This window comes from Oscillospiraceae bacterium, assembly GCA_035380125.1.
Classification (GTDB): domain Bacteria; phylum Bacillota; class Clostridia; order Oscillospirales; family JAKOTC01; genus DAOPZJ01.
The window spans coordinates 57672-115342 of record DAOSWV010000006.1 but is presented as its reverse complement, the minus strand read 5'-3'; the positions used below and the strand labels follow the sequence as shown (position 1 = coordinate 115342).

Here is a 57671-nt window from a genome sequence, read left to right as displayed (position 1 = left end):
CGAACCGATCTCATACTCATATAAATATTGCCGTGCTTTTTCAACGGTCTCGCCCGTCCGCGCCAATATCCATCGGTCAACCGGCAGCAATTCCGGCGTTTCCGACAGATCGATGTCCTGCAAATGCGAAATCGAGAATTTCGACGCGTTCCAGAGTTTTGTGAGAAAGCGTTTTGCCTCTGCCAGATCATCGGGCGAAAAGAAGGTGTCGGTGCCGAGTTTTGCGCTCGCCGCCCAGTAACGCATCGCGTCCGCCGAGTGTTGTGCAATCAAATTCGCCGGTGCAAGTTCGCTGTTGGCTTTGGATTTGCTGATTTTCTCGCCCTTTTTCGCCAGCACGAACCCGCTGATCATCACGTCTTTCCACGGAAGTTTCCCCGTGTGATACAGCGAACGGACGACGGTGTAAAACGTCCAGGTACGGATGATCTCGTGCGCCTGCGCCCGCATTGCCATTGGCACCAGCGAGATGCCGTGCCGCTCGTTGATCTGCGGCGTCACCGACGAAGTTGCCCAGGTATCCAGCACCGCGCTCTCGGGGATGAATTCTTCGCACCCGCACTCGCATTTGCCTTGATACGGCGTCTCGAGCGGGTTGACAGGTAATTGCTCAGGCGTTGCGAACACCGGCTTTCCGCAGTGTTCGCAGTACCACACCGGGAACGGGATGCCGAAATAGCGCTGACGCGAGATGCACCAGTCCCATTTCAAATTCGACACCCAGTCCACATAGCGCCCCTTCATCGACCCGGGATACCAGTTCAGCTCGTCGGCGGCCTTCAAAAACCGCTCTTTTCCCGACAGCACGTCGATATACCACTGCCGCGATGGGATGATCTCGGTCTCGGTGCCGCAGCGCTCATGAACGGCGACCGTGTGGGTGATGTCCTCAGATTTGAGCAATAACCCCTTCTCTGCGAGCAGCCGGATGATCTCTTTTCTTGCGGTTTTGATTCTCATCCCGCCGATAAACGGCACGTTTTCATTAATTCTCCCGTCCGGCGTAATCACCTTGCGGTAGGGTAACTCGTATTGCCGGGCCCATTCCGCGTCGGTGCTGTCCCCGAACGTCGCGCACATCACTGCGCCGGTGCCCTTGTCGATGCCGACCTTTTCATCGGTCATCACCGGAATCTCGTAATCGTATAACGGCACCCGCACGTTCTTTCCGACAAAGCGGGCATAGCGTTTATCCTCCGGATTCACGAACAGGCAGACGCAGCCGAACAGCAGTTCGGGACGGGTCGTCGCCACCTCAATGACTTCGTCACCGCAGGCAAACGGCAAGTAATTGAACGCCGAATCCACGTCTTTGGTATCCAGTTCGGCCTGCGCAATCGAGGTTTTGCACTCGGTGCACCATAAGACCGGCGACTCTTTGCAATACGCCTTACCCATCTTAATCAATTCCAAAAACAACGCCTGCGAGATTTTGCGCACCTCGGGGCTGATGGTCGTATATTGCAGATTCCAGTCCGCCGAAAACCCCAGCGACTGCCACAGTTTCCGAAATTCCCGTTCGTATTTCTCGGTCGTGATCAGGCATTTTTCAATGAATTCACTGCGCGGCAAGTCCTTGGCGATAATACCCTCATCCCGCTCGACCAATCGTTCGGTCGGCAGGCCGTTGTCGTCGAACCCGAACGGGTAAAAGACGTTGCAGCCCTGCATGCGCCGGAAGCGTGCGATCATCTCGGCCTGCGTATACGAAAAGATATGCCCGATGTGCAAACTGCCGCTGACCGTGGGCGGCGGCGTGTCGATGGAATAGAGCGCACCCCCAGCCTTCGGATCAAAACGATAGATTTCTTCCCGTGCCCAAAAACCCTGCATCTGCTTTTCAATAATGGTAAAATCGTAATTTTTCTCCATCCTCAAACCCTCCAAACAAAATTGACAAATTGACAAATAAAAAAACGCCCCGAAGCAAATAATTTGCTTCAAGGCGAACTGTAAATCGATAGTCCGCGGTACCACCTGAATTCGGAAGAGAATCCTTCCGCGCTTAGCCGATACGGGATAAATTTTTCATCCGATATCGCTCCCATGATAACGTTTGGGATTCACGTTGAGGCCTACTGAAAAATCATATGACTTTCGTTCGGTTCACAGCTCGGGGGCTACTTTCCGCGCCCGTTTTGTAAAAGGCTCGCACCAACCGCCTTCTCTCTGTACAAAACAATAACGCCTACTCTTCCCCGTCAATGCCTTTTCAATATTCAATTTGTCATAGTATATCACCGAAACTTGAAAAAATCAACTCCCGGCTAAAAAGCGGTTCTTTGCTGCTGTGACCCCGATATTGGGCGAAATATTAACATCTCTTTACCAGTGTGGCAAGCACAAGGAACGGAAGCAGCAATAATATAAGCAAAAACATAAGCGATCTCCTTTCACCCTCGGCAGTTGAAGATTTATACCCGTGAGGCCACGCCGTCCTTTTTCTGCCTCTGTAACCAGTATAAACGCCCCACTGTCCCATAATCAGGACTTAGAAAAACATAACCCTGCCGTCTCCGGCAGGGTATTTAAATCATAAATATCGATACTTCAATGAATCGCCGTTTTTAACTCCTCCAGCGCCTTTTTGCAGCCGTTTTTGCATTTTCGATGTGTCTCTTCGTCGTTAAATTCGACTTTCCAGATGTAGGTGTCCAGCACTGCGAAATGCAGCCGGTAGAGCATGCGGCGGATTTTTCTCTCTGTGCGTTCAAACTCCGCTTTGTCGATTCCGTAACCCGCGCAAAACGCCTCGTCGATGATCCACGGGCTGGCGAACTCAAAATCGATGTCGCCGAATACCGCCCGATCCATGTCGATGAGCGTCAATTTCCCCGTCTCTTTATCCACCAGCAGATTGCCGTCCCACAGGTCCGCATGGACCAAATAGGGCGTTGTGATCTCCGAAAGCAGCGCGTCGCATTGCCGATAAATTTTCTCCAGTTCCTCCGCTTCCGTTTTGTCAAACACACCATTTGCAAGCGAACGGGTTAAAACATCGTCCGACTCGTCGTATAAAAACGCTTTCCACGATGAAAACCCTTTCCCTTTTACCAACTCCGAAACCCGCCCGAAGGCGTCATTTTTCATGGTATGAATGCGTTTGACCTGTTTGCCGGCTTGTTCGTGAAAGGCCTTTTTATCAGCGTTCTCCAGTTCGGAGAGCGGACTGCCCGTAATGCACTTTTCGATTAAAAATAAAAAATCCCCGAATCTGCGGCTTTGGTCGAACGTTAAAATCTCGGGGCAGTCCACGCCGTTTTTGCGGCAGAGGTCATAAGCATACGCCTCGCCCGTCATCAAATCGTTTTCAAACCGGAGCAGCGGCGTACGGTTCTGCGGTCCGATCCGCAAAATGATTGTCTGTGCTTCATTCCCCGAAAGTTCGACCCTGAAAGTCGTATTGAACATCCCGCCCTTTAAACGGGCGAGATGTTCAATCTTGCTTTCGGGAAAATATGTTTTAATGATCGCTTCAATCTGTTCCGAGCTGATCGGTGCAACGAGATTTGTCGCCAATTTTAGTCCTCCAGCAGCGGGATTTTCTTGTAATCCAGCATGTCGGCTTTGAGAATATGCCGCCCGAACGGCTTTTTGTTCGCCGTCGCGGTCACGATACCCTCGGTCAGCGGATCGTGGATGAAATACAGCTCCACGCCGTCGTTTTGATACTTGACGCGGCGGGTGACCATCTTGGCCGACTCCTCCGTCACATCCGCAATTTTACCTTTGTCGGCGAATTTCGCAAACGCCGCAAAGTCGGGATATTCGTCAGCGGTCGCAGCGGTGCAGACAAAGCCGTTCTGCGCATGGATCAGTTCCAGATCGCCGAATTCGCGTTCCGGACCCTCGTAGTTATAAAACGAAATCTGAATGTGGTCGTTCTTTTTCTCGATTTTCACCGCGGCTTCTCTGCCGAAATCGGTCAAAACAAGCGGCTTGAACGCGAACATCGATTTGTACGCTTTCACGCAGACCGTGACCGGCTCGACCGAGGCATACGGCAGTGTCTTGACTTTTTTACCACCCGCTAAAATCTCAAATCCGTCGTAAAAATACGCCGGGATAAAGACGGTCAGTTTTGCGCTTTTAACATGCCTGCGCTCCAAATGCAGCGGCTTATAGACCATCAGTGAGGTGTTTTCGTATTGGATGCCGAATTTCCGGCCTTCGTCGCGGAATCCCTCTTTGCCGCACTTTCCGTAATAGGCATAGATGTTTTCCTGCTGCGGCTGTTTGTCGTTGAAGACGTATTTGCTGTAAATAACACCAACATCCTCGAGTTTGCTTGCGACCGCGCAGTTTTTATAAGTCACATAAAACGACTCGGACATCGCGCCGCTGTGATATTGTTGCAAAGCGGTGCCAAGGGAATATTCGGGCGTCATATAAGTGACATTGGTCGAGCGGTGGCCGCCGTACGCGCAAAACGGCTCGTTTTCTTCATTATAAGCTAATGCATCGGCAGGAATGCACTCGACCGCAAACTCGGCGTGATAGGGGAAGACCTTTTCCATCGCCACTTTTTCCAATCGGCGCGGGAAATGAAACGTGGTGTTGACAAACCATGCGGCATTGGGCAGCCAGAGCGCGTTGACCGAAATATGCACCACTTGCTTTTCAAGCTGTTCGAATCCGTAATTCATCACGTTCAAAAACGATTTTTCGCCGAATACTTTCCACCAGAGCGCGGCGATGCAGTTGGGATGTCCGACGGTGTCGCAGTTGTAGGCGCGCGAATAAGGTCCCGCCAGCAGTCCGGTCGGTGCGTGGTAGTGCGTCACGACCTCGACCCACATCCGCTCCTCACATTGCAGCGCCTTGGCGCGGTATTCCGGATCCTTGATGTAGTTCGCCATCTGCGCGAAGACAAACAGGTCGAGCGGGGTATAGACCGGGCTGCCGAATTCCATAATGGTTCCGCAGCGACGGAACAGATCGCATGTCTGATCGAGTTTATTTTTACCGATCTCGATATATTTGGGCAGATTGAAAAGCTCTCCCGCGACGATCAGCGTAAAAGTCGCCATGTTGCCGAAGTTGTCGTTATACATTGTCGGGTGTATGCGGGGATTCGACGCATAGTCCAAAGCGCCCTTGACATAATCCTCGGCGATTTTGCGGGTGTCGGCGTCAAAATGATCGCCGTACCGCACCAGCATCTCGGTGAGCTGCATCGGCATAAATTCGCAGTGATGATACGGCGAAGTCCGGATGATGTGATTGGCTTCCTTATAATAACCCTCTTCAAACAGCACCAGCGCATTCCAGCCCCACGAACGCACTTCCGGCTGATCGTCCTCTCTGTTGTGCGCACTCGGAATGCCCTTGGGCAGCAACTTCAAAATGATCGGGACATACTTTTTATTAAACGCCTTTTTGCGTTCTTCCTGCAATTTTTTCGATGCGATAAAACCCATAGTTACAGCCACTCTTTCATAGTTTTTGGGACGTTTGATCTTATTGGGTTCAGCCAATAAGATTAAACTCCGGATTTGAAAAATTTATTTTTCGAATTTACTTCCTTTCTTCCGTGTTATACGGAGATTTCGTTGCCATTATATCAGGGTTTTTTGGCGGATTCAATCACTTTTTCGGTTCAAACACCACAATCTCAAAGTCGTTCAGTTTCGGCAGTGAAAACGAGACCTTTTTTTCGCCGATCTCGAGATCGCGCAGTTTCCCGCCGCGCAGGGCTTTGACGGTTTTGACCCCTTTGATCTTGACTGTGACCTTGATATTTTCCAGCGGTAAAATCTTTGTCATCGGCCGGATCATCTCACCGGTCAGGTTGATCATATGCAGGATATACCGCCCGTTCTTCTGCCTGCGCAGAACCGCTTCCACCGATCTCGGCGCGTCGGTTTCAAATACGGGTTTCGCCGCTCTGCGGGCGATGTTTTCGACGATTTTCGCATACGGAGGCAGCGAGCGCTCGGAATAGGCCTTTCCCAACGCCCCGGAAATATAGACGCTTCTGCCTTTTCCGCAGGTATGTTCGACGATTCCGGGATATCCGGTCTCGGGCAGCGCGATATAGACGCTGATCAGCGGTTCTAACGCGGTCGAGAGAGTCACTGCGTCTCCGGCGAGTTCACACCGCACCGCCAGCTGCGGGGACGGCATCAGTGTCAGGTTGACATCTTTGAATATCTGCGACTCATTAGGCCGCTGATAGGCCATGCCCGGCAGTTCCGCGGCAACGATTTCTTTCACTGCCGCAATGCCCTGCACTGCTGCGAGTTTCGGCGCCTTGGCATAACTTCCGTCGGCATTATAAAAACCGGTATCGAAAGTCGAGAGGATTTCCCCGCCGTTTTCAACGAATTTTGCAAGCGCAGCGGCGGTTTCGTCGTCCATGCAGGCGCAGTCGGGCAAAATCACGAGCTTATATTTGCTCAAATCCTCTTTGGCTTTTACTTCGTCGATGATGTCGAACTGGATATGCGCGCGAGTCAGAATATCATAAAAACCCATCAGCTCGGTCAGATGGTCGCCGCGCTCCTTGAATCCGGCGGCTTTGGCATCGATAAAATCGCACTGCTCGATGCTGGAGGAATAATTGTTTGCGGTATCCTGCGACCACATCAGAGCAATTTCGCTCACGCAGGCGGATTTTTGATAGACGTCCCGATGGGCGTTGACGAATTCGTTGAATTTCGCCGAGGCCTTAGCGCCCGGTGAAAAGGCGTTGTGTTCGATGTCGCCGTGGATGCCGTACCAGACGTTGGCGCCGTTGGCAAAGGACTGCGCGCATAACGCCGTGGTCTCGGCGGGCGTGTGCATATAGTAGGTGACGCCCGACATATTCCCGTTCACAAAAGTGACGACTGGCTTGCCGCGCGACAGTGTTTCGAGGTGTTTGGCTTTGGAACTGACCGCCCACAAAGAGGTCGTTGCGTCTGCGCGGACAAACCCGCCCTCAGCCCCGAGCATATCCAGATACGGCTCAACCCTGCGAATGCTGCACCCGAAATAATCCCTGCGCAGCGCGGAGTTGTTGAGATACAATAAAACATTCGGGTTGACCGATTTGACGATTTCATAGGTTTTTCTCACAAATTCGGTCACCGAATCGATGCGCATCTGTAAATGTTCCAAATAGGTACCCTCTGCGACGGTTTTACCGAATTTCTCTTGAAATATCCGCTGACAGACAGGGCAATAGCAGCCGTCTTCGCGCATGACCGGCCCGTCCAAAAACAGCCCGTCGATATCGTGGCGGCACAGATCGGCGATGTTCTTGGCGAAATCGTCGAACCATGGGCTGTTGACGCAGCTGAACGCATAGATGTTGTAGGCCAGCATCGGTTTGCCGTCTTTGAGCAGCTGCATCCAATCGGGATGTTCGGCCATCATTTCGCGCTTCAGGCAGTGGGTGTTGTAATAGACGATCTCCCGAATGCCCTTGGCATGGGCTTTTTTTAAGTATACGTCCAGTTTTTTACCGTGCTTTTTCTCGTCGTAAAACGAGATGCTGCCCTCCGCGAACAGATGCAACAATTGTTCGGTGTTGAATCCGGATTTCGAAACATATTCGTCAAACAGCCAGTTGTCATCCGCGCCGTAGTTGCACTGCACCGCCGAGATTAATCTGGGCTCGTCTTCCCACCACTTCATCATAATTACCTGCCTTTTCCCTTGATTTTAAAATTATAACATACCTATAGGACTCCTTCAACAGCATACGCAAAGAAAAGCGGCGCATTTGACGATGCGCCGCTGAGTGATTAAAAATATCTGTCATTCTGAGCGCAGCGAAGAATCTCGCCGACACAAAAGCCATAAATGATACCCCGAAAAGGTCAATTTCTTCCCGTCTCCTTGAGCAAAAAGTCAACCACCGGTGCGGGATCTTCCAAACTGTGGGGATGATGGGCGCAGCCCGGTTTGACGATGGTCAATATTTTTCCGCCCGCTTGTCGGTATTTCTCATCAAAAAGTTTCCCGTTTTCGTCATAAGGAACCGACATGTCCGCATCGCCTGTGACCAGAGCGATCGGGATGCCCGCCTTTGCCAACACTGCCGCCTTGTCCAGCGGATTTTGCGAAAACTGCCTGAAGCCGGTTTCGTCAAGCCCGTAAACGTCCATGCAATCTATGAGTTCATATGGGGAGCTGTTCCCGCTGCCCATTCCGCCCGGCCAGCTTTTTAAATCCAACACCGGCGCGTCGATATAAACCGCCTCGACATCCTGCGGATAGGCAGCGGCGTAATTGACCGCATACAGCCCGCCTCTGCTGAATCCGAACGGCACCGCGGTTTTCGATAATCCGAACCGCTTGACCATCTCGTCGTGAAAGCCCTTCATCAACTCGACGCTCTCCGGGCAGCCGTACAGATTGCTGACCCGATAATAGCAGAGCGCCCAGCCCCGCCGGACCAACTCGACATCAACGCTCTCAAACGCGTGCAGAAATTCGGTGCGCCATACCCATGGCCTGCCCGGGGCAAATTGTTTCGGCTCGATATAGGTGCAGACCCTGCCGTTATAATAGAAACGGCGGCACACACAGCCGTTCCAATCCTCGACCCGGTCGTCGTTTTCTTCATTGATAATTGCCTTGCGGATTTCCTTATCCAGTTCTGCGGCGGCGGCTTTGGCCTCATCGAGCGGCAGCGCGTTTTTCGCTTTATCGGGATGAGGATGCCCGACCCCCTCTTTCCAAGAAGCGCTCATCAGCCGATGCCGTTTCAAAACCAGCCCAAAAGCGGGTGTCTCCTCTTTGATATACGCCGGCTCATATTCCGGATAGAGGCGGAATAACTCGCCTAACAGGCATTTGGCGATGACCCAGTGACCCCAGAGATCGGGATGAATACCGTCGCCCATTTTTAAATCGGGATCATCTTTCCGCTTTGCCGAATACTCTGCAGTCATCGCGCCGTAGATGTTGACAACCCGGTCCGCAACGCCGCGCAGATCGGTCATCACCCAGTCGGCATATTGCTTCATCACGTCGTTATAGTTGCGATAGGCCTGCGCCCAGCTGAATTTTTCGGCGTTTTCGTCGAGCAGCGGCCCGCCGAACGAGACGACGTCCAAAATAGGCGGCGTCATCACAATAACCTTTGCGCCACGGGCTTTGATTTTTTTGATTAAATTGAGGATTCCGTGTTGATATGCCGCCATCCGCTCTTCGGAATAGGGGTAATAAATCCCGTCATTGATACCGTAGCAGACGACCACCCAGTCGGGTTTGGTCATCTCCAGTGCGCGGTCGATGCGGTCAAAAATACAGGGCCTCGGAAACGGGTGATCCGGTTCGGACAGGCCGGAAGCGGTCTCGCTGTTCAGGCCCAAATTAATCAGCTCGATGATATGATCGGGCAGATGTTTTTTCAGGTAATAATCGATATGCGCGATATACCGGCCGTCGTCGGTAATGCTGTCTCCCAGAAATACGATTTTTTTGTGTTCGGGAACCAACCCGCCTTTTTCAATGATCGACATTTAAAAACTCCCTTACCGCAAATGAAAATTCGATCTCCATTATAATCCCGCCGCCGCCGAATGGCAAGCCGATTGCTTAAAGTTATTGTCTTTTCCGCTTGCCTAAAACACCACTGTCTGTTACAATGAGTGAAACGAATGCAAACGGGAGGATCTCCATGGATTCACGCAACATCAAGAACGGTTTCGAGATACCGCGCGAGGGTTACAGCGACCAGCCGTATCTTTTAAAAATGCCCGACGGCGCGTGGCTGATGTGCATCACGACCGGAAAAGGACACGAGGGTCAAAACGGCCAGCACGTCGTCACCGCCCGCAGTTTTGACCGCGGAAAGACCTGGATTGACGTCGCGGATGTCGAAAGCGCCGACAACCCCGAGTCCTCTTATGCCGTCATGCACCTGACCGCCTACGGCAGGGTCTATTGCTTTTATAACTACAATAAAGACAATTTGCGATATGTTCTGGCCGATGATCCGCCTTTTCCCGGCGGAACATGGGCACGCGCCGATTCGCAGGGCTATTTCGTCTTCAAATACAGCGACGACTGCGGCAAGACCTGGTCGGACAAATTTTATGAAATCCCGATCCGCAAGTTCGCGGTGGACTACGCCAACCATTACGGCGGCGATATCATGCTGTTTTGGAATGTCGGCAAGCCGTTTATCACACATGGCGGTGTAGCCGTATCTCTTTACAAAATCGGACGCAACGGCTATCAGGCCTTCACGAACACCGAAGGCGTTTTGCTCTTTTCCGCCAATCTCGAAACCGAAAAAGACCCCGAAAAGCTGACTTGGGAGACCCTGCCCGACGGTGATGTCGGCATCCGCACCCCGCGCGATGTCAGCCATGTCTCCGAGGAACACAGCTACGTGGTGCTTTCCGACGGCACGATTTTTGTGGTTTTCCGCACCGTCTCATCCTATTCCTACTGCGCCTACAGCCACGACGGCGGACACACCTTCACCGAACCCGAGCGTATGCGGTATGCCGACGGCCGGTTTATCCACCACCCGCGCGCGGCCAATTTTGTGTGGAAATGCAAAAACGGCAAATACCTGTACTGGTTCCACAACAACCGCTATGACGATTACAGCAACCGCAACCCGGTCTGGATTTCGGGTGCGGTCGAATACAAAGCCGAGGACGGCATGCGCCTAAAGTTTTCCCAACCCGAAATTTTGCTCTACGACGAGGATATCCACTCCATCATCAGTTATCCCGATATGATCGAAGACATTCCGGTCGAAAGTGGGGAAAGCGAGTATTACATCTCTGAGACCCAGAAATATTTCGCCCGCCTGCACAAAATCGATAAATCCCTGATTGAAGGGCTTTGGGCGCAGTTTGAAGACGACGTTCCGGCGGATACCGGAATCCCCGTCGAAAAATCTCTGCCACCGATCAAACCGCTCGGTGAACGCGCACATTTTTCCGACAGCTTCGGTACCCAGAACAACGAGGTCGCCTTTGCGCTCCGTTTCGATTTCACGGTTCCCGAAAAGGACGAGATTCTTTTCTCAAACATGGACGATACCGGCAAAGGGCTGAAAGCGGTTTATAACAGCGCAACGACCCGCATCGAATTCACGATGGGTGACGGCCATTGCATTTCCCGTTTCGATTCCGAAAAGAATATTTTAAAACCGGGAATGTCTCACAATGTCGCGATCATCGTGGACGGCGGCCCGCATGTGATCGAATTCGTCATCGATGGTTTGTTGTGCATGCCCGATGACCGGATGTTCGGCTTCGGCAGATTCAATCAATATACGCAGGACATCAACGGCAAAGAGACGCTTGAAACCGGCACTTGTATCAACAACCTCAAATTTTACGACGGCCTGCTGCGCATCAGCGACGCAATAAGATTACAACAGGCAAAACTGTAGGGGCGGATATTATCCGCCCGCAAAAAGGTGATATTTTATGTTTTTAAAATCAAAAAAACCTGCATTTCTAAACGAAATCGGCCCGGGCTTCTGGCTCGGCCCGTCAACCGTTTCTTGCAACGGCGAACTGTTGCTGTCCGCCGACTGCATGGAAAAATCCGACGGCGTCAAATATTCGGCGCTCTGGCGTTCGCCCGACAACGGCGAGACCTGGAACAAGCAGGGCGAATTCGAACACTGCCATGCCTATGACGGCGGCATGCGCCGCGACGGCTACGGCGCGCTTTACAAAGACCCCAGAACCGGAAAGGTCTTTTATTTCGGCAACGAACTTTATTGGGACAACGACAGCATCGACAGCACCTGGCGCTGCCGCAAACCCTACTATCGGATCTCCGACGACTGCGGACGCACTTGGTCGGAGAAACACTTTATGATCCAAAGCGGTTCGGACGAGGACGGCGCTTACGACGAAAATCATTATATGAAAGGCGTGGTTTTCGGACGGAATATGGCGATGATGGTGGTTACAAAGGCCATTGACCTCACCGACGGCAGCATTTTGGTGGGCATGCAGCGACAGGTTCCCAAAGGTGCCGTTAAAGCCGGCCCGACCGGTATGGGCTTTTTGGAAGCCGGCGCGATGAAAGGCCGCTGGAACGAAAAAACCGAACGCTTTGACTGGACATTCGGCGACTGGGCCGGTCTGCCGTTTGAAATCACGACGCGCGGAATTTATGAGCCGTCGGTGGCCGAACTGCCGAATGGCGATATCTATATGCTCTGCCGCGGCAGCAATTATAAACGCGAAGACGACATTATCGGCTGTAAGTTTTACTGCGTCTCCAAAGACGGCGGCCTGCATTGGAGCGAACCAAAACAAGTGCTGTATGACGACCAAAGCATCATGTTTTCCTCCTCCTGCTCGACCAAACTGGTCTCCCACAGCAACGGCAAACTCTATTTCATCGGCGTCATCAACGATAAAAACCCGCGCGGCAATCTGCCCCGCTATCCGCTTTGCGCCGCCGAAATCGATCAAACCACCCTAAACGTTAAAAAGAGTTCGGTTTTCGTTATCGATACCAAGCCCGAGGATTTGAACGACGCCGATACCATGCCCGTTGATTTTTCCAACCACTGGGCCTGTGAGGATGAGCGCACCGGCGACCTGATTGTCATGGCGCCCTACCGCCCCGACCCCTACCGCTTCGACGGCCATTTAAATTTTTACAGAATTTCAAATTAATCAAAATTGAATTGGAGATGAAAACCGGATGATCACTTGTAAAAAATGCAATCATCAAATGGACGATCTCGACGCATACTGTCCGATGTGCGGAACGGTATCCTATATTGTAAAGCAAAATTCAAACGGTAAAATCTTTATTCCGCTCGATAAAATTATCCCGTATGGAACACTACTAATCACATGCGGAATATTACTTAATGTAATTGGATTTATTATTTTCCAAAAGATTATCCCAATTTTCTTCGGTTTAGGACTTGCGATTGCAGTCGTTGGAATTGTAATAGTCGCAAAGTATAAAAAAACGGTAGAGTTTGGCCGAAATTATGCTGCAAACCATAAATATAATGACGAAGGAGAAAAATGCCGATTTTGTAAAAACACGCTTTATAAGTACAGCAAATACTGTCCTTTATGCGGATCAAAAATAAACCATTAATATAGAAAAATGCCAACAAGCGGACGGCAAATGCCGTCCGCCTGCTCGCGTTTAAAATAGATTTTGCCATTCTGAACAAAGTGCGTAAAGCACCGTTATCGGCGCTTTACGCACGCAGTCGAAGAATCTCCCTCAAAAGAGATAAATTTAAAACAGTCTGTGCTGTGTTTAATCCACCAGGTCACTGGTGCGCATGGCTAAAATCGTCTGCTCAAACAACTTTTCCAAATCCCAGCCGAGCATTTCCGCACCCTGCTGAATCACCTCGCGCGAACAGCCCGCCGCGAACTTTTTATCCTTGAATTTCTTTTTCACCGACGAGACCTCGAGATCGGACACACTCTTCGACGGACGCATGATGGCCGCCGCGCCGATCAACCCTGTCAACTCATCCGTTGCGAACAACACTTTTTCCATCTGGTGTTCCGGCTTGATGTCGGCGCACTGCCCGTAACCGTGGCTTGCCGCAGCGCGAATCGTCCGCTCGTCAACCCCGTTTTCGCGCATCAGTTCCTGCCCCTTGATGCAGTGCTGTTCGGGAAACTCCTCGAAATCCAAGTCGTGCAGCAGCCCGACAACCGCCCAGAACTCCTTTTCGTCTCCGTATCCGAGCGACTCTGCATACCACCCCATCACATCGGACACAATCCGCGCGTGCTGAAGATGAAATTCGCCCTTATTATATTTTGTAAGCACCGCCCACGCTTCTTCCTTCGTCATCGTCCGAATCCTCCTTTTCGCAAAGAAAATATATATCGTTATTTATTTTACTCCCCTCTTCCCCATCTGTAAACCTTTTCTCTTAAAAAACTGCTTGACAATTGAATATATACTCAACTATAATGATTACGGTTGAACGTTTACTCAACCATAGAAAGGAGCTTGTATGTCCAAAAACGAATTTATCTGTGACTGCAACACCGTCCACGGTGAAGTGGTTGCAGAGGTCAATAAAAAAATGCTCGATCCTGCGGCCTTTGAGCGTCTCGCAGGTTTTTTCAAGGTCTTCGGTGACGTCACCCGCATGAAAATTTTATGGGCGCTCGACCAAAACGAGCTCTGTGTTTGCGACCTCGCCAACATTCTGAGCATGAGCAAGTCGGCGGTTTCGCACCAACTGGCTGCTTTACGAAAAGCCGATCTCGTCCGCTTCCGCAAAGCCGGCAAAGAGGCGTATTATTCCCTCGCCGACGACCATGTTAAGGTCATCACGGAAACCGGCCTCGAACATATAAATGAATGAAGGAATATTAAGTCATGGAAAAAGGACAAAAATCCGTTTTAATCCGAATCATTCTCGGCGCTGTCTTATTGGGCGTCACGTTTTTTCCCTCTGTTACCGGCACAACCGATCTTATTTTATGTATCGCAGCATATCTGATCACCGGCGGCGATATCGTTTGGCAGGCGGTTAAAAATATCATTCATGGCGAGATTTTGGACGAGAGTTTCCTCATGACCGTCGCCACGCTCGGCGCGTTTGCCATCGGGCAATATCCCGAGGCGGTGGCCGTGATGCTGTTTAACCAAGTCGGCGAATTCTTTCAAGACCTCGCCGTCGATAAAAGCCGTGCATCCATAGGCGAACTGATGGACATCCGCCCCGAATATGCCAATATCGAGCAAAACGGCGAATTGAAACAAGTCGCCCCCGATTCGGTCGAAACCGGTGCAATGATTGTCGTGAAACCCGGTGAAAAAATCCCGATTGACGGCGTTATCGTCGAGGGTGTTTCTTCACTCAACACCACCGCGCTGACCGGCGAGAGTTTACCGCGCGACGTGCAGGTGGGCGACGGTGTCTATGCGGGATGCGTCAATCTTTCGGGTCTTCTGCATATCAAAACTACCGGCACTTTCGGAGAATCGGCGGTCGCAAAAATCCTCGATCTCGTCGAAAACGCCGAGAGCGGCAAGACCAAAAGCGAAAAATTCATCACCCGGTTTGCAAGGGTCTATACCCCGATTGTGGTCATCGCCGCGCTGCTATTAGCCGTTGTGCCCTCACTCATCACCGGTCAGTGGATCGACTGGATTCGCCGCGCGTTGATCTTCTTGGTGATTTCATGCCCCTGCGCGCTGGTCATTTCGGTGCCCATGTCTTTCTTCGGCGGCATCGGCGGCGCATCCAAAAAAGGAATTTTGGTCAAGGGTTCGAACTATCTGGAAGCCCTCTCTAAAGTCGAAACTGTTGTTTTTGATAAAACCGGCACGCTGACAAAAGGCACTTTCAGCGTACAAGCCGTTCATCCTGAACTCATCTCCGAGACAGAACTGCTCGAAATTGCCGCCATGGCTGAGAGCTATTCCGATCACCCGATTTCACTCTCGCTCAAAAACGCCCATGCAAAAACGATCGACAAATCCCGCATTACCGGCGTCGAGGAAATCCCCGGCCGCGGCATCAAAGCCGTTGTGGACGGCAGAACCATCTACGCCGGCAATAACCAGCTGATGGAACAAGCCGGTGCGCGGTGGAAGCCCTGCGACCATCAGGGCACAATCATCCATGTTTCCGATGGCAGCGAATATATGGGTCACATCGTCATCGCCGACGAGGTCAAACCGCAGTCCAAGGCGGCGATATCCGCTCTCAAACAACTCGGCGTCCGGAAAACCGTAATGCTGACCGGAGACCGGGAAGCGGTCGGCAAAGAGGTGGCAGAGACCCTTGGGCTCGACGAGGTACACACCGAACTGCTGCCCGCTGATAAAGTCGCACAGGTCGAGCGGTTGATGAGCGAAAAGAGTGAAAAAGGGCGTCTGGCATTTGTCGGCGACGGCATCAATGACGCGCCGGTGCTCAAACGCGCCGACGTCGGCATTGCGATGGGTGCATTAGGTTCCGACGCCGCCATCGAGGCCGCCGATGTCGTATTGATGGACGATAACCCCGAAAAACTTGCACAGGCGATTCAAATCTCCCGAAAGACGATGCGTATTGTCACCCAGAACATTGTCTTTGCGCTCGCCGTAAAAGCAATCGTGCTTGCACTCGGCGCATTCGGCGTCGCAACCATGTGGGAAGCGGTCTTCGCCGATGTGGGTGTCTCGCTGCTCGCTGTCCTGAACGCCCTGCGCGCAATGAAAAACTAAATCTATTAAATAAAGTTATATGAGAACCGCCTATGTGAAAAACGCAGGTGGTTTTCACCGTTTAAACGGCAAAGCCCTTTCTTTTTCATTCCGAGCACGGTATAATGGATAATGAAAACAAGCGGGAGGCAAGCAATAAGATGAGCACCAAGGAGAGCAACGAAATTACAGTGAAAGTCACCTGTGAACTACCGGAATTTTATGCAATACTTGAAAGCAAGGGCTTTTCACCCGCCGACCGGTTTTCGCTGGACGATTCCTACTTTATTCCCAAAGATATGAAAACCGAAATTCTGACCGCCAGAGAAATCTTGGCCGAAGCCGTATTGGTCAGAGAAATTCACGATAAAATTTTAAATAAAACCACCAAAAAGCTCACTTATAAAATCAAGGAATTCAACGCATCGGGCGATATTTTACACCAAACCGCAGTCAACTGTGAAATTTTGAATACAGAAGACGCTAAAAAACTGCTCTCGGCGCTGGGGTATCGGGAACTTATGCGCATCATCGAAGATGATATCGTCTATGAAAAAGACGGTTTCTCTTTGGCCGTTAAAGATATTCACGACGGAGACAAATTGATCGAAATCGAGACCGAACCTGATAACGCTGATTTTGACACCATCGAAAAGCTGAAACAGCAACTCTTTTCATTGCAATTACCAATCGACCAAAGCGACTTTTTTATAAAAAAAGCGGAAGTTGAATTAGATAAAATTTTAAGAGAAGCTAACGGGAGGAACTTATGAAATTCGGAATTTATTATGCCTATTGGGAGCACGAATGGGGCGGCAATTTCCTCCCCTATATCGAAAAGGTCAAGCGACTCGGTTTTGATATCCTCGAGGTGGCCTGTGGCAATTTCTATCTTGAAAACAACGCCTTTTTTGACGAACTGCGCCGCGTCTCGGAGCATAACGGCATCACCCTGACCGGCGGTTACGGCCCCCGCCCCGAACACAACCTCGCCTCGACCGACACCGCCGCCGTCGAAAAAGCGTTTGCGTTTTACGCCGATATGTTCAAAAAGATGGAGCAAGCCGGAATCGGTTCTTTGGGCGGCGCAATCTATTCCTATTGGCCGGTCAATTTCGCCGGAGATCTCGACAAAGCGGGCGATTTTGAACGCAGCGTGAAGAGCATGAAGCGTCTGGCGGACATGGCATCGAACCACGGCATCACGCTGAACATGGAAGCGCTCAACCGCTTCGAGGGCTATCTGATCAACACCGCCAAAGAGGCGATTGACTATGTCAAAGCCGTCGATAAACCCAATGTCAAAGTCATGCTCGACACCTTCCATATGAATATCGAGGAAGACAGCTTCACGGAGGCGATCGAATCCGCAAACGGGCTGCTCGGGCATCTGCATGTCGGCGAAGCCAACCGCAAGCCGCCGTTTGAACAAGGCCGCATGCCGTGGGCGGAGATCGGCAAAGCGTTGAAAAAAATCAATTATACCGGCAATGTTGTCATGGAGCCGTTTGTGCTGCCGGGCGGACAGGTCGGAAAAGACATCTCCATCTGGCGCGACATCTCCGAGGGCGCGACCGCTGCCGACCTCGACAACGCCGCCGCAAAATCCGTGGTTTTTTTGCGCAAAACGTTTTCCTGAAAATAAATCACCCGATAAAAACCGTCAGCAGGCCTTAAAGCCTGCTGACAATTTGTTTTAATCTGCTGTCCGGATTCACCAATTGCCCCGCGAGAATATCTTCCTCGGTCACTTTTGCCATTAAAATCTCACCTGCGCCTCTGCGGTCGCGGTCATAGATGATGTAGATATTGCCGTTGTTATCGAAAGTCGCATCGGGATAAGAGACTTTATCCCGCTCGTCCAGCAGCAAAAAACCTTTCCAGGTTTTACACTCGTCTTCGGACAGCATTGCGGTCATGTGGTCGCGGCCCGTGAACTGATAATGATTGACCAGCAAAATCCGTCCCGACGGCAGCCGCCTGATGAAAAAACGGGAATCCGGGCCGCCGAGTCCGCTGTCTTCACCGGGTGTCCAGGTCTTTCCGCCGTCGTGGGAAACGCTCTTCCCGATGCCGTATTTCGTGCGCACCAGCATCCATAAATCGCCGTTCGCAAGTTCCAGCGTCATGTGTTCGTCGAACGCACGATTCGGCACATCCGCCTGCCCGTACAGCAAAAAGCTCTCACCCTCATCGCGGGAGATATAAACGTTTGATTTCTTTTCATTTTCGGCTTCAGTCGGCGGCAGGTCTTTATAGGCCTCCACGTTCCATACCGCGCAGGGCAGCAGCCAGTCGCCGTTTTTCAAAACGGTGGGCTTGTTCATCATAATGCCGTTGGCAATTCTTCGCGGAACGGTCCACACAAGCGTATCCGCATCGGGATCGTCACAACGCACGCACCAAACGCCGCATTTCCCATCAAACAACCGGCCTGTTGATTCCGCCCAAAACCACCACAGCCGGCCTTTGGGATCGATAAACAGACAGGGGTCAAAGGCGCGTTTATCTTCTTTCGGATCGGAAACGGCGATTAAATCACTCCAATTCCGCCCGTCGTCCTCGCTTTTCAACAACACGGCAAAATTTCCGACGCCTTCACCTTCTCCGCCGCTGTAAAACGTCGCGAAAAGGCGGCCTTTTTTCGTCCGCTCAATACCGGGAATCCCCTGCCATTTTCGATCTTGATAACGCTGCAGCGCCTCTTTGTCGGTAATCAGCATAATAACCCTCCGTCAGTTTTTGGTCCTGTCCGGCCCGATTTCGCATTTTTGTCTTCCGAATATTTTATACCGCGCATAAAACACGGCCATGACTTGTAAGATCCCCGAGATCATAAACAGCAGCTGATAGGAAGAGAGGTGGAGCGTGAAAATCGAAATATTAACATTCTGGAACGCACTTACCACCGCCGTACCGATTCGCGGTCCGAAAAACGAGAACAATCCGGTGACGGCTGCGGTGAAATTGAGATAGATCAATCGGTGATCGGGATCGCTGAGACAGATGTTGGTGTTGAAAATTGCAATGTTGACCCCAATCATACAAAGGCCGTTAAAAAAGAAATTGACGGCATACAGATAGTCGGTTCCCGGACCCATCAGCATCCAGATCCCGTTGGTGAGCGCATACCCGAGTCCCGCAAAGGTCAGAATGTTTTTCCAGCCCTTTTTATCGCCGAATTTTCCCCACACCCGGCCCACCAGCACTTTTACAAACATGGTCACACTGCCCACGGCGGCGATAAAGGTATAGGAAACGCCGATGGTTTTAACGGCGTAGACATTGAAATACGGTGTTGCGAGCAGCAACGAAAAGTTCCACCAAATCGAAAAAATGACAAACCCCAAATATTTTTTATCCTTAACGGGGATCGTCAGCAGCTGCTTCAGCGTGATTTTGACCTCGTCCTCTTTGCGGTAATCGGGGACAAGCAGTAATGAGACGGTCTCGATGACCGAAATTGAAATCATCACACCCGCAATGATCAGATAGATAAAAGTCTGCTTGCCGTAAGTATCCAATAACCGCCCGATGGTCAGTGAACAGATGATGCCGACGACGTTTGCGATAACATTGCGGATGGAATAGTAGGAACCCTTTGCGTTGTCGGCGATGTACGTATCATTCCAGGACAAAATGCCGTTGCCTTTCAAAGCGTTGAACATGCTTTCAAAGCAGACGCAGATGATAACAAATAAGACCTTCCCCGACGTGGGTACCGATAAAAACGGTGCGATAAAAAACTTTGAATAAAAGATCAGATACCGTAAAATCGTCAGACCCGCGCTGACCCATTTATAACTTTTCAGCCGCCGGTAGACATAGTATGAAAATATCTGGAGCACATTCATCAATGTCATCACTGAGGCCAGTGTTCCGATATCCGAGTCCTGCGCACCCAACAGCAGCATAAAGCCGGTCATAAACAATGTTGCGGCGCCGGATATATTATTTGTAAAACTGGTGCCCGTAAAGTTTACCAGAAAAAGTGCCTTATATAAAGTTTGTTTGGAGGGCTTGCGCATGCGCGCTTGTAAGTGATGAAACATATCAAAAATTTTAACACAAGGTAAAATCAATGTCAAATCTCATGCAAATCCGCTTTTTGCTCTTTCGACCCGTATAACCGCTTGACAGCGCGCGTTTCCGGACGGTAAAATCAAACGCGGAGGAGGTGTTTTTATGTTGATTAAAATTCTGACGACGTTCGGCAGCACGATGATGATCGGATTCGGTGTCTGGCATTTCACAGTGCCGTCGAAATGGCAGTGGTACGGTTATATCGTCCCGTCAGCCACCGAATTGGTGTTGGCTGTGCGTGCAATCAATGTGTTTTTCTCACTCTGTCTGGTTTTGATCGGCGCCGTCAATTTGATTTTTCTCTACGCCATTCCCCACAAACCCTCGCTTGCGGTAATGCTGGCGCTCTCTACGGTCCTCTGGGGCGTTCGGTGTGTTTTACAGTTGATCTATCCGCAGGGATCCGTCAATCCCCTGCTGCAATACGGCATGCTGGCTGCTTTCTTCCTTATATTATTAAGCTTTTCGGTCTCGTTTGTGCTGACCTTGCCGTCCCTGAGAGGATAAATTTCAGCGGCGCGGAAACGATAGCGAGGTATCGAATCCGTATTGAACAAAGGAGTGTATAAATATGGTGCATACCAATCTCCTGATCAACGAGACCAGTCCTTATCTGCTCGAACATGCCCACAATCCCGTAAATTGGTACCCGTGGGGCGAATCGGCTTTTGCAAAAGCCAAGCTCGAAGATAAGCCGATCTTTTTATCTGTCGGCTATTCGGCCTGTCATTGGTGCCATGTGATGGCACGGGAGAGTTTCGAGGACGAAACGGTGGCCGAATACCTGAACAATTCCTTTGTCAGCATCAAGGTCGACCGCGAGGAGCGTCCCGACGTCGACGGGGTCTATATGCGTGCCTGTCAAGCGCTGACCGGCGGGGGCGGCTGGCCGATGAGTATTTTTATGGGCGATGACAAAATCCCCTTTTTCGCCGGGACTTATTACCCCAAAGACACCTTCATTCAAATTCTTGAGGCCGTTGTAAAGGCCTGGAAGCACGACCGGCACACCCTTTTGATCAACGGACGCCAGATCACTAAAGTGGTTAACGAACAGCAATCCGCTAAAAAATCTTTGAAACCCGAAGACCTGACCGAAAAAGCGCTGACCGAATTCGAAGAGAGTTTTGACGCCACATACGGCGGCTTCGGCAAGGCCCCGAAATTCCCTTCGGCGCACAACCTGTTGTTTTTACTCACCGCAGCGCCTGAAATGGCCGGGAAAACGCTCGATTCAATGTACCGGGGCGGCATGTTCGACCACATCGGCGGCGGTTTTTGCCGTTATTCCACCGACCGGTACTGGCTGGTCCCTCATTTCGAAAAAATGCTCTATGACAACGCCCTGCTGGCAATGGCCTATCTCATCGGATATGAAAAGACCGGCAAGACGCTTTACCGCACCGTCGCCGATCGAATTTTTATCTGGCTGGAACGCGAGATGGCTGCACCGGACGGCGGTTTCTATTCTTCTCAGGACGCCGATTCCGAAGGCACCGAGGGCAAATATTATACCTTTACGCCGCATGAATTAAAACTGCTTTTAGGTGAGACCGACGGTACGCAATTCTGCCGCCGTTACGGCATCACCTCCGAAGATAATTTCGAAGGCGGAAGTGTTCCGAACCTGTTGAATTCGACGCTCGAACCGGATAAAATCGACGAAAAAATACAAAGTGTATATGAATATCGCAGAAAACGACCTGCGCCGCACACCGATGTCAAGATTCTGACCGGCTGGAATGCACTGACCGCCGCCGCCTATGCGATGGCTGCGCGCATCCTCAAATCCGATATCCACCGCCAAACCGCACAAAATACAATTGATTTTATGGAACGCAGATTCATTGATAACGAGATGCTTTTTTCCGGCGGCACCGGCGGCAAACGCATCGGCCCCGGTTTTCTAGATGATTATGCCTTTTTGATTTTCGCCCTGATACAGATGCATCAGGCCACACTCGACGACCGGTATTTAAAGCAGGCCGCCGAATTAACCGACCGCGTCTGGACTTTGTTTTGGGACGATGAAAACGGCGGTTTTTTCTTCTCCGGTACGCATAATGAGCAATTGTTCGCCCGTCCAAAGGAGACCTGGGACGGTGCGATGCCCTCCGGCAATTCGGTCATGGCCTATAACCTGTCACGGCTTTCCCTGCTGACCGAAGATGAAAAAACAGCGGAAAGAGCCGAAAAACAAAACCGATTCGTTGGCGGTGAAGCGGCTGCTTATCCGATGGGTTATGCGTTTTATCTGTATTCCCGGCTTCCGGTTAAAAAAGTGTTCTGCCGCCTTGCAAATCCGAGCGATCTCAACGCTTTGCATATCTCATCCGACTGGGTATTCCGGCTGACGACCGATCCGGCTTATCCCGCGATCGAGGGGCAGACAACCTATTACATCTGCGAAAACAACACCTGCTATCCTCCGACAAACCTGCCTCCCACCCGTTAAGACCGACTTTTTTTGGGCGGACGCGCGGGTTTTGCGGCGGGATTGTCGATAACGCCGCCGTGCTCGTCGAATCTCGATCCGTGACAGGGGCAGTCCCACGAGTGCTCAAAGGGATTCCATTTTAACGCACAGCCGAGATGTGAACAGCGGTTAGATTTCGGAATGACAAAGTTGCACAGGGTTTCTCCGAGGTTGATGAAAAACTGCTTCCGAAGCATACTGCGCCGAGGTGTGAATACCTCGGCATACGGATTTTCACGCCCGCTGAGCAGATCGGCTAAAATATCGGCGGCAATCATCGAAGAAGTCATGCCCCACTCGTTAAAACCGGTAGCGACATACAAATTCGGCGTCGCCGGGCTGTATTGCCCGATATACGGCACTTCATCCAGCGCCATACAGTCCTGTGCCGCCCAGACATATTTCTCTTTCACATTGGGCAGATACGCACGGCAGAACGCTCTGACGGCTTCAAACCCGCCACCTTGTTTCCCCGTTCTGTGATCTCCTCCGCCCGCCAACAGCAGACCTTGATAATGGCGCAGATAAATACCGCTTCGAACGTCGTCCGTATCGGAATCCGCATTCACATATGTCCCGTCAAAATCCGGTGCGTTTTCAAGGGCGATCACAAACGAGCGCATCTGAAACATCTTCATAAAATAGAGTCCGCGCCGATCGATAAACGGAAAATGCGCCGCCATCACGACCCGTTTTGCCTTGATATCGCCATGCAGCGTATAGGCAGTTATCTCTCCGCCTCGGATGCCGTCCACACCGTAGACAAAACTGTTTTCACGGATGTTCAGTCCCCGCACGATCCCGTATAAAAACTTCAGCGGGTGAAATTGCGCCATGCCCGGATAGACAACCGCACCCGAAACCGGAAACGGCAGCGGCGTCTCGATGACAAACCGCGCCGGGAAGCCCAATGCATTTACCGCTTCCGCCTCCCGTTTCAGCGGTTCCGGATCGACCGTTGTATATTGGAAGGAGGGTCTTTCTTCAAAATCACACGGCACTTCCCGCGCAAGAGACCGAAACCGTTTGACAGCCCCGAGATTGGCATTCAAATATCCTTTTGCCTTATCGGCTCCGAAACGGGCCGTCAAATCGGTATAACGCGCGTCATGCTGTGCGGTTAAAACACCGGTTGTTCCGCGGGTTGTTCCGCGCCCGATTGTTCTGCCCTCAAGCAGCAAATACTCGATACCCCGCCGCTGCAGCTCATAGGCGCACAATACCCCGGCCATCCCGCCGCCGATGATTAATACGTCGGTCGAGACGTTCTCCGAAAGCCGCTCAAACTGCGGCGGATTCACGGTGGATTCCCAAACGGATTTCATATAACGCATACCTCCGAAAAATATCATACACATCGGTAGTATGCGCTTTTTAAGAAAAATATAGTGAAGCCACTACCGCTAGTTCTCGTCTTAATTTTCAAGTGGCTTCACTATATGCGCAGCGAAATCGCCGCGCGATATTTTAATTTTCTTTTCCCGGATGATTATTCTATTCTTCCGTTATTGTCTGTATCTGAGCATACTCCAAAGCGGTCTGATAGAACGTGTCAACGGAAAACTCGATCGGTGTGGGAATGATATAGTATAATGTTTCAATTACGCCGGTGCCTTTCAATCCGATGGGTTCAATGGTATCTCCGATTTGATAGAGAGTACCGTAACCCCAATACCAAATGCTTCCGTCTTTCTTTTCGGCAAAATGCAGTCCCCCCATTCCGGAAAACAGCCGCTTGATGTGATCCATAATTTTGGTCGGCTGGCTTACCTGTGCATCGCCTGTATTAAGGCGCATGTAGATGTCCGCTATACTCACATCGGTGCCGGTATAGCTCTCTCCGTTGCCCAGGATTCCCAAATCAGCATACCCCCACGACCACAGCGTGTTGTCTGTTTTTAAAACGAGAAGTCCACTGCCGCCGTAATCTATCTGTTTGACGTCGGACATCACCGGTGTCGGCGTATCCACGTATTCGGGATATCCGGAAGAGAGCATCTGCCCATTTCCGCCGGTTAGCAGAAGGTCATTGTAGTTCCGCCCGCAGGCATAGAGTTCATGGTCCTCGGTCAGATAAAAGGTGGTCGATGTCGAAGCCCAGATATCAATAACATTGTCCGCAAGATGGTACGGCTCCGTAACAACGCAGTCATATGTCTGGGTATCCAAGTCCCCGTGCTCTCCGTTGCCGCACTGGCCGTATTCGTTACCACCGTAACTCCATAAGGTACCGTCATTTTTCAAAAACAGCACCCCGGAGGGCACCGACAGACCCGTAACCATACGTGCGACCCCGTCGATCACTTTTTGCGGCTGTTCCGCAACCTCTCCGGTCATGCTATTAACCATAAAAGTCCAGACACTGCCGTCGTTTTTCAATGCAAAATAACCATGACCCACCATAAAATCTTTGACATCAGTCATCACCAGTTCGCCGCAGTCCTCGTATGCGATGGTTGAAAGTTTGCTTTCCCCTTCGGGCATCGTATACAGTTCTCCGTCATTTGTCAGATACAGCGTAAGGTACATTTTAGCGACGTTTTCCCGGACGACATGCGGTACGCAGTCATCGTTCTCGTATTTTGTACTCCATTCGATGATCTCTCCGCTCTTTGTCAGCGCCCTATTTCCGAGCTGTACATAGGCGACATCGGAATAGATTTTTGTCGGAACGTTATTAAATACAATCTCCGTCCCCTGGCCAAGAGAGGACCCGGGGAAATACGTTCCGGTGCCGACGTTGCGCTGGTCATAACCCCAGGTATAGAGATCGCCGTTGCTGTCGATAAACGATCCCCCACTCAAAGTGATAAACACTTGGGGCAATTCCCCCGCCCTGTCTGTCTGTCCGGCAACGGAACACCCGGCGAGCATCAATACACCCGCCAAAATAAAAACGAATATCTTCTTCATATTCAGCCCTCCTGTCATGAAATGATTCTTGGTTTCGATTCCTCAAAACCGTTTTAACGAAATCCGGTGCTGTTCCATGATATGCAGATTTCCCTCTTTTTGGATTTCTAATGTCAAGACTGCACACGCTGTCTTTCGTTCACTTTTGAAATTCTCAAATCGCGTCCGCTTCATTTCGGAACACAAAGTCCGGCCCTTTCGGATCCGCGATTCACTTTTTCTGCCTATATTTCCTCGTCCTGTGTGCTTTCAGTTTACACCTTTTTCCTTTTATCTGTCAAGTTTTTAGAGCCTCTTTAACGAATTCTTACGTGAATCTTCTTCAAATCGCCTCATTTTCTTCACTTTTCCTCTTGAAATCCCACTTAAAAACATGTTTTTACACAAAAATATCGCGCGGCACTCACCGCGCGATATTTTAAATTTCCTTTCCCTGCTGATATTTTATTCTTCTGTTATCATCTGTCCCACTGCGTAATCAAGTGAATTCTGATAAAAATCCTCGATTGAAAATTCAATCGGTGTCGGAATGATATAAAACTGCCTTTTAATGACGCCGGTGCCTTTCAGCCCGGTGGGCTCAACTGTATCTCCCATCCGATAGAGGATGCCGAATCCCCAGTACCAGATGCTGCCGTCCTTTTTTTCGGCGAAATGCAGTCCGACGGTCTCGGTGAACAGCCTCTCAACGTCGTCCAAAATTTTAACCGGCTGACTCAGCTGTCCGTTTTTCAAGATCATTAATTCAGAGCCGCTTTCCCAATCCCAATCACTGCTCTGAATACTGATGCCGTTGCCGAGTGTGCCCATATCGGCATATCCCCAACCCCAAAGCGTGTTGTCGGTTTTAAGAACAAAAATAGCTCCGTTACTGTAATCCATCTGTTTGACATCGGACATCACCAGTGTCGGCGTCGTCACGTATTCGGGATATCCGGAAGAGAGCATCTGCCCGTTTCCGCCGGTTAGCAGAAGGTCATTGTAGTTCCGCCCGCAGGCATAGAGGTTATTGTCTTCTGTCAGATAAAACGAAGTTGAAGCCGAAGACCAGATATCGATAACATTGTCCGCAAGATGATACGGCTCTGTAACGATGCAATCATATGTCTGGCTATCCAAATCCCCGTGCTCTCCGTTGCCGCACTGACCGTAATCGTTACCGCCGTAACTCCACAATGTACCGTCTTTTTTCAAAAACAGCACTCCGGAAGGTACCGTCAGACCCGTAACCATACGTGCGACCCCATCGATCACTTTTTGCGGCTGTTCCGCAACCTCTCCGGTCATGCTATTAACCATAAAAGTCCAGACACTGCCGTCGTTTTTCAATGCAAAATAGCTGTGCCCCACCATGAAATCTTTAACGTCAGTCATCACCAGTTCGCAGCTGTCCTTGTTTGTAATACTTTCCCCTGAGGACATCGTATACAGTTCGCCGTCCTTGGTTAAATACAAATTCAAATCCAATTTAGCGACATTTTCCCGGACGACATGCGGTACGCAGTCATCGTTTTCATATTCCATGCTCCATTCGATGATCTCTCCGCTCTTTGTCAGCGCTCTGTTTCCGAGCTCCACATCGGCGACATCGGAATAAATTTTTGTCGGAACGTTATTAAAGACAATCTCCGTCCCCTGCCCAAGAGAGTACCCGGGGAAATACGTGTCGGTACCGACGTTACGCTGGTCATATCCCCAGGTATAGAGATCGCCGTTGTTGTCGATAAACGATCCTCCTCTTATAGTGATAATTATCTGGGGCAATTCCCCTGTCCCCGCAGAACACCCGGCGAGCAAGAATAATCCCGCCAAAATAAAAACGAATATCTTCTTCATATTCAGCCCTCCTGTCATGAATTCGTTCTTGGTTTCGATTCCTCAAAACCGTTTTAACGAAATCCGGTGCTGTTTCATGATATGCTAATTTCCCTCTTTTCTCAGTTATCTTTTGTTCACTTTTTAAATTCCTTCATCACACGCTTCATTTCGGAACACAAAGTCCGGCCCTTTCGGATCCGCGATTCACTTTTTCTGCCTATATTTCCTCGTCCTGTGTGCTTTCAGTTTACACCTTTTTCCTTTTATTTGTCAAGTTTTGTAGGTGATTTTAAAACCTTATCCATAAAAGCGGTTTTCCACCGGATTCTTTTCCTTGTTATGTGTTCACAACCCGCCCATCAGACAACCGTATAATACGATCGCAGAGATTACCCACCTTTTCGTCGTGGGTCACGATCACGATGGTCTTGCCGAGCTCGGTGTTTATCTTGCGGAACAACGCCATGATGTTATCCTCGGTGGCCTCGTCAACGGAGCCGGTCGGTTCGTCGGCAAGCAATACCTCGGCTTTTTTGACCAACGCTCTTGCAATCGATACTCGCTGCTGCTGCCCGCCCGAGAGCTGACCGGGGTAATTCTTGGCCTTATCGGCGATCTCAAGCATCTCCAGTACTTTCATCACCCGCTTCTGGATTCTCTTACGCCCCATACCCTTGTATTTCAGCGGCAGTGCGACATTATAGAACACCGTCTGATCCTCAATCAAAGCGAAGTTCTGTACGACCAATCCGATGTTCTCCTTGCGAAACCGCGACAGCGCGTTCGGATTTTTCAGGTTAACCGGCTTACCCTGAAAACTGTAATCCCCTTTGTCCACCTTGTTCAAACCGGCCATGACGTAGAGCAGCGTCGACTTGCCCGAGCCGGACTTGCCCATCACGGCACACATCTCACCCTTTTTGATGTCAAGCGTCGCGCCGTTCAGTGCCTTGACCAGCCCGTCACCTTTTCCGTAGTACTTATGTACGTTGTTCAGTTCAATAATGTTTTCCATTTGTTCTCCTCCTATAAACACTATTCTCTTCTCAGGGCGTCGCCCGGCTCAACCCGCATGGTCTGCACGAACGGCACGATGGCGATCAAAATATTAAATATCAGCGCGCCCAAATACGCCACCAGCATCTCCATGGAGAAAAATGATTTTAAATTCAGATACCCAAATTGGGCAATGATAAAATACACCCCGTAACTAAGTAAAAAGCCCAGATGAAATAAAATCATCAGCCTTCCGAACATCCGCCAAAGCGTAAACGAAGCCGAGAATCCGAGCATTCTTTGAACGGCCACCCGCTTTCTGCGCCGCTCGGCCCAAAACAGCGTCAGCGGCACCGTCGAGAGTACCACGCAGAAACAGGCGAAGATCAACATAATCAGGTTCAGCAGTTCCATATTAAAAAAGCCCGATACCGTGAATACCGATTCCGGCACCTCCAACTCGACGACCGTAACGTCAGCCTCCGTAAGGATCGCGTTGAATTTTTCTTTCAATTCCTCCTTGCGACCTTCGCCGACAAAATCGATGATAAACGGCTCCGTCTGGCTAATATAAGCACCATAGCAATCCATATTATACAAAATCGTGCTGTTAATATCACTAATTACCGGATAGCCAATGGATCCCACGACTTCCCAATTATGGCCGGTTCCTATATTAAAATAATTTACGCCGTCTTGACGAGTGACATTAGAAAGTAAATCCTTTCCGATCACGCAACAGTATTTTCCGCTTCCGAAATCCGATTCCTCAAAATACCGCCCATAAGTTACCCGCAGCGATGTAGGCAGTTGACCGCTGAACGCGACTGCATACCAAGGTATATCGAGTCCGATCAAACGCTGATAAACGACCACGTCTCCCTCAGCCTCGATAAAATCCATCACCTGCTGCGTAATGTCGGCTTTTTCTGTAAAATCGAGATTTTCGTCAACGCCCCTCACGGCCAACACAAACACATTGGAACTGAACAACCCCTGTTCCGCTTGGTTCATCTCATATTTTTCAATCGCATAACTTCCGAAAAAAATCGTGCCCACACCGATTGCCGCAAAGATCACGACCAGTGCGAACTCTTCGATTTTGATCCGCAGCTTCGCGTGTTTTTTGCGCGGCTTTTTAATTGCCTTCTCTTTTCTCTTTATCATAAAATATGTCCTTTCGTGGGTTTGGGGACGTTTTATTCTTTTGTATTCACATCAAAAGAATGAAACTCCTTGTACTAAAAATCACATTTTTAGTTTTATTCCTTTCCGCGCAGCAGCGTGTCGTATTCCACTAACGATATCTTAATCAGCGGGAAAATCAATGCGATCAACGATACGACCACACTTACCCCGATGGCGCATGCAGCGGCAAACGGGCTGATCCGGGAAACCTGCACCCCGAAAATGCCCATCTCATTGTATGTAAATACTCCGCTGCCGAAAAACAAAGCGCATAAAAACGCGGCGACATTGGAGATAAACATGATGACAAGCACCTCAAACACCATGAACCACTTGATGTTCGACACGGTTCCGCCCGAGATCAGATGAATGGCATAGGTCTTGAATGATGCCATAAGCTTATTCGCCAAATTCAGCGACAGACAAAGCGCCGAACTTGATAAAATCAACACCGACGCAAGCAATAACAGATTAAAATAATTATCTGCACTCTCTTTAAAACTGTCGCTGATCATCATCACACGACGGGAATTAAAATAAGCGAATCCAGTCTGCTTTACATACTTTTCGATAGGATTCGGCGCTTCACTGGTAAAAACAATCCCTTCGCATAAATTTTGTAATTCTATAATATAATAAGTTTTGCCATACTTTTCAAAATTAGAGAGTGAATCGTAATTCGGATCGTTTTCATCCGCGTTTGTAGGTGTCGCCATGCCCGTGTAATCCAGATAGGGAACCAATACATAAGTATCCAACGATAAGATAGTATCCAGATCGTCGGCATCGGGCGGCAGAATTGAAATCCCCGGCTCCAAAAAGCCCACAATTTGATAATCCCGTGAAAAGTCAGAAGACATATACGATGCCCCGTGCAGGATATCGCCGATCTCATAATACTCGTGCCATGCCCAGCCGCAGACAACGGGAATCACCTCTGCGTCGTAGTCGGTATGATCGAAGTCGGAAAAATCCGTCCCGACAGCGATCTTGAGATTAAAACGCTCAAAGACCCGTCCATCGATCGAATACGCCAAAACTCTGGATAAATATTTCCCCGTACTTTCTACATATAAATATTCACGCTCGGCGTTAAAATCCTGATACCCGGCAAGGCAGTTGTCGCCGGTTTTTACGTCATATAGGAGCAGGTTGTAATTCGTAAAGTGTAAAAAATCAAATTCTGAAGCGCTGTTAATTGCTCGGAAATAATTGCGCAGCCCCTCTATCTGCTCTTCGGTATATCCCGATGTTGATCCTCCGATATTTATAGACGCTTCTACGAAAAACCGGTATTCATCCTCCGGATAAGCCGAATAGAAGTCATCTACGCGTTCTTCGTTGTGCTCAGCATACCCCATCGTACCGATAATCAGAAACAAGCCGACCACCATCATCACGATGATCAGCGCCGACAGAAGTTTCCGGCGTGCCAAACTGTGAAACGCCTGTTCCAAAATAATTTTCATTCTCGTGCTGTCCTTTCGAAGAGGTGCGGAACAGTTATTTTTTGACCATATACCATTATACCTCATTATGAAGGTGCAAGCCGAAAATCCCGCCGCCTTGCCTTCTATCAAGAGTAGACCTTACTCATATGTATACCCTATGGCTTCATATTGCGAAACATCAATCCCCTGCGCGGCGATATAATCCAGCGCGTTTTGAAAAAACGTATCAACCGAAAACTCAATCGGTGTGGGGATAATATAGTGTTTTTGATAAACGGAATAAAGATAATTCCCATCAGAATCTTTTCTTTGAAATTCCGTGTCCCAATCATCGTCTCCGTCGGTAAAAATCGAACCGTAGCCCCAATACCAAATGCTTCCGTCCGTCTTTTCCACAAAGTGCAGTCCGGATGTCTGAGTCAATAACCGTTCGACACCACTCATAATCTGAGTCGGCTGACTGTAAAGCGTCTCCCCGTTTATCTCACGCATTAAAAAATCGGTTTCGCCTAAATCATTGCCCTCATAACACACGCCGTTGCCCAAAAATCCCTTATCCGCATTTCCCCATGTCCATAACGTGTTGTCGGTCTTGAGTACATACATGCTCTCATTGCTAAATTTCATCTGTAGAACATTTTCCATGACCAACACCGGCGTAGCCGTAAATTTCGGATATTCTTCCAGATTCATCTGCCCATTTCCGCCCAGCAGCAGGAGATCATTATAATTTAATCCGCATGCATAGAGTTTGTTATCCTCTGTGAGATAAAATACAGTCGTATCAATCGTATATACGTCAATCACATTATCAGCCATCTTATACGGTTCCGAAACCACGCAGTCCTGCGTCAAATAATCAAAGTCTCCGTGTTCTCCGTTTCCGCATTGCCCATATTCATTTCCGCCGTAACTCCACAATGTCCCGTCATTTTTCAAGAAATACACCGCAGAATCTACTGACGCGCCTGTGTATATTTTTTTATATCATCGATAAGCTCTTTTGGTTTTTCAGTTATTTCCACGGTAGTAGAATTTGCTTTAAACATCCATACACTCCCGTCGGATTTCAATGCAAAATAAGCATACCCGACGGCTACATCTTGAACGCCTGTCGTAACAAGCTCACCGCTTTCCTCATAGGATTTTTTCAACGCAATTGTTTCGTTTTCGGGCTTTATATACAGTTCTGCATTCTGTGTTATAAACATATTTATATATATTTTAGCGACATTTCCTTCAACAATATGCGGAACGCAAGGATCATCTTCCATGAGAATACCCCATTCAACCAAATTTCCCCCATTGGTCAAGGCTCTTCTTCCAAGGCTTACATCTGCAACATCGGAATAAATTTTTGTTGGGATATTATTATAGATGACCTCTGTTCCCTGTCCGAGAGAATTTTTATAACTGGGTTCCAGTTCTACGTTGTAAAAATCATATCCCCAAGTATATAAATCTCCGTTTGTATCAAGAAACGTTCCGTATTGCCAGGTTAAAAGGAACTCCGGCAATTCCGGCTGATCAATTTCAACTTTTATCGTCTCTCCGGCTTTGGAACACCCCGCAAGCAAAAACAATCCCGTCAAAATAACGACTAGTAACTTTCTCATAAGTGACCCTCCAAATCAAGCGTCTCTTCAAATAATAAATATTAATCTTCTGTATACTTCACAACATCATATTGAGAAACATCAATCCCCTGTGCGGCAATAGAATCCAGCGCATTTTGGAAAAACGTATCTACCGAAAATTCAATCGGTGTCGGGATGATGTAGTGCTTTTGATAAGCCGTAATCACATTACCGAATGTATCTTGCCATGGTATATTCCTATCCCAATCGTCATTTTCTTCCACATTGATATAGCCAAACCCCCAGTACCAGATTGTCCCGTCTGTTTTCTGCACGAAATGTAATCCTAAGGTCTCGGTGAACAAACGGTTCACATGATCCATAATTTGTGTCGGCTGGCTATATAGCGCCTCAGCATTAATCGCCTCGCGTTTAAAGAAATTATTGGGACTCAAGTCGTCACCTATATAACATATGCCATTACCCAAAAATCCCTTATCCGCATATCCCCAAGTCCATACTGTTCCATCGGTTTTGAGGACAAACATACCCATGTCGCTATACTCCATCTGCTTAACACTCTCCATGATCAACACCGGTGTTTCGATAAATTTAGGGTATGCGTCAAGATTCATTTGCCCGTTCCCGCCAAGCAGTAAAAGATCGTTATAATTCTCTCCGCATGCATAAAGGTTGTTTTCTTTTGTCTGATAAAATGTCGTCCAATCTGTCACCCACGCGTTAGTCACGTTTTCAGCCATTTTAAACGGCTTTGAAACCACACAATCCCTCGTATCAATGTCGAGGTCGCCGTGTTCCCCGTTGCCGCACTGCCCGAATTCGTTATTTCCACAGCTCCACAATGTACCATCGCTTTTTAAAAAAAGTACCGCTGCATCAAACGATGATTCAGCAATAATTCTCTCTACCCCATCCATAAATTTTTTCGGACTTTCAATGACTTCTGCGGTCATACTGTTGACCGAGAAGGTCCAAACACTGCCGTCGTCCTTCAGTGCAAAATAGGAGTAACCGAGTGCAAAATCCTTTACACCTGTCATCACAAGCTCATTACGGCTTCCATATGACCCGGATAATTGAAAATTATCGCTTTCGGGAATTGTATACAACTCACCATTTTTCGTTAAGTATAAAGATAAATGCGTTTTAGCAACACTCTCTTTAACGATTTGCGGCGTGCATGAATCATCTTCAAAACATTTGCCCCATTCGATGATTTCTCCGTTTTGGGTGAGCCCTCTGTTTCCCCGGAGAACATATGCAACATTGGAATAGCCTTTCGTCGGCACATTATTATAAACAACTTCCGTTCCCTGCCCAAGGCAGTCCCCAGGGTAATAGTCCGATCCGGTACCGGCGTTTCGACCGTCATACCCCCAAGTATACAGATCTCCGTTATTATCGATATAAGACCAATAACCAATATTTAATGATATCGCGGGCAGTTCGGGCTGATAAAGATCAACTTGCACCACTTTACCCGTGTTGGAACATCCAGAAAACAAAAATAACCCGGCAAATACAAAAATTAATATTTTTCTCATCATAACCCTCCCATCATATCAATTGATCAGGCGAATTATCTCACTCATTAATATACCGCACTGCCTCATATTGCGACGTATCAATCCCCTGTTCCGCGATGTAATTCAATGCATCCTGATAAACGGAATCAATTGAAAACTCAATCGGCGTTGGGATGATGTAGTGCTTTTGATAAGCAAATATTGTTTCGCCTGTTGCGTCTGTTTTTTGTATTTCTGTATCCCAATTATCTTCTTCATTGACATATATTTCTCCGTAACCCCAGTACCAAATCGTTCCGTCTGTTTTCTGTGCAAAATGCAATCCGGTTGTTTCCGTAAACAATCGTTCAACCTCATTCATAATTTGTACCGGTTGAGCAAAGATCGCCTCTCCGTTTTGTAGACGAACGGAAAAACTATATGTTCCCAAATCGTCGCCTTCATAACATACTCCGTTCCCTAATGTACCTTTATCTGAATATCCCCAAGTCCATAATGTATTATCTGTTTTCAAAATAAAAATTCCGGTATCACTGTATTCCATCTGTTTAACATTATCCATTACTAATATTGGAGTCGATATATATTTAGGATATTCGTCAGAAAGCATCTGGCCGTTTCCTGTCAACAGTAAATCATATGGATTCTTGCCGCATGCATATAATTTATTATCTTCTGTCAAAAAAAACGTAGTTAATGTTGACACCCACGCAGTTCTAACATTTTCGGCTAGTTTATAAGGTTTTGAAACTATGCAGTCGTAAGTTGTTAAATTGAGATCACCCTGCTCTCCATTCCCACACTGCCCATATTCATTTCCACCATAACTCCACAATGATCCGTCGCTTTTGAGTAATAACATTGCTGCATCAATCGCTGGGTTTGAAAAGATCTCAACTACATCACTGACTAACTTTTTCGGTTTTTCAACAATTTCTCCTGTCATACTACTGACCAGAAAAGTCCACACACTGCCATCTTCTTTTAATGCAATATATTTATACCCAATTGCAAAATCTATGACACCCGTAAGAACCAAGTCACCGCAATTTTCGTATGGCTCTTTCAACCTTACATTTTCTTCTGTTGGAATCGCATATAATTCTCCAAACCTAGTAAGGTACAAATTCATTCCAACTTTGGCAATGTTATTCTTTGTTGAATGCGGCATGCATAAATCGTTTTCCATTAGTTTTGCCCATTCAATAATTTCTCCGTCGTTTGTTAATCCTCTGTTTGCGCGGATTATATATGCAACATTTGAATAAATCTTAAAAGGATCATTATTATAGACAACATCGGTACCTTGCCCCAAAGAATCGCCAAGATAAACCCCCGAGACTGCCCCGCCATTACGCTCGTCATATCCCCAGGTATACAAATTTTCTTCATTGTCGATAAATGACCAATACCCTTGAAATGAGATCATAGGTAGTTTTTGTTTATAAATATTCACTTGTATGGACTTTGTTGGATTTGAGCAACCTGCAAGCATTAATGCCACAAATATTACAATAATTAATACTTTTTTCATATATATTACTTCTTTCAAACTAAAACATTTAACATTGATTTAAATATCAATCACCGATATATCGCGCCGTTTGATACTGCGACGTATCAATCCCCTGTGAGGCAATAGAATCCAGCGCATTTTGAAAAAACGTCTCGACCGAAAACTCAATCGGCGTTGGGATGATGTAGTGCTTTTGATAAGCATATATGATATTACCATCTTCACTTTTTCCGACTTGTACTTTCATATCCCAGATATCGCCTTCATCAACGTATATCAATCCGTATCCCCAATACCAGACATTGCTGTCTGTTTTCTGGACGAAATGCAAACCGGTTGTCTCAGTGAATAACCGCAAAACATCGCTCATGATCTGCGTTGGCTGATGATAAAACTCCTCCCCGTTAGTTTGAAGAACAGAGAGGTCGTCTGCTCTCGAAATTTCTCCATCAAAACAGTTGATTCCTAAAAACACTCCGCTTCCATATCCCCATGACCAAACAGTATTGTCAGTTTTTAAAACGAAAAGACTATTGTCACTGCATTCCATTTGTTTGACATTTTCCATAACTAAAACCGGAGTTGTCACATATTGCGGATAATCAGCAGTATTCATCTGGAAATCCTCACCCGTTAACAATAAATCGTGATAATTTTCCCCGGATGCATATAATTGATTGTCTTTTGTCAGATAAAATGTGGTCGATGTAGTCATCCAAGCTTTTATGACATTTTTAGCTATTTTATATGGCTCTGATACCCAACAATCTTGTGTTTTTAAATCAAGATCTCCGTGTTCGCCATTGCCGCATTGTCCGTATTCGTTGTTTCCATAACTCCATAATGTATCGTCATTTTTGAGAAATACTACAGTTGAATTCACGTCTGAACTTGAAGTAATTATTTCTTTAACATTGTCCAATATTTTTTGGGGTTTTTCATAAATTTCCGCTTTTGTGTTGATTATAAAAGACCAAACGCTACCATCATTTTTCAATGCAAAAAACTTACATCCGATGGCAAAATCACTTACTTCTGTCAAGACCAGTTCACCAATATCTTCATATGATTTCCCCGATAAAAAGGCTTCTCTTTCCGGAATTGTATATAATTCACCATCCCTTGTCAGGTATAAAGTCCCGTAAAACTTTACAACATTTTCTCTGATGATATGCGGCGTACAGGAATCATTTTCAACCCGATTCCCCCATTCAATCAATTCCCCGTTTATTGTCAATGCTCTGTTACCCTGACCTCCCGAAGTGATCTCCGTATAAATTTCCGTCGGGATATTGTTATATGTTACTTCTGTTCCTTGACCTAAAGAATTCCCAACATAACCGGAAGCAGCGCCTAAATTGCGTTCATCGAATCCAAAGGTTAATAAATTACCTTTTTGATCAATAAAGGCTCCATAATTCCAACTGAGATTTATTTCAGGCAATTCCGGTTCAAAGACATCCAATTGTATTGGTTCTCCACTATTGGAACAACCTATTAGTAAAAATATTGCTAATATAAATATCACCGTTTTTTTCATCTGTGACCCTCCAAATAGATCAAAAACACATCCCGCGCGTCGGAGTGTATCCGACGCGCGGTTTCATTCCTTACGGCTTAATATCCGTAACCATATTCCCAAACACCAATACAAGCCTCAGCATCCGAATACATATAATACGCAGGACCAGTCACAGAAGCAAAAACCGATCCACTCATTGCCATATCAGTATCATAATCATAACCTGAATGGAACTTATCTGTTACAGATGCATAACAGTGAAGTGGTTGATTGCTTTCCGCAGTAACCCATACTGAGCGCCAATACATTAAAGTGCCTGATACGATATAGTTATATCCTTGCCCACTGATCGCAGCACTCGTCGGAATGACAGCCAACGACGCTACCATGACAACCGCCATCAGGACGATCAAATATTTGCGTAACTTTTTAAACATTCTTATTTCCTCCTTGATAAATTTTACCATATCCAACACAATCGGTCAACGCCGCTGTGCTAAATATTTTTCAATTCACAGGCGGACGATACCGGCTTTCGATGACCTGTCTTCATCGGAAAGCCGGTCATACAATCTCCATCAGCACTTCCCGCTCGAGCCCTGTTGCTCTGCGCACCTGAAAGTCACGCTGCGGCCGACAGGCAACATTTTGTCGATCCTTTTTTAATACGTCATCTTCTTCGGTTTGATCAGAACCATTTCTGATGATAATTATACGCAATATACAAAATATTTGCAACATCCTGTCAAGTATTTTTTTCCATATCCCCATCGCAATGGGATGTTTATTCGGTTTGGCACAGCCAAATTAGCGTTTTGCTAATAACGCAAAAGAATAAACTCCTTATTTAAAATTTATTTTTAAATTTCCCTCGTCTTTCATCGTTGATTTTATTGCGAATTCGCTTTAATTCATATATGATCTCCTAAGTTTTAAGGTTTAAACACTTTCAATTGCCGCTCCTCTGCGCTGTTTCAGAGATAGTTGGTATACGTTGTATTGTATGAAACCATTATACCTTTTTTTGGAATGTTTACAATGCCTTTTGCGCAAACGATATAAAAATGTGCGCAAACGACATATATTTACAAAAACTTGAGTTTTGGCACAAAAAAACCGACGGTTTCCCGCCGGCCTTTGTCATTCTGAGTGAAGCCAACCAACGCCTTTGGTTGGCGAAATCGAAGAATCTCGTACTGTAGAAGCTTTTAATCTCCCGTCAATACTCCGCCACACCCGTGTAGACGAGTTTGGTATCTCCGGTTAATGTGATGCCCTCGTCGGTGTAGTTGACGACCAGATCGCCGCCGCGCAGCTTGACCGTGATGTCTTCGCCCTTGGCGCAGAAGCCGTTTTCAACCGCCGCCACGACCGCCGCACAAGCGCCCGTACCGCAGGCCATGGTCTCGCCGTTGCCGCGCTCATAGACCCGCATCTTGATCGTACTCTTGTTGACCACGCGGATAAATTCGGTGTTCACGCGCTCGGGGAAGATCGGGGCATTTTCAAACTGCGGGCCCACGGTCTCGATGTCAACGCCGTCCACCCTGTCGCAGAACACCACGCAGTGCGGGTTGCCGACGTTCACACAGGTGATCCGATAATCTTTCCCGCCGATTTCAACGGGATAATCAATCACCTTTTCGGCTTTGATCGTGGTCGGAATATTTTTTGCAATAAGATCGGCCTTGCCCATCTCGACGCTTGCATAAGTCACTTTGTTGTTGCGCGCATAGAGTTTCAGGTGCCGGATGCCGCTTGCGGTCTCGACGGTCGCGGTGTCGCGGCCGATAAAGCCGTTGTCATACAGGTATTTCCCGACCGAGCGGATGCTGTTTCCCGCCATCCGGCCTTCGGAGCCGTCACGGTTGAAAATGCGCATCTTCGCGTCGGCTGCTTTCGATTTCTCAATCAGCACCAATCCGTCGCCGCCCACGCCATAATGCCGGTCGCACAGGTCGATGCACAGCGATTCGGGACAGGTGATATGCCCGTCGAAGTTGTCGATAAAGATATAGTCGTCGCCGGTGCCCTGCATCTTCATGAATTTGGTCTTTTCCTTGTCACGGCGCATGTGGTTGATGTCGACCAGTTCCGTATTGCCCAGATTGAAACGGCTGCGGATGATGTCGGCGGCTGCGTTCGCGGTATCAAGCGACGTGAAGCACGGAATCGACAGCAGCAGCGCTTTTCGGCTGAGCGCGATAAAGTCCTCCACGCTCTCGTCCATCAGCGCGCCGGTGTAGACCACAAAGCTGATCTTTCCGCTCTCGAGCAGGTCGAAAGCGTCTTTTTTAACATTATTCACCGTGACGACGTCAATACCGAGGTTCCGAATGGCCTCTGCGGTGTCGGCGGTGGCGTAGATTTCAAACTTGAGGTCGTCGAGTTTTTTGGCCAATGAAACAATCTCGAAACGGTCATGCACATCGACACTGATAAACACGCCCATGGGTTTTCCGGGCGCGGGTGCTTTCAGGCGTTTGCCCGAGGCTGCGATGCCCTTGAATAGCGCTTCGTTCAGCGTTTTTCCGATGCCCAGCACCTCACCGGTACTCTTCATCTCCGGGCCGAGATAGGAGTTCGCGTCGGCCAGTTTTTCAAATGAGAACACCGGCACCTTGACGGCGAAATACGGCGGAATCCGATAGAGGCCGATGCCATACCCGAGCGAAGCCAGTTCCTTTCCGACCATGACTTTGGAAGCCAGATCGGTCATCGGCACGCCGGTCACCTTGCTGATATACGGCACGGTGCGCGATGCGCGCGGGTTGACCTCGATGACGTAGAGTTCGCCCTCGCTGATTAAATACTGAATATTGACAAGCCCCTTGGTGCCGAGCGCCAGCGCCAGTTTTGTCGAACAGTCGATAATGGTCATCATCATCTTGTCGCTGATGCTGTATGGCGGATAGACCGCAATCGAGTCACCGCTGTGCACGCCGGCCCGCTCGATATGTTCCATAATACCGGGGATCAACACGTCATGTCCGTCGGAAATGACATCAACCTCTAATTCGGTCCCCAGCATGTATTTGTCGACTAAAACAGGATTGTCGATACCCTGCGCCAAAATCCGCTCCATATAGATGCGGACCTCGCCGTCGTTATGAACGATTTTCATGTTCTGCCCGCCGATGACATAGGACGGGCGCAATAAAACCGGATAGCCCAGCTCGTTCGCCGCATTCAATGCCTCTTCGAACGTGTCGACGCCGAAACCCTTGGGTCTGCGGATGCCGAACTGCTCCAGCAGCGCGTCAAACCGCTCACGGTCCTCCGCGATGTCGATGCCCTCTGCGGAGGTGCCCAGAATATTCACATGATTCTGATCTAAAAATTTTGTTAACTTAATGGCCGTCTGCCCGCCGAATGCCACCACCACGCCCTCGGGCTGTTCGACCTTGATGATGTTCATCACGTCCTCGGGCGACAGCGGTTCAAAATACAGCCGGTCGGCGGTATCGTAGTCGGTCGAGACGGTCTCCGGGTTGTTGTTGATGATGACCACGTCGTAGCCCATTTCTTTGAGCGCCCAGACACAGTGCACCGACGAATAGTCGAACTCGATACCCTGCCCGATGCGAATCGGCCCCGAACCCAAAACGATGACGACGGGTTTTCCCGAACGTTTAAATGGCCTTGCCTCACAAGACGCGCCGCAGGTTGAGTAAAAATACGGCGTCTCGGCGTCGAATTCCGCGCCGCAGGTATCGACCATCTTGTAGGCGAAATCGCAGCTCCACGGCAGCGTTTTCATCCCCGAAAGCCGGGCAAGCGCTTTGTCGGTGTAGCCGAATTTCTTTCCGGTCAAATATGTTTCTTCATCCAAACCGGATTTTGCGATCTGTGCCTCGTAATCGGCCAGTTTCGCCATTTTATACAAAAACCACTTATCGATTTTGGTAATATCATTGATCTCGTCGACCGATATGCCTGCTTTCAGCGCCTCAAACACCGTAAACAGCCGGTAATCGTCGACCCGCTTCAGCCGCTCTTTAAGCGGCTCTTTGTAAATCGGCGGCGCGTTCAGCGTGTCCAGTGAGATTTCCGCGCCTCTGACGGCTTTCATCAGCGCCATCTCAAAAGTCGGTGCAATCGACATGACCTCGCCGGTGGCCTTCATCTGGGTGCCGAGTTTGCGCGAAGAGCCGAAGAACTTGTCGAACGGCCACTTGGGCAGTTTGACGACCACATAATCGAGCGTCGGCTCGAAGCAGGCGCAGGTTTTTCCCGTGATGTCGTTTTTAATCTCGTCGAGGGTCAGCCCGAGCGCGATTTTGGTCGTGATCTTGGCAATCGGATAACCGGTCGCCTTGGAGGCCAGCGCCGAAGAACGCGACACACGCGGGTTGACCTCGATGACCGCATAGTCGAAGCTGTCGGGATTCAGCGCGAACTGACAGTTGCAGCCGCCGACGATGCCGAGTGCCGAGATGATGTTCAAAGACGCCGAACGCAGCATCTGATATTCTTTATCGGAAAGGGTCAGTGCCGGAGCGACGACGATGCTGTCGCCGGTGTGGACGCCGACCGGGTCAAAGTTTTCCATGCTGCACACCGCAATCACGTTACCGACCGCGTCGCGCATGGTCTCGAACTCAATCTCTTTCCAGCCGTAGATATACCGCTCGACCAGAATTTGATTGATCGGCGAGGCGTCGATGCCGGTCGCCGCAACCGCTTTGAGTTCCTCGGGCGTGTAGGCGACGCCGCCGCCCGTGCCGCCGAGGGTATAGGCGGGTCGGACAATGACCGGATAGCCGATTGTTTCGGCGATCTCCAGTGCGCCGGGTATAGTAGTTGTGATGTCCGATGGGATCACCGGTTCGCCGATGGCCTCCATGGTCTCTTTAAAGAGCTCTCTGTCCTCGGCCTTTTTAATGGCCTCGACATTGGTGCCGATCAGCCGCACATTATGCTTTGCCAAAAATCCGTCGCTCTCCAATTGCATCGAGAGCGTCAGACCGGTCTGCCCGCCGAGTCCGGCAAGCAGCGCATCGGGTTTTTCTTTTATAATAATGCGCTTCAGCGTCTCAACGTTGAGCGGTTCGAGGTAAATTTCATCAGCCAGCGCGTTGTCGGTCATGATCGTTGCGGGGTTGGAGTTGACCAACACCACGTTGACGCCGGCCTCTTTCAGCACCCGGCAGGCCTGCGCGCCGGCATAGTCAAATTCGGCCGCCTGCCCGATCACAATCGGACCGGAGCCGATCATCAAAACTTTTTGAATGGTTTTATCAAAAGGCATTATTGTTTACCTCCCATCAGTTCGCAGAACCGGTCGAACAAAAACGCCGTATCATGCGGACCCGAAGAGGCCTCGGGATGAAACTGCACCGTGAACGCTTTCCCCTCGGGATAATTGACGCCCTCGCAGGTGCCGTCGTTGGCGTTGGCAAAACTGATGACGCCGTTTTTCACCGTATCGGAGACAACCGCGTAGCCGTGATTCTGACTGGTGATATAGGTCCTTGTCCCGAGCAGGTCGCGCACCGGCTGGTTGACGCCGCGGTGGCCGTATTTGAGCTTCATGGTCTTACCGCCTTGGCTGAGCGCCAGCAACTGATGCCCCAGACAGATGCCGAAAATCGGCACTTTCCCGTATAATTTACTTAATTCATCGATGATTTCAACATTTTCCGCAGGATCGCCCGGGCCGTTCGACAGCATTACGCCGTCGGGTTTCAGCGCCAAAATCTCTTCGGCTTTCAGATAGGATGGCACGACGGTCACCGCACAGCCGCGTTTGCGCAGCTCACGGATGATGTTGTGTTTTGCGCCGTAATCGGCCAAAACGACTTTATATTTGGTCTCGCCCTGCGCCGGAAATTCCTCGATTTTGTCGCAGGTGACGCTTTTCACCGCATCGACGATCAGATAATTTTTAGCACCGGTCAGGTCTTTCGGAACCTCGTCGCGGAGCATCGCGTTCATCACGCCGTGCTCACGGATAATCTTGGTGATTTCGCGGGTATCCAGGCCATAAATCCCCGGAATGCCGTTCTTTTTCAAAAAAGCGTCCAGATCATACTGGGCGCGGAAATTGGACGGCGTGTCGCACCACTCGTGCACGACATATCCTTTGACGCAGCATTTGCCCTCAAAATCGGCCTCGATGATGCCGTAGTTGCCGATCAGCGGGAAGGTCTGCAATACAATTTGTCCGTAATAACTCGGGTCGGTCAGCGTCTCGATATAGCCGCACATGCCGGTCGTGAAGACCAACTCGCCCGTGCAGCCCGTATCCGCGCCGAACCCGATGCCCTCAAAGGTCGTTCCGTCGTCCAGTACCAAAAATCTTTTTCCCATGTTGTTTCCTTTTCGTTCTTTTTGTCTAACCCAATGTCGCCGCCATCACGGCCTTGATTGTGTGCATGCGGTTTTCCGCTTCGGCAAAGACCACCGATTGTTTTCCCTCGAATACGGCGTCGGTGACCTCCATGCAGTCCCGCGAAAATTTTTCACCCATTTCCTTGCCGATCTGGGTCTTCAGGTCGTGATAGGCCGGCAGGCAGTGCATAAAAATCGCCTTTTCCCCTGCATTTGCCATGATCGTCTCATTGACTTGATAAGGTGCGAGATCGTTCACACGCTCCTGCCAAACCGCGATCGGCTCGCCCATCGAAACCCACACATCGGTATACAGCACGTCCGCGCCCTTAGTCGCTTTCATCGGGTCGGTCTCGAATTTAAGCGTTGCGCCGCTCTGTTTGGCAATTTCTTCGCAGGTCTTAATTAACGCCGGGTCGGGGAAGTAGTTCGCGGGCGCGCAGAGGGTGCAGTCAAGCCCCATCTTGGCGCAGCCGACCAACAGCGAGTTACCCATATTATAACGCGCATCGCCCATATAGACAAGGTGAATTCCCTTCAAATGCCCGAAATTTTCTTGGATCGTCAGAAAGTCGGCCAGAATCTGCGTCGGGTGGAATTCGTTGGTCAGCCCGTTCCAGACCGGCACATCGGCGTATTTCGCCAGTTCTTCAACGATCTCCTGCCCATAGCCGCGGTATTCAATGCCGTCGAACATGCCCGCAAGCACCCGCGCGGTATCGGCAATGCTCTCTTTTTTGCCGATCTGCGAACCCGACGGGTCGAGATAGGTCACGCCCATGCCGAGATCACGCGCGGCCACTTCGAAAGCACAGCGTGTGCGGGTGCTGGTCTTTTCAAAAATCAGCGCAATATTTTTACCCTCGCAGAGCTTATGCGAAATCCCGGCCTTTTTCTGCGTCTTCAATTGCGCCGCCAGTTCAATCAGCCCGCCGATCTCCTCCGCCGACAAGTCCAGCAGCTTCAAAAAGTCCTTTCCTTTTAAGTTCATATCGCAATCTCCTTTATCATTATGTTGTCGGACACACCGTATCCTGTAGGGGTCGGCATCCCTGACGACCCGTTCTCATTGAAAATATGGTGTGATTCGGATATTCAAAGCCGCTTTACGCGGCTTTCGGGGCGGCATGGAAACCGCCCCCTACAACGCGGTTCTTATCCCGCGCAGACCTCTTTGATCATTGTAACAGCTTTTTCTAATATTGTCATCGGGATATTCAATGCCGGCAGCAGACGAACCTTCTTTTTGGCCGTCAGCGGCAGCACCCCGCGTGAAATGCATTCGTTCACCACGGCTTTCGCATCCTTTTCGGTCACGATTCCGAGCATCAGCCCCATGCCATCCACGCCCGCGATGCCCTTTGCGCCGGAGAGTTCTTTGCGGATATATTCGCCCTTTTCGCGCACTTCAGCCAGCAGTTTTTCGTCGAGTCGGTCTAAAATGCTGATCGCACCCGCACAGCTGACCGGATTTCCACCGAACGTCGACCCGTGACTGCCCGGCGTGAAAATATCCTTAACCTTTTCGCCCAAAATCGCCGCACCGATCGGCAGCCCGCCGCCGAGTCCCTTCGCGGTCGTGATGATGTCCGGCTCGATGCCGTAATTCATATACCCGAACAATTGCCCTGTGCGGCCGTTTCCGGTCTGCACCTCGTCAACAATCAGTAAAATATCGTTTTCCTGCGCAAGTTTCGCGATACTTTTCACGTATTCCGGTGTCAGCACGATCACGCCGCCTTCGCCTTGAATCACTTCAATCATAATCGCCGCGACCTTGTTTTCGGCGACTTTTTGCTTCATATCTTCAAGATTTCCGGCTTCGGCATGCACAAATCCCGGGGTCAGCGGTTGATAAAGTTCGTGAAAATAGTCCTGTCCGGTCGCCGCCAGCGTGGTCAATGTCCGCCCGTGAAAACTGTTTTTCAGCGTGATGATGGTATAGCAGTCCGCGCCCTTTTTCTCAGCGGCGTATTTGCGCGCGGCCTTGATGGCGCACTCGTTGGCCTCCGCGCCCGAGTTGCCGAAAAATACCTTTTTCATACCCGTACGCTCGCAGAGCTTCTGCGCAAGCGTCACATACGGCGCGGTATAGTATAAATTCGAAGTGTGCTGAAACGCGTTCAGCTGCGCGGTGACGGCGGCAATCCAAGCGTCGTCCGAAAACCCGAATGTATTGACGGCGATCCCGCCGCCCATGTCGATATATTCCTTGCCGTTTTCATCCCAAACCAGCGATCCCTTGCCCTTTACGATCTGCACGGGAAACCGCGCATAGGTATCGGCCACATATTGATGATCTAAATTAAAAATATCGTTCATAAGAATTCCTCCCCGATAATGTAGGGAACGGTCTTGACCGTTCCGCGGCGAAGTCGCTATCGGAAAACCATATATGGGTTTCCGCGTCACAAACGCGAAGCAGAACCTGCGATTCGTTCGCTGCGGAGCCGCGTTGCCATTCTTTGTGCGTTCTTTCGGATTTTATCATCGAACTGTATTCGAGACGGAACGGTCAAGACCGTTCCCTACAATATTATTTAAAACTTCACCTTGAACATTGTTCCTATTCCTTCATCGGTCAATGTCTCAATCAAAATCGCATGCGGGATACGCCCGTCAATGATGAACACCTTTTTCACGCCCCACTTGATGGCGTCGGTGCAGCACTCGACTTTCGGAATCATGCCGCCGCAGATCGTACCGTCGGCGACCAGCGCTTCGGCTTCATCAAGCGTGATTTTATGAATCAACGTCGAAGGGTCGTCTTTATCTTTCAAAATACCGCTGGTGTCGGTCATCGAAATCAAACTCTCGGCCTCGAGCGCTCCGGCGATTTTCGCGGCGGCGGTGTCGGCGTTGATGTTGTAGACATTGCCCTTTTTATCGCACCCAATGGTTGAAATCACCGGGATATACCCCTTTTCGAGCACATCGAGAATCGGCTTGACGTTGACGTTGGTGATTGTGCCGACGAATCCGAGCCGCTCATCCTTCATCTCGGCCTCAATCATATGCCCGTCGATGCCCGAAAGTCCGATGGCCTGCCCGTTCTTGTTTTCGATCAAATGTACAAGATTTTTGTTAATTTTGCCCGCAAGCACCATCTGGGCGACTTCGACGGTCTCCTTGTCGGTAACCCGCAAGCCGTCGACAAATTCGCTCTTTTTGCCCATTTTTGAAAGCACTTCGGTGATTTCGGGGCCGCCGCCGTGCACCAGCACGACCTTGACGCCGATCAGTGACATCAGCACGATATCCTGCATCACCGAGTCCTTGAGTTCCTCGTTGATCATGGCGTTTCCGCCGTATTTAACCACGACAATCTTGTTGTTGTATTTCTGAATATACGGCAGTGCGTGCACCAGAATGCTGGCCCGCTCGGCGTTTGAAATATCCATCATATCCATCCTTTCGCTCTCCTCAAGTCCTGTAATCGCCGTTGATTTTAACGTAATCATAAGTCAAATCGCAGCCCCACGCAGTCGCCGCACCCTGACCGTCATGTAAGTCGATGTCTATTGTAACTTCGTTTTCAAGTAAAATCTTTTTCGCGGTTTCTTCGGAAAAATCCACGCCCGCGCCGTTTTTGCAGACCGTGATTGTTCCGGCTTTCGAGTAAAACGCCACTTCGACTTTATTCACATCGATATCAGCCTTGCTGTATCCGAGCGCACAAAGCACCCGTCCCCAGTTCGCGTCCGCCCCGAACATCGCTGCTTTGGTCAGCGAGGAGCAGATCACCGCTTTCGCCGCGGTTTTCGCGTTCTTCTCGTCTTTTGCGCCGGAGACAACGCACTCAATCAGCTTAGTTGCACCCTCGCCGTCGCCCGCGATGTGTTTGCATAAATAAACCGTTACGGTGTTCAACGCTTTCATAAAAATCTCGAAATCCGCACCCGCTTCGGTGATCTCCGGATTGCCCGCCATGCCGTTGGCCAGAATCGTGACCATGTCGTTGGTCGAAGTGTCGCCGTCGACGCTGACCATGTTAAACGTGCTCTGGATATCGCTGGAGAGCGCTTTTTGCAGCATCGCGCTCGAAACCGCACAGTCGGTCGTGATAAAAACCAGCATCGTCGCCATGTCGGGATGAATCATGCCCGAACCCTTGGCGATACCGCCGATTTTGCATTCTTTCCCGCCGATTGTAAAGCTGACCGCAATCTGTTTTAATTTCGTATCGGTGGTCATAATGCCCTCTGCGGCCTGTTCGCTGTTGTTGCCGAGTGAATTCACCAGCGCCGGAATACCGTTTTGAATCGGCTCGATGGGCAGCGGCTGCCCGATCACGCCGGTCGAGGCGACGACCACGTCCGACGGATTTATTTTTAAAGCGTCTGCCAGCAGATCGCTCATCTTTTCGGCGATCTCGATACCGTCGGCGTTGCAGGTGTTGGCGTTTCCGCTGTTACAGAGTATCGCCTGCGCCATACCGTCCGAGAGATGCGCTTTGGTCACAACCAGTGGTGCACCTTTGACCAAATTGGTGGTATAAACCGAAGCCGCACTCGCCTTGACCTCGCTGAAAATCAGCGCCAAATCCCGCTTGCTCTTATTTTTCCGAATCCCGCAGTGGATGCCGCCGGCTAAAAAACCCTTTGCCGCACAGACCCCGCCGTCAATGATTTTAATTATATCTTGCTTCATTTCAGTTGCCTTCCTCTTGTAGAATTCGGGACGTTTTGACCGCTTTGGCGTAGCCAAATTTGCGTCTTTCTATTTGACGCAAAAGGTTAAAACTCCCCTTTGAAAAATGAAATTTTTCAAATTTCTAACCCTTCCGTTTCATCTTTTCCGAGTAAAATGTTCAAACATTGAATCGCCGCGCCCGATGCGCCTTTGCCGAGATTGTCATATCGCGCGGTCAAAATGATCTGCTCGCCGTTTCCGAACACCGAGACCTCCATACCGTCTTTCCCCGATAGCCCCGCCGCCGATAAAAACCCGTCTTCATTGTTTTCGGTGTATCCGACCACCGGCCCGGCGTATTTTTCGGAATAGAGATTTTTAATGGTCTCAATGCTTGCACCCTTTTGCAGATCGGAGACAAACAGCGGCACCGTGACCAGCATTCCGCTGTAAAAGTTTGATACAATCGGGCAGAACACCGGTGCGTTAGTTAATCCGGAAATGATCTTCATCTCGGGCAGGTGTTTATGACCCTGCGATAGCCCGTATTCGCGCGGTGCTTTTAAAAACGCGTTTTCTTCGGTCTCATATTGCGCGATCATCTTTTTACCGCCGCCGCTGTATCCGGTGACCGCGTGGCAGGAAAGATGCGCGTCTTTCGATAAAATTCCCACATCGATTAACGGCTTGACCAGTGCTAAAAACCCGCTGGGATAACAACCCGGAACTGCGATCCGCTTGGTCATTTTCAATTCGCTTCGCAGCTGATCCGACAATTCGGGGAATCCGTAAGTCCATCCGGCGGCGGTGCGGTGTGCGGTCGAAGTGTCGAGTACGACGGTATTCGGGTTTTCGATCATGCCGACCGCTTCAATCGCCGCGGCGTCGGGCAGGCACAAAAAAGCCGCATCGGCGCTGTTCAACGCCTTTTTCCGGCTCGCCGCGTCTTTTCTCTCGGCTTCCGACAGCAAAATCAGCTCGAGATCGGCTCTTTTGGAAAGCCGCTCGACGATCCGCAGTCCGGTCGTTCCGACGCTGCCGTCGATAAAAATTTTGGTCTTACCCTTCCCCATCATTGCGCCTCCGTGCATCGCTTCCGGATTCAAACCGGTTATAATGTATAATTATACATTTAAATGAATATTTGTCAACACTTTATGCAATATTTATTTTAATATTTGCATAATTTGATCTAATCATACAAAAACAGAGGCGGTATTGAATCCCGACCCTGTTTTTATAACGGTTATTCTGTTTTTGCTTCGGCGGGTTTTTCAGCCAGCCGCCCGTATAAATCGTTCCACTCGAAATATTTCGCAGGCGAAAGCTCCAAGACCTGATCGCGGGTGAAGCGGCAGAACCAGTTGTCTCCGCCTTCGACGCCCGGCACGTTGACGCGGGTATCGGCACCGTAATGCAGTAAATCCTGAATCGGGAAAATCACGACGCCGGCGCAGGATTGGCACATTTCGCGTAAAATCGTGTCGTAGTGGTTGTCCCAGTCGTCGCGCGGGATCTCGAAATAGTCCATGATATGATTTCGATTCTGCGGATCCTGTTCCCACATAAACCCGAGCAGCGTGTTGTTGTCGTGGGTACCGGTGTAAGCGATGCAGTTTTGAATATAGTTATGCGGCAGATGGGGCGATTTCTTATCGCCCAAAAAGGCGAACTGCAATACCCGCATACCCGGAAATCCCGACGCCGCAAGCAATTTTTCGACGTCTTCGCCCAAATCGCCCAAATCCTCGGCAATCAATCGGCATTCCCCGGCCGCCTGTTCCATTTTTTGAACGAATTCCAACCCCGGGCCTTTCATCCATTTGCCCTCACGGGCGGTCTCGGCGCCGGCGGGAATGCTCCAATACGACGCAAATCCCCGGAAATGATCGAACCGTAGTCCGTCGAACAAGTCCGCCGAGTGGGCGATGCGCTCCGACCACCAGGCGAAGCCGTCTTTTTTCATGCTGTCCCAGTCGTAGAGCGGGTTTTTCCACAGCTGCCCGTCTTTGGCGAAATAGTCCGGCGGAACCCCCGCAATACATTTCGGGTTGCCGTCGGATTTGAGCAGAAACTGTTTTTGGTTGGCCCAGACGTCGCAGCTGTCATGGTCGACGTAGATCGGCAGGTCGCCCAGAATTTTTACACCGCGCTTGTTGGCGTAGGCCTTCAGATCGGCCCACTGCATAAAAAATTCGCTCTGCACAAACCGCCAGAATTTCAAATCCTCTTTGCGCGGTTCGCTGACTTTCCACTTATTCCAAACCGGATAACTGCCGTCGGAAAGCTGATTCGCATCGCGCAGCGCCATGAACTCGGCGACTTTCGCCACCTGCGGATGTGCGGCTAAAAACGCATCCCGTGCTTTTTCGTCTTCTGTTTGCACGCGGGAAGCCGCTAGCCGCAGCAGCGCAAGGCGTTCTTTTCCGAGCCGCTCGTATTCGCAGCGCCACGGGCTGTTTTGCCGCGCATATTCGGCCTCCTCAACGCCCAGAAGCCCTTTTGCGCAAAGAATGTCCAAACTGATGAAATACGGATTTCCGCCAAACGCCGCCGGGGATTTATAAGGCGAATAGAATCGGTCGGTCATGCAAAACGGCAGCACCTGCCACCAGGAAAACCCGCCGGCTTCCAAAAAGTCCACGAATTCACGGGCCGACGGCCCGAAATCCCCGCAGCCGTATTCGCCCCACAGGGAAAACACGGGCATCAAAACGCCGCTGCTGCGTTCCAACATGACAAAACGCCTCCTTTATTTAATACAAATCAAGTTTGGGATGTTTGATCCGTCAATAAAGCGCGGATTTGATGATGCAGTTGAAAATAGGGTCAAACTCCTTAGCTTGAAAATTTTATTTTCAAGCTTTTTTACCCTTCTACAATCGCGATGCCCGCCGAAGCGCCGATCCGGTCGGCTCCGGCCTCGATCAGCGCCACAGCATCGACCTTGGTGCGAATGCCGCCGGACGCCTTAATTTTAACGTTTCCGGTGATGTTCGCTTTGATCAGTTTCACATCCTCAACCGTCGCCGCGCCCTGCGTCATTCCGGTGCAGGTTTTGACGAACGACGCGCCCGCCTCGCAGCAGAGCTTGGTGGCGCGCACTTTCTGTTCGTCGTCGAGCAGGCCTGTCTCGATGATGACTTTGACGACCCGACCGCCCGCGCAGCCGACGATGGCCTTGATCTCGCCGCGCACATAGTCGTTGTCGCCGTCAATCAGCGCCGCCGAGTTGATGACCATGTCAAGTTCATCCGCGCCGTCCGCGATGGCTTTTTTCGCTTCGGCGACTTTGATATCGGTGGTGTTGGCGCCCAGCGGGAATCCGATCACGGTACAAACCGCAACGCCGCTGCCGGTGAGCAGTTTTTTGCACAGCGGAACGTAGCAGGGATTGACGCAGACCGAAGCGAACTGATATTGTTTGGCCTCGGCGCAGAGTTTTTCAATCGCCGCATGTGTGGTGGTCGGTTTCAACGCGGTGTGGTCAATGTAAGTGTTTAACGGTCGCATAAAGCACCCCTTTATTTAAGTGTAGGGAACGGTCTTGACCGTTCCGCCGGAAGGATTTTTATATGAAGATTTCCGTCCTATAAAATCCGTGAATTTAATGATCTTTTCGTATGTGAAATACCCACCGGAACGGTCAAGACCGTTCCCTACAATAAAAAATTTACAGCTTTCCCTCGTGCCTTAAATAATTGAACGCGCCCATATTCTGCGTTAAATCATTATTCGAAAATCCCGTTTTCGGCGACTCGAACAGGGTCTTGCCTTTGTAATCAAACCGCGACAGCATCATCGCGCTGTATTCTTTGTCCGCAATTACCGTCAACAGTGCATCAGTCGTAAAATCACTGTAACTGATCTTTCCCGCTTCGAAACTGTAGGTCGGGCGGTGCTTGTAGTCGCCGTAGCCGTATTTCTCGTCCAGTTTCATGCCGATCGCATATTTTTTGCCGCCGACTGTAATCTTAAACTCGACCGCGTTGCCGTTCACCAGCTTGCAGGAGGCCGATTTGATGATCTTGTCGTTGCATTTTTCATCTTCAGCGCCGTCTTCAGGCAACAGCAGCGTGACAAAATGCACATATTCACCCTCCCCAAGATATTCGCTGAAATACTGTGTCAGCGCGTATTGATTGTCGTCGTAGTTACGACGCAGCTTCTCCAGAGAGACCTTTAGGTCGTCGCGCACAAATGCCAGCCGCAGTTTCAGATTCTCGGTGCCCTTCGGCCCCTCGGAACCCTTAAAGGTCTGCTCGATTGTCCAGTCGTTCTCGCCGCATTTTAAAATCTTGCCGCCGAACCACATCTGCCCGAGTGTGTATTCATAGACCTGCTTGGCTTTTATCGAGTCGATGACCGCGAATCCGCCGGTCGGGAAATGAATGACCGTGCGATCGTACACCGTGCGGTGATGCGGATCGTCCATGCGGGTGCGCCCGATCTCGAGGCCCAGCATCTCCTGATAGAAAACTTTCTCGGTCACGACTTTCAGATAAGCGCCCAGATCCTCTGCGTATTCCAAAAAGCCCTTTTCGCGGAACATGCGCCCGTTGCGCATAACCACTTTATTGTGATAAAAATCGGCCCGGAATGCGCCGTGGTCGACGATCGCATCGCGGTATCCGCCGTCGCACAGCAGCGGCTTGTCCCGATAAAAATAACTGGTAATCGTATTCTCATCGGCATGTCCGTGGTGGACTTTTTCGGCGGGTGCGGGAATCGTGCTGTACATATTCTGCCGCGCCAGAAGCGCATAATTACCCTCGTCGCGGTAGTTGAGCATCAGATATTCATTATTTTCATCCTGGCCGCGCCAGACCAGCTTTTTGCCCACGAGATCCTCGATGACTTCACCGGATAAATAGTCGGGCTTGACCGGCTTGATCTTGGTGTCTGCCATATCGGCCGCCAGTGCATACGAACGCGCAAGCCATCCGCCGACGACGCCCTTGCCGTAATATTTCTTACCCCAGTCGAGGAATTTCATCACCGCGTACTTCACGCAGCCGTCATTAAAACTTGCCGCAGCCCACTCCAAAAAGCCGATCGAGAGCGCCGGGCAGCCCCAGTCGCGCAGTTTTGCGTCACCGTAATCGGGAACACTGCCCTCCGGGGTTTGAATGTGCGTGAAATAGGTGGCGTAATAATGCATGATCGTGTCCGTGCGGAAGTTGCGGATGTTGTTTTCGTGCAGATATTCCGCGACGCAGATGTACCACACCCCGTTATAAAGTGTCGTGTCCTCCATGTTCCAGCGGCCGATGGAGTCCTCGGCGCAGAACCGCGCCAGATCGCCGGCTTCTTTGGCCAGATAACTGTTCGGATAAAGCCGCGCAAAACGCGAAAGCGTGATTACGCGCAGCACGCAGCGGTTGAACGGGCCCCATTCGGGCAGTTTCATCGCAAAGCGCGCGGTCGCTTCCCAGACCGGCTGCATTCTCTGATAAAGCTTGTCGCTCATCTGACCGGTCTCGCGCAATATCAAACAGCCCTTGGAAAACGGGCCGCCCGCAAACGCCGCTTCGATAAACTGAAGCCCGTCGATATCATCAACGGAAAGCTTGAATTTTTTATTGACATATTCGTAGATATCCGCAATCCGCCCGATCAATGCCAGGGCGATCTCGGCATATTCCGTTTTTTTCGTGTGTTTATAGACCTCGGCTGCCGATTGAATGGCATAGCCGTACTGCACTTTTCCGAAAACCTGTGTCAGCGTCGTTGTGGCGCTGTTGCCGGAAGAGTCGGTGTTGATGCCCTCGACGACCGACATATAGTCGAAGTCCTTCTGATCCGCCCAGAACTTGTCGGCGAATTTTTTCATCAAGTCGACATAGGTCTTGGCGGTAGTAATGTTCATTCCCTCGAATTTCATGGTTGTGACCTTCCTTCCTTACCGGGTCGGAAGCTTTGGGGTGCACAGTCCTGACTGCCCAAAAGCCCAAAACTCCCTATTTGAAAATTTTATTTTTCAAATTTCCTCCGCGGTTAATGGTGTTTTAGGCGTATTTCTTTGCGCCGCAGTCATTATACCACACCCCGCTGGAATGCACAATTAAAATTCACAGAACATTTTGTGTTTTTATATTTATTTTATAAGATTCTATTTATTTTCCCCGCGTTTTTTCGCAAGTCGAGGAAATTCTGCAAAATCACGGCGGCTGCGGCGGCGTCGATGGTCTGCCGGCGTTTTTGAGACCCGTGTTTTCCGGCTTCGTTGTAATAGACGTGCGCGGCAGCAGTCGTGTAACGCTCGTCATAAAGACGCACTTCGATATTGCACCGTTCACCGAGGGATTTGGCGAAATCCCGCGCCCAAGGGGCGAGTTCGCCATCGCCGCCGGTATCGCGCAAAGGCAGGCCGACCACGGCCAATCCCGCACCATATTTGGCAACACATTGTATAGCGGCTTCAAGCACGGCAGCGGCGTCGCTTTTGGCGATCACCTCCGCAGGGCTGGCCAAAATTTCGCCGGGATCGCTGACAGCGACGCCGGTACGGGCTTTTCCGAGATCGAACGCAATAATTTTCATTGTTGTCTTCCCAAACATAAAGTTTTCGTTGACCTTTTCAAAAGGTCACAGGATTCAAAGGGACAGCGTCCCTTTGCCGCGTTTCGCAGAACGCGGAATTCCTTTCTCCATGAAACCTGAGGGGGATTGTCAAGGGGGGCAGGAACGCACCCTTGACGGGGGTTCGGGGGACAGTGTCCCCCCGTCTTGAACCGTAAAATATCCCCCCAAAATATCCACCCCAACTATAACCCATCCCGCCCGTCCTGTCAACTTTATCATGCAAATCCGCCACGGCGCATATCCATTTTCGGGTGGTATGATGTCCGTATTGCAGTTTCTGTCGGAAAAAATCATATGGGGAATCGTACCGGTGTGTGCGTTGTTGGCCGTTGGATTGTGGCTATCGGTCAAGAACCGTTTTTATAACCTCACCGGTCTGATACATGTGCCGAAAATTCTGGCCCGCCAAAGCGGCAAAAAGCTCTCTCCGTTCGAGGTGTTCTCACTCACGACCGGCGGCAAACTCGGTGTCGGCAATATCGTCGGGGTCTCAGCGGCAATTGCGACGGGCGGACCCGGTGCGGTGTTTTGGATGGGTGCGTTTTCGATACTTGGGAGTGCCATCAGTTATGAGGAGTGCCGGTTGGGCGCAAAACTCGGAAGCCCGCCTGCTTATATGCGCAAGCTGGGCCGCCGGAAAACCGCTTATATTTTTACAGGACTGATGTTTTTAATGCAGGCCGTTTTAATGCCCGCCATTCAGGTCAATTCCGCCGCCGTATCTCTTCACGAAAATTTCATGGCCCCTCCCACGTATTTCGGCGCGGTGACGGGCGCGGCCTGCGCGGCACTGTTTTTGGCCTGTACACTGGGCGGCGAAAAACGACTGGCGCGCATCAGTGCAAGAATCCTGCCTCCGGCGGCAATCGCATTTATGTTTCTCTGCATTGCAATCATCGCAGTGAATTATCAAAACATCCCGCAGGTCTTCAACACGATTTTTAAAGGCGCACTCGGAATCGAGGCAGTCGCGGGAGGCGGATTAGGCGCAGCGGCATCGGTCGGTGTGCGTCGCGGTGCATTCAGCTGCGAAGCCGGGTGGGGCATCGCGCCCTATGCAGCGGCAAAAGCCGAAGGCACACCCGAAGAAATCGGGCTGTGCCAGTCGCTCTCGGTGCTGTTTGACACGCTTTTTATGTGCACGCTGACCGGGCTTGCGCTGTTGTGTTCGGGGTGCACCACCGCCGTCGGCGCGGCGGGGACGCTGCTCGGTAAAGGCGGGGGGCTGACGGTATCTCTTCTTGTGGCAGTATTTGCCTTTACAACGATTTTAACCTGTGGTTTCACTGCCGCAGCAAACGTCTCCGGTATAAAACGAGCCATCATTTTTGTCTTCATGGCAGGCGTGATGATCTGTGCGGGAGCCGCCGCCCCCGAAGTCGTCTGGACGTTGTGCGACCTGGCCGGGGGAATCCTTTGCATCATCAATATGTCGGCAGTGGTAAAATTAAAAAGGTTGGGCTCTAAACCACGGAATGCAGAATCGGATGCCCCTATCTGCTCCAACCGCAAATCTTGACTTTATGCATCATATTTTGTATAATAAGCCAAAATAAACCACGTGATATCCATGAGGTGCAAAAAATCGGATGAAGAAGTTTTTCAAAATACCCGGGCTCGTTGTCTGCGATCTGTTTCTGTGCGCTTTTACTACACTGTTTTCGGCAGTTTTAATATTTGAATTCAACTTTAAAGCGGCATTCACCTACCTCACATTGAATACCGCTTATCTTTTCATCTGGCCGACCGTAATCATCTTCAATTTAATCTTCGATTGCTACAGCAATTTGTGGCGGCGATCGGGACTGCTTGACCTGCTCCGGCTGGTTGGATCAAACGCCTGTGCGGCCACGATCTGGGGCATATTAAAGCTGTTTGACGTGGTCAATTTCTCCGGCAGTATTATTGTACTATTCTTCATCCTGAACTTTATGTTTTCGGCTGCTGCGCGTCTGTTGCCGCGCTTTTTGCAGATTATCTCCAGCCGCAGTGTAACCAGAGCAGCCGCCAACCGTACGGTGATTGTCGGAAGCGGCGAGACCGGAACCTATCTGGCGCAGTATTTCATCACCAATCCCGAAAAGGGTTATCTGCCGGTGGCATTCATCGACAATGACCCACAGCTCAAAGACGCATTGATCTGCGGTGTCAAAGTCGCGGGCGGCGATAATCAGCTTCCGGCCATCATTGAGAAATTCGACGTACACACCGTAATGGTTGCCCTTCCGTCCGCGAGCCGCGAAGACCTGCGCCGCATTTACGGATTGGTGCGCAATACCGACGCCGCTTTAAAAATTTACAGCGGCGTACAGGATTATACCGATAAGCTCAATGCAAACCTGCGCAATATCCGCATCGAAGACCTTCTCGGGCGCGACCCGGTCAAAATGAAAAACGGTGAGGCAAAAGCCATGCTTTCGGACGCAACGGTGCTCGTTACAGGCGGCGCAGGCAGCATCGGCAGCGAGCTTTGCCGTCAGATTCTGGCGGCGGGTGCAAGACGCCTGATTGTTTACGATTTCAGCGAGAACGGATTATTTTATATCGGCAACGAGCTGTCCGAGCGGTTCGGGAACAGCCGCTTTATCACAATTCTCGGTTCGATCCGCGATAAAAGCCGTCTCAAAGCCGTGTTTGACGAATACAAGCCGCAGCTGGTCTTTCATGCGGCCGCCCATAAACATGTCCCGATGATGGAGATCAACCCGCTCGAGGCCGTGAAAAACAACATCTTCGGCACACGCAACGTGCTGGCGCAGTGTATTGACTCCGGCGTGAAAAAGTGTGTTTTGATTTCCTCCGATAAAGCCGTCAACCCATCCAACGTCATGGGTGCGACCAAACGCATCTCGGAGCTGCAGTTCATGGATTTTAACCGGCAGAACAAGACCGAATTCTGCGCGGTACGCTTCGGCAACGTC

Annotated in this window: 42 protein-coding genes and 1 other annotated feature (2 of these 43 cut by a window edge); of the genes, 11 read left to right on the top strand and 31 right to left on the bottom strand. The window is 50.0% G+C overall.

Features of this window, described 5'->3' with window-relative positions:
* The 5 genes from PK629_03510 to PK629_03490 all read right to left on the bottom strand — a co-directional run.
* On the bottom strand, positions 1-1872 hold the 5' portion of the coding sequence (locus PK629_03510; GenBank protein ID HOP10539.1) for a valine--tRNA ligase. 486 nt of this gene lie to the left of the window's left edge; the window shows 1872 of its 2358 coding nt (coding positions 1-1872); the start codon lies at positions 1870-1872; the stop codon falls past the left edge of the window.
* 66 nt (positions 1873-1938) lie between these two features.
* Positions 1939-2214 (bottom strand) — a binding site (T-box leader).
* 336 nt (positions 2215-2550) lie between these two features.
* Positions 2551-3519, bottom strand: coding sequence for an aminoglycoside phosphotransferase family protein (locus PK629_03505; protein ID HOP10538.1), 969 nt, complete (start codon positions 3517-3519; stop codon positions 2551-2553).
* 2 nt (positions 3520-3521) lie between these two features.
* Entirely contained in the window at positions 3522-5477 is a 1956-nt protein-coding gene (locus PK629_03500) for a hypothetical protein (GenBank protein ID HOP10537.1), read from the bottom strand.
* A 109-nt stretch (positions 5478-5586) separates the two neighbouring features.
* A complete protein-coding gene (locus PK629_03495; protein ID HOP10536.1) occupies positions 5587-7623 on the bottom strand; it encodes a beta-galactosidase trimerization domain-containing protein in 2037 nt (678 codons plus the stop codon).
* Between the two features lie 182 nt (positions 7624-7805).
* Complete coding sequence (locus tag PK629_03490; GenBank protein HOP10535.1) at positions 7806-9455, bottom strand: GDSL-type esterase/lipase family protein; 1650 nt, start codon at positions 9453-9455, stop codon at positions 7806-7808.
* 158 nt (positions 9456-9613) lie between these two features.
* Here PK629_03490 and PK629_03485 point away from each other — a divergent pair, with 158 nt between their 5' ends.
* Genes PK629_03485 through PK629_03475 form a run of 3 tightly spaced genes read left to right on the top strand, consistent with a single transcriptional unit; the run spans position 9614 to position 13038 of the window.
* Positions 9614-11350 (top strand): sialidase family protein, encoded by a 1737-nt coding sequence (locus tag PK629_03485; GenBank protein ID HOP10534.1) that lies wholly within the window; start codon positions 9614-9616, stop codon positions 11348-11350.
* 37 nt (positions 11351-11387) lie between these two features.
* Complete coding sequence (locus PK629_03480) at positions 11388-12599, top strand: sialidase family protein (GenBank protein HOP10533.1); 1212 nt, start codon at positions 11388-11390, stop codon at positions 12597-12599.
* Positions 12600-12657: 58 nt separating this feature from the next.
* Positions 12658-13038 (top strand): hypothetical protein, encoded by a 381-nt coding sequence (locus PK629_03475; protein HOP10532.1) that lies wholly within the window; start codon positions 12658-12660, stop codon positions 13036-13038.
* Between the two features lie 168 nt (positions 13039-13206).
* Here the strand turns inward: PK629_03475 and PK629_03470 are convergent, their stop codons facing one another.
* The gene (locus PK629_03470) at positions 13207-13758 is read right to left on the bottom strand and encodes a hydrolase (protein HOP10531.1); all 552 of its coding nucleotides are present in this window, start codon (positions 13756-13758) and stop codon (positions 13207-13209) included.
* A 166-nt stretch (positions 13759-13924) separates the two neighbouring features.
* Here PK629_03470 and PK629_03465 point away from each other — a divergent pair, with 166 nt between their 5' ends.
* The 4 genes from PK629_03465 (at position 13925) to PK629_03450 (ending at position 17752) form a co-directional block, all read left to right on the top strand.
* Complete coding sequence (locus tag PK629_03465; GenBank protein HOP10530.1) at positions 13925-14281, top strand: metalloregulator ArsR/SmtB family transcription factor; 357 nt, start codon at positions 13925-13927, stop codon at positions 14279-14281.
* A gap of 14 nt (positions 14282-14295) precedes the next feature.
* Positions 14296-16134 carry a heavy metal translocating P-type ATPase gene (locus tag PK629_03460; GenBank protein HOP10529.1) on the top strand — a complete coding sequence of 613 codons (1839 nt, stop codon included), beginning with the start codon at positions 14296-14298 and terminating at the stop codon, positions 16132-16134.
* A gap of 140 nt (positions 16135-16274) precedes the next feature.
* Positions 16275-16886 carry a hypothetical protein gene (locus PK629_03455; GenBank protein HOP10528.1) on the top strand — a complete coding sequence of 204 codons (612 nt, stop codon included), beginning with the start codon at positions 16275-16277 and terminating at the stop codon, positions 16884-16886.
* A complete protein-coding gene (locus tag PK629_03450; GenBank protein ID HOP10527.1) occupies positions 16883-17752 on the top strand; it encodes a sugar phosphate isomerase/epimerase family protein in 870 nt (289 codons plus the stop codon). The genes PK629_03455 and PK629_03450 overlap by 4 nt, the downstream gene beginning before the upstream one ends.
* Before the next feature lie 34 nt (positions 17753-17786).
* Here the strand turns inward: PK629_03450 and PK629_03445 are convergent, their stop codons facing one another.
* Complete coding sequence (locus PK629_03445) at positions 17787-18836, bottom strand: sialidase family protein (protein HOP10526.1); 1050 nt, start codon at positions 18834-18836, stop codon at positions 17787-17789.
* 12 nt (positions 18837-18848) lie between these two features.
* Positions 18849-20141, bottom strand: a complete 1293-nt coding sequence (locus PK629_03440; protein HOP10525.1) for an MFS transporter — start codon at positions 20139-20141, stop codon at positions 18849-18851.
* A 157-nt stretch (positions 20142-20298) separates the two neighbouring features.
* Between PK629_03440 and PK629_03435 the strand changes: the two genes are divergently transcribed.
* Positions 20299-20703, top strand: a complete 405-nt coding sequence (locus PK629_03435) for a hypothetical protein (GenBank protein HOP10524.1) — start codon at positions 20299-20301, stop codon at positions 20701-20703.
* A 64-nt stretch (positions 20704-20767) separates the two neighbouring features.
* Complete coding sequence (locus PK629_03430; GenBank protein HOP10523.1) at positions 20768-22651, top strand: thioredoxin domain-containing protein; 1884 nt, start codon at positions 20768-20770, stop codon at positions 22649-22651.
* On the opposite strand, the gene PK629_03425 is transcribed toward PK629_03430, so the two are convergent.
* From PK629_03425 to ruvX, 23 genes are all read right to left on the bottom strand, one after another.
* Positions 22648-23997, bottom strand: coding sequence for an FAD-dependent oxidoreductase (locus PK629_03425; protein HOP10522.1), 1350 nt, complete (start codon positions 23995-23997; stop codon positions 22648-22650). The genes PK629_03430 and PK629_03425 overlap by 4 nt on opposite strands.
* Before the next feature lie 169 nt (positions 23998-24166).
* A complete protein-coding gene (locus tag PK629_03420) occupies positions 24167-25585 on the bottom strand; it encodes a hypothetical protein (GenBank protein HOP10521.1) in 1419 nt (472 codons plus the stop codon).
* Between the two features lie 444 nt (positions 25586-26029).
* Positions 26030-27421: a hypothetical protein gene (locus PK629_03415; protein ID HOP10520.1), complete on the bottom strand. Its 1392-nt coding sequence runs from the start codon at positions 27419-27421 to the stop codon at positions 26030-26032.
* 319 nt (positions 27422-27740) lie between these two features.
* On the bottom strand, positions 27741-28418 hold the full coding sequence (locus PK629_03410; GenBank protein HOP10519.1) for an ABC transporter ATP-binding protein: 678 nt from the start codon (positions 28416-28418) through the stop codon (positions 27741-27743).
* A gap of 20 nt (positions 28419-28438) precedes the next feature.
* A complete protein-coding gene (locus PK629_03405; GenBank protein HOP10518.1) occupies positions 28439-29566 on the bottom strand; it encodes a hypothetical protein in 1128 nt (375 codons plus the stop codon).
* A gap of 95 nt (positions 29567-29661) precedes the next feature.
* Complete coding sequence (locus tag PK629_03400) at positions 29662-31056, bottom strand: hypothetical protein (GenBank protein ID HOP10517.1); 1395 nt, start codon at positions 31054-31056, stop codon at positions 29662-29664.
* Between the two features lie 120 nt (positions 31057-31176).
* Positions 31177-31977 carry a hypothetical protein gene (locus tag PK629_03395; protein ID HOP10516.1) on the bottom strand — a complete coding sequence of 267 codons (801 nt, stop codon included), beginning with the start codon at positions 31975-31977 and terminating at the stop codon, positions 31177-31179.
* A 17-nt stretch (positions 31978-31994) separates the two neighbouring features.
* The gene (locus tag PK629_03390) at positions 31995-32654 is read right to left on the bottom strand and encodes a hypothetical protein (protein ID HOP10515.1); all 660 of its coding nucleotides are present in this window, start codon (positions 32652-32654) and stop codon (positions 31995-31997) included.
* Positions 32655-32695: 41 nt separating this feature from the next.
* Positions 32696-34180, bottom strand: coding sequence for a hypothetical protein (locus tag PK629_03385; GenBank protein ID HOP10514.1), 1485 nt, complete (start codon positions 34178-34180; stop codon positions 32696-32698).
* Between the two features lie 40 nt (positions 34181-34220).
* A complete protein-coding gene (locus PK629_03380; protein HOP10513.1) occupies positions 34221-35696 on the bottom strand; it encodes a hypothetical protein in 1476 nt (491 codons plus the stop codon).
* A 46-nt stretch (positions 35697-35742) separates the two neighbouring features.
* Positions 35743-37218, bottom strand: a complete 1476-nt coding sequence (locus PK629_03375) for a hypothetical protein (GenBank protein HOP10512.1) — start codon at positions 37216-37218, stop codon at positions 35743-35745.
* Positions 37219-37295: 77 nt separating this feature from the next.
* Positions 37296-37637 (bottom strand): hypothetical protein, encoded by a 342-nt coding sequence (locus PK629_03370; GenBank protein HOP10511.1) that lies wholly within the window; start codon positions 37635-37637, stop codon positions 37296-37298.
* Between the two features lie 782 nt (positions 37638-38419).
* On the bottom strand, positions 38420-42451 hold the full coding sequence (carB, locus tag PK629_03365) for a carbamoyl-phosphate synthase large subunit (GenBank protein ID HOP10510.1): 4032 nt from the start codon (positions 42449-42451) through the stop codon (positions 38420-38422).
* Entirely contained in the window at positions 42451-43512 is a 1062-nt protein-coding gene (locus tag PK629_03360) for a carbamoyl phosphate synthase small subunit (GenBank protein HOP10509.1), read from the bottom strand. Before PK629_03360 ends, carB begins: the two co-directional genes overlap by 1 nt.
* A gap of 25 nt (positions 43513-43537) precedes the next feature.
* Positions 43538-44524: an ornithine carbamoyltransferase gene (argF, locus tag PK629_03355; GenBank protein ID HOP10508.1), complete on the bottom strand. Its 987-nt coding sequence runs from the start codon at positions 44522-44524 to the stop codon at positions 43538-43540.
* Between the two features lie 164 nt (positions 44525-44688).
* Positions 44689-45855 (bottom strand): aspartate aminotransferase family protein, encoded by a 1167-nt coding sequence (locus tag PK629_03350; protein ID HOP10507.1) that lies wholly within the window; start codon positions 45853-45855, stop codon positions 44689-44691.
* 218 nt (positions 45856-46073) lie between these two features.
* Complete coding sequence (argB, locus tag PK629_03345) at positions 46074-46934, bottom strand: acetylglutamate kinase (GenBank protein HOP10506.1); 861 nt, start codon at positions 46932-46934, stop codon at positions 46074-46076.
* 22 nt (positions 46935-46956) lie between these two features.
* Positions 46957-48183: a bifunctional glutamate N-acetyltransferase/amino-acid acetyltransferase ArgJ gene (gene argJ, locus PK629_03340; protein ID HOP10505.1), complete on the bottom strand. Its 1227-nt coding sequence runs from the start codon at positions 48181-48183 to the stop codon at positions 46957-46959.
* A 116-nt stretch (positions 48184-48299) separates the two neighbouring features.
* Positions 48300-49241: an N-acetyl-gamma-glutamyl-phosphate reductase gene (gene argC / locus PK629_03335; GenBank protein ID HOP10504.1), complete on the bottom strand. Its 942-nt coding sequence runs from the start codon at positions 49239-49241 to the stop codon at positions 48300-48302.
* A 170-nt stretch (positions 49242-49411) separates the two neighbouring features.
* Complete coding sequence (malQ, locus tag PK629_03330; protein ID HOP10503.1) at positions 49412-50902, bottom strand: 4-alpha-glucanotransferase; 1491 nt, start codon at positions 50900-50902, stop codon at positions 49412-49414.
* A gap of 131 nt (positions 50903-51033) precedes the next feature.
* A complete protein-coding gene (gene deoC, locus PK629_03325; GenBank protein ID HOP10502.1) occupies positions 51034-51678 on the bottom strand; it encodes a deoxyribose-phosphate aldolase in 645 nt (214 codons plus the stop codon).
* A gap of 160 nt (positions 51679-51838) precedes the next feature.
* Positions 51839-54049, bottom strand: a complete 2211-nt coding sequence (locus tag PK629_03320; protein HOP10501.1) for a hypothetical protein — start codon at positions 54047-54049, stop codon at positions 51839-51841.
* A 218-nt stretch (positions 54050-54267) separates the two neighbouring features.
* The gene (ruvX, locus tag PK629_03315; GenBank protein HOP10500.1) at positions 54268-54708 is read right to left on the bottom strand and encodes a Holliday junction resolvase RuvX; all 441 of its coding nucleotides are present in this window, start codon (positions 54706-54708) and stop codon (positions 54268-54270) included.
* A 298-nt stretch (positions 54709-55006) separates the two neighbouring features.
* Here ruvX and PK629_03310 point away from each other — a divergent pair, with 298 nt between their 5' ends.
* Together PK629_03310 and PK629_03305 are read left to right on the top strand one after the other, a co-directional pair.
* Positions 55007-56269: an alanine:cation symporter family protein gene (locus tag PK629_03310; GenBank protein HOP10499.1), complete on the top strand. Its 1263-nt coding sequence runs from the start codon at positions 55007-55009 to the stop codon at positions 56267-56269.
* 70 nt (positions 56270-56339) lie between these two features.
* Positions 56340-57671 carry the 5' portion of a nucleoside-diphosphate sugar epimerase/dehydratase gene (locus PK629_03305; protein ID HOP10498.1) on the top strand. 489 nt of this gene lie beyond the right edge of the window, so 1332 of the gene's 1821 nt are visible here — the first part of the coding sequence; the start codon lies at positions 56340-56342; its stop codon lies off the right edge, out of view.

Bases quoted from the DNA above. Each gene is read 5' to 3' on its own strand.
- PK629_03495 (HOP10536.1), bottom strand. From the start codon at position 7,623: ATGATGAAGTGGTGGGAAGACGAGCCCAGATTAATCTCGGCGGTGCAG.
- PK629_03490 (HOP10535.1), bottom strand. From the start codon at position 9,455: ATGTCGATCATTGAAAAAGGCGGGTTGGTTCCCGAACACAAAAAAATC.
- PK629_03485 (HOP10534.1), top strand. From the start codon at position 9,614: ATGGATTCACGCAACATCAAGAACGGTTTCGAGATACCGCGCGAGGGT.
- PK629_03480 (HOP10533.1), top strand. From the start codon at position 11,388: ATGTTTTTAAAATCAAAAAAACCTGCATTTCTAAACGAAATCGGCCCG.
- PK629_03475 (HOP10532.1), top strand. From the start codon at position 12,658: ATGGACGATCTCGACGCATACTGTCCGATGTGCGGAACGGTATCCTAT.
- PK629_03470 (HOP10531.1), bottom strand. From the start codon at position 13,758: ATGACGAAGGAAGAAGCGTGGGCGGTGCTTACAAAATATAATAAGGGC.
- PK629_03465 (HOP10530.1), top strand. From the start codon at position 13,925: ATGTCCAAAAACGAATTTATCTGTGACTGCAACACCGTCCACGGTGAA.
- PK629_03460 (HOP10529.1), top strand. From the start codon at position 14,296: ATGGAAAAAGGACAAAAATCCGTTTTAATCCGAATCATTCTCGGCGCT.
- PK629_03455 (HOP10528.1), top strand. From the start codon at position 16,275: ATGAGCACCAAGGAGAGCAACGAAATTACAGTGAAAGTCACCTGTGAA.
- PK629_03450 (HOP10527.1), top strand. From the start codon at position 16,883: ATGAAATTCGGAATTTATTATGCCTATTGGGAGCACGAATGGGGCGGC.
- PK629_03445 (HOP10526.1), bottom strand. From the start codon at position 18,836: ATGCTGATTACCGACAAAGAGGCGCTGCAGCGTTATCAAGATCGAAAA.
- PK629_03440 (HOP10525.1), bottom strand. From the start codon at position 20,141: ATGCGCAAGCCCTCCAAACAAACTTTATATAAGGCACTTTTTCTGGTA.
- PK629_03435 (HOP10524.1), top strand. From the start codon at position 20,299: ATGTTGATTAAAATTCTGACGACGTTCGGCAGCACGATGATGATCGGA.
- PK629_03430 (HOP10523.1), top strand. From the start codon at position 20,768: ATGGTGCATACCAATCTCCTGATCAACGAGACCAGTCCTTATCTGCTC.
- PK629_03425 (HOP10522.1), bottom strand. From the start codon at position 23,997: ATGAAATCCGTTTGGGAATCCACCGTGAATCCGCCGCAGTTTGAGCGG.
- PK629_03420 (HOP10521.1), bottom strand. From the start codon at position 25,585: ATGAAGAAGATATTCGTTTTTATTTTGGCGGGTGTATTGATGCTCGCC.
- PK629_03415 (HOP10520.1), bottom strand. From the start codon at position 27,421: ATGAAGAAGATATTCGTTTTTATTTTGGCGGGATTATTCTTGCTCGCC.
- PK629_03410 (HOP10519.1), bottom strand. From the start codon at position 28,418: ATGGAAAACATTATTGAACTGAACAACGTACATAAGTACTACGGAAAA.
- PK629_03405 (HOP10518.1), bottom strand. From the start codon at position 29,566: ATGATAAAGAGAAAAGAGAAGGCAATTAAAAAGCCGCGCAAAAAACAC.
- PK629_03400 (HOP10517.1), bottom strand. From the start codon at position 31,056: ATGAAAATTATTTTGGAACAGGCGTTTCACAGTTTGGCACGCCGGAAA.
- PK629_03390 (HOP10515.1), bottom strand. From the start codon at position 32,654: ATGAGAAAGTTACTAGTCGTTATTTTGACGGGATTGTTTTTGCTTGCG.
- PK629_03385 (HOP10514.1), bottom strand. From the start codon at position 34,180: ATGAGAAAAATATTAATTTTTGTATTTGCCGGGTTATTTTTGTTTTCT.
- PK629_03380 (HOP10513.1), bottom strand. From the start codon at position 35,696: ATGAAAAAAGTATTAATTATTGTAATATTTGTGGCATTAATGCTTGCA.
- PK629_03375 (HOP10512.1), bottom strand. From the start codon at position 37,218: ATGAAAAAAACGGTGATATTTATATTAGCAATATTTTTACTAATAGGT.
- PK629_03370 (HOP10511.1), bottom strand. From the start codon at position 37,637: ATGTTTAAAAAGTTACGCAAATATTTGATCGTCCTGATGGCGGTTGTC.
- carB (HOP10510.1), bottom strand. From the start codon at position 42,451: ATGCCTTTTGATAAAACCATTCAAAAAGTTTTGATGATCGGCTCCGGT.
- PK629_03360 (HOP10509.1), bottom strand. From the start codon at position 43,512: ATGGGAAAAAGATTTTTGGTACTGGACGACGGAACGACCTTTGAGGGC.
- argF (HOP10508.1), bottom strand. From the start codon at position 44,524: ATGAACTTAAAAGGAAAGGACTTTTTGAAGCTGCTGGACTTGTCGGCG.
- PK629_03350 (HOP10507.1), bottom strand. From the start codon at position 45,855: ATGAACGATATTTTTAATTTAGATCATCAATATGTGGCCGATACCTAT.
- argB (HOP10506.1), bottom strand. From the start codon at position 46,934: ATGGATATTTCAAACGCCGAGCGGGCCAGCATTCTGGTGCACGCACTG.
- argJ (HOP10505.1), bottom strand. From the start codon at position 48,183: ATGAAGCAAGATATAATTAAAATCATTGACGGCGGGGTCTGTGCGGCA.
- argC (HOP10504.1), bottom strand. From the start codon at position 49,241: ATGATGGGGAAGGGTAAGACCAAAATTTTTATCGACGGCAGCGTCGGA.
- malQ (HOP10503.1), bottom strand. From the start codon at position 50,902: ATGTTGGAACGCAGCAGCGGCGTTTTGATGCCCGTGTTTTCCCTGTGG.
- deoC (HOP10502.1), bottom strand. From the start codon at position 51,678: ATGCGACCGTTAAACACTTACATTGACCACACCGCGTTGAAACCGACC.
- PK629_03320 (HOP10501.1), bottom strand. From the start codon at position 54,049: ATGAAATTCGAGGGAATGAACATTACTACCGCCAAGACCTATGTCGAC.
- ruvX (HOP10500.1), bottom strand. From the start codon at position 54,708: ATGAAAATTATTGCGTTCGATCTCGGAAAAGCCCGTACCGGCGTCGCT.
- PK629_03310 (HOP10499.1), top strand. From the start codon at position 55,007: ATGATGTCCGTATTGCAGTTTCTGTCGGAAAAAATCATATGGGGAATC.